At 64.2% G+C, this 48,403-nt stretch carries 47 protein-coding genes and 1 pseudogene (1 of these 48 running past the window's edge); 24 read left to right on the top strand and 24 right to left on the bottom strand.

What is annotated here, in order from left to right:
* The 5 genes from ABIB80_RS18150 to ABIB80_RS18130 all read left to right on the top strand — a co-directional run.
* Positions 1 to 363: IS3 family transposase (locus tag ABIB80_RS18150; protein ID WP_354128112.1), on the top strand; the 363-nt coding region annotated here is incomplete at its 5' end.
* Positions 364 to 570: 207 nt separating this feature from the next.
* On the top strand, positions 571 to 2,076 hold the full coding sequence (locus tag ABIB80_RS18145; RefSeq protein ID WP_354128111.1) for a M81 family metallopeptidase: 1,506 nt from the start codon (positions 571 to 573) through the stop codon (positions 2,074 to 2,076).
* 13 nt (positions 2,077 to 2,089) lie between these two features.
* Complete coding sequence (locus tag ABIB80_RS18140; RefSeq protein WP_007602524.1) at positions 2,090 to 3,262, top strand: M20 aminoacylase family protein; 1,173 nt, start codon at positions 2,090 to 2,092, stop codon at positions 3,260 to 3,262.
* Positions 3,255 to 4,676 carry an amidase gene (locus ABIB80_RS18135; protein WP_219685707.1) on the top strand — a complete coding sequence of 474 codons (1,422 nt, stop codon included), beginning with the start codon at positions 3,255 to 3,257 and terminating at the stop codon, positions 4,674 to 4,676. The genes ABIB80_RS18140 and ABIB80_RS18135 overlap by 8 nt, the downstream gene beginning before the upstream one ends.
* Positions 4,677 to 4,774: 98 nt before the next feature.
* Complete coding sequence (locus tag ABIB80_RS18130; protein WP_354128110.1) at positions 4,775 to 5,665, top strand: crotonase/enoyl-CoA hydratase family protein; 891 nt, start codon at positions 4,775 to 4,777, stop codon at positions 5,663 to 5,665.
* Positions 5,666 to 5,770: 105 nt separating this feature from the next.
* On the opposite strand, the gene ABIB80_RS18125 is transcribed toward ABIB80_RS18130, so the two are convergent.
* Positions 5,771 to 6,748, bottom strand: a complete 978-nt coding sequence (locus ABIB80_RS18125; RefSeq protein ID WP_219685720.1) for an NADPH:quinone oxidoreductase family protein — start codon at positions 6,746 to 6,748, stop codon at positions 5,771 to 5,773.
* Positions 6,748 to 7,356 carry a 2-hydroxychromene-2-carboxylate isomerase gene (locus ABIB80_RS18120; protein WP_219685719.1) on the bottom strand — a complete coding sequence of 203 codons (609 nt, stop codon included), beginning with the start codon at positions 7,354 to 7,356 and terminating at the stop codon, positions 6,748 to 6,750. The genes ABIB80_RS18125 and ABIB80_RS18120 overlap by 1 nt, the downstream gene beginning before the upstream one ends.
* A 110-nt stretch (positions 7,357 to 7,466) precedes the next feature.
* On the opposite strand from ABIB80_RS18120, the gene ABIB80_RS18115 reads away from it, so the two are divergent.
* A complete protein-coding gene (locus ABIB80_RS18115; RefSeq protein ID WP_219685718.1) occupies positions 7,467 to 8,489 on the top strand; it encodes a methionine synthase in 1,023 nt (340 codons plus the stop codon).
* The gene (locus ABIB80_RS18110) at positions 8,458 to 8,721 is read left to right on the top strand and encodes a hypothetical protein (protein WP_245286113.1); all 264 of its coding nucleotides are present in this window, start codon (positions 8,458 to 8,460) and stop codon (positions 8,719 to 8,721) included. Before ABIB80_RS18115 ends, ABIB80_RS18110 begins: the two co-directional genes overlap by 32 nt.
* On the opposite strand, the gene ABIB80_RS18105 is transcribed toward ABIB80_RS18110, so the two are convergent.
* The 3 genes from ABIB80_RS18105 to ABIB80_RS18095 all read right to left on the bottom strand — a co-directional run bounded on the left by ABIB80_RS18105 (position 8,718) and on the right by ABIB80_RS18095 (position 10,741).
* Positions 8,718 to 9,335, bottom strand: coding sequence for a hypothetical protein (locus ABIB80_RS18105; protein ID WP_007602506.1), 618 nt, complete (start codon positions 9,333 to 9,335; stop codon positions 8,718 to 8,720). The two genes, ABIB80_RS18110 and ABIB80_RS18105, sit on opposite strands and share 4 nt — an antisense overlap.
* 107 nt (positions 9,336 to 9,442) lie before the next feature.
* A complete protein-coding gene (gpt, locus tag ABIB80_RS18100; RefSeq protein ID WP_219685723.1) occupies positions 9,443 to 9,970 on the bottom strand; it encodes a xanthine phosphoribosyltransferase in 528 nt (175 codons plus the stop codon).
* A gap of 33 nt (positions 9,971 to 10,003) precedes the next feature.
* The gene (locus tag ABIB80_RS18095; protein ID WP_007602502.1) at positions 10,004 to 10,741 is read right to left on the bottom strand and encodes a competence/damage-inducible protein A; all 738 of its coding nucleotides are present in this window, start codon (positions 10,739 to 10,741) and stop codon (positions 10,004 to 10,006) included.
* A 277-nt stretch (positions 10,742 to 11,018) separates the two neighbouring features.
* Here ABIB80_RS18095 and ABIB80_RS18090 point away from each other — a divergent pair, with 277 nt between their 5' ends.
* From ABIB80_RS18090 to ABIB80_RS18070, 5 genes are all read left to right on the top strand, one after another.
* The gene (locus ABIB80_RS18090; RefSeq protein WP_007602500.1) at positions 11,019 to 12,437 is read left to right on the top strand and encodes a circularly permuted type 2 ATP-grasp protein; all 1,419 of its coding nucleotides are present in this window, start codon (positions 11,019 to 11,021) and stop codon (positions 12,435 to 12,437) included.
* A 4-nt stretch (positions 12,438 to 12,441) separates the two neighbouring features.
* A complete protein-coding gene (locus tag ABIB80_RS18085; protein ID WP_007602499.1) occupies positions 12,442 to 13,386 on the top strand; it encodes an alpha-E domain-containing protein in 945 nt (314 codons plus the stop codon).
* A gap of 109 nt (positions 13,387 to 13,495) precedes the next feature.
* The gene (locus tag ABIB80_RS18080; protein WP_007602496.1) at positions 13,496 to 14,344 is read left to right on the top strand and encodes a transglutaminase family protein; all 849 of its coding nucleotides are present in this window, start codon (positions 13,496 to 13,498) and stop codon (positions 14,342 to 14,344) included.
* Positions 14,345 to 14,467: 123 nt separating this feature from the next.
* Positions 14,468 to 15,226, top strand: a complete 759-nt coding sequence (locus ABIB80_RS18075) for a proteasome-type protease (RefSeq protein ID WP_007602494.1) — start codon at positions 14,468 to 14,470, stop codon at positions 15,224 to 15,226.
* Between the two features lie 26 nt (positions 15,227 to 15,252).
* Entirely contained in the window at positions 15,253 to 16,011 is a 759-nt protein-coding gene (locus ABIB80_RS18070; protein WP_007602492.1) for an SDR family oxidoreductase, read from the top strand.
* 154 nt (positions 16,012 to 16,165) lie between these two features.
* Here the strand turns inward: ABIB80_RS18070 and ABIB80_RS18065 are convergent, their stop codons facing one another.
* Entirely contained in the window at positions 16,166 to 17,404 is a 1,239-nt protein-coding gene (locus ABIB80_RS18065) for an MFS transporter (RefSeq protein WP_354128109.1), read from the bottom strand.
* A gap of 159 nt (positions 17,405 to 17,563) precedes the next feature.
* On the opposite strand from ABIB80_RS18065, the gene ABIB80_RS18060 reads away from it, so the two are divergent.
* The gene (locus ABIB80_RS18060) at positions 17,564 to 18,814 is read left to right on the top strand and encodes a NupC/NupG family nucleoside CNT transporter (protein WP_354128108.1); all 1,251 of its coding nucleotides are present in this window, start codon (positions 17,564 to 17,566) and stop codon (positions 18,812 to 18,814) included.
* Between the two features lie 127 nt (positions 18,815 to 18,941).
* On the opposite strand, the gene ABIB80_RS18055 is transcribed toward ABIB80_RS18060, so the two are convergent.
* Both ABIB80_RS18055 and ABIB80_RS18050 read right to left on the bottom strand, forming a co-directional pair.
* A complete protein-coding gene (locus ABIB80_RS18055; protein ID WP_354128107.1) occupies positions 18,942 to 20,012 on the bottom strand; it encodes a threonine aldolase family protein in 1,071 nt (356 codons plus the stop codon).
* 27 nt (positions 20,013 to 20,039) lie between these two features.
* Positions 20,040 to 20,960, bottom strand: a complete 921-nt coding sequence (locus tag ABIB80_RS18050) for an amino acid ABC transporter substrate-binding protein (RefSeq protein WP_354128106.1) — start codon at positions 20,958 to 20,960, stop codon at positions 20,040 to 20,042.
* A gap of 153 nt (positions 20,961 to 21,113) precedes the next feature.
* Here ABIB80_RS18050 and ABIB80_RS18045 point away from each other — a divergent pair, with 153 nt between their 5' ends.
* Positions 21,114 to 22,034, top strand: a complete 921-nt coding sequence (locus tag ABIB80_RS18045; protein WP_354128105.1) for a LysR substrate-binding domain-containing protein — start codon at positions 21,114 to 21,116, stop codon at positions 22,032 to 22,034.
* Between the two features lie 121 nt (positions 22,035 to 22,155).
* Positions 22,156 to 24,282: an O-linked N-acetylglucosamine transferase, SPINDLY family protein gene (locus tag ABIB80_RS18040; RefSeq protein WP_354128104.1), complete on the top strand. Its 2,127-nt coding sequence runs from the start codon at positions 22,156 to 22,158 to the stop codon at positions 24,280 to 24,282.
* 12 nt (positions 24,283 to 24,294) lie between these two features.
* On the opposite strand, the gene ABIB80_RS18035 is transcribed toward ABIB80_RS18040, so the two are convergent.
* The gene (locus ABIB80_RS18035; protein ID WP_007602478.1) at positions 24,295 to 24,834 is read right to left on the bottom strand and encodes a cupin domain-containing protein; all 540 of its coding nucleotides are present in this window, start codon (positions 24,832 to 24,834) and stop codon (positions 24,295 to 24,297) included.
* A 148-nt stretch (positions 24,835 to 24,982) separates the two neighbouring features.
* Positions 24,983 to 25,270 carry an usg protein gene (locus ABIB80_RS18030; RefSeq protein WP_007602477.1) on the bottom strand — a complete coding sequence of 96 codons (288 nt, stop codon included), beginning with the start codon at positions 25,268 to 25,270 and terminating at the stop codon, positions 24,983 to 24,985.
* Positions 25,271 to 25,647: 377 nt separating this feature from the next.
* Between ABIB80_RS18030 and ABIB80_RS18025 the strand changes: the two genes are divergently transcribed.
* Together ABIB80_RS18025 and groL are read left to right on the top strand one after the other, a co-directional pair.
* Complete coding sequence (locus tag ABIB80_RS18025) at positions 25,648 to 25,962, top strand: co-chaperone GroES (protein WP_007602476.1); 315 nt, start codon at positions 25,648 to 25,650, stop codon at positions 25,960 to 25,962.
* Positions 25,963 to 26,006: 44 nt separating this feature from the next.
* Complete coding sequence (groL, locus tag ABIB80_RS18020) at positions 26,007 to 27,647, top strand: chaperonin GroEL (protein WP_007602475.1); 1,641 nt, start codon at positions 26,007 to 26,009, stop codon at positions 27,645 to 27,647.
* Between the two features lie 237 nt (positions 27,648 to 27,884).
* Here the strand turns inward: groL and lepB are convergent, their stop codons facing one another.
* Positions 27,885 to 28,631, bottom strand: coding sequence for a signal peptidase I (gene lepB / locus ABIB80_RS18015; protein WP_219684955.1), 747 nt, complete (start codon positions 28,629 to 28,631; stop codon positions 27,885 to 27,887).
* A 107-nt stretch (positions 28,632 to 28,738) separates the two neighbouring features.
* On the bottom strand, positions 28,739 to 29,572 hold the full coding sequence (locus tag ABIB80_RS18010; RefSeq protein ID WP_035995675.1) for a LysR family transcriptional regulator: 834 nt from the start codon (positions 29,570 to 29,572) through the stop codon (positions 28,739 to 28,741).
* A 132-nt stretch (positions 29,573 to 29,704) separates the two neighbouring features.
* Between ABIB80_RS18010 and ABIB80_RS18005 the strand changes: the two genes are divergently transcribed.
* The 3 genes from ABIB80_RS18005 to ABIB80_RS17995 all read left to right on the top strand — a co-directional run bounded on the left by ABIB80_RS18005 (position 29,705) and on the right by ABIB80_RS17995 (position 32,414).
* Positions 29,705 to 30,298, top strand: coding sequence for a cysteine hydrolase family protein (locus ABIB80_RS18005; protein ID WP_219684954.1), 594 nt, complete (start codon positions 29,705 to 29,707; stop codon positions 30,296 to 30,298).
* A gap of 13 nt (positions 30,299 to 30,311) precedes the next feature.
* Positions 30,312 to 30,950: a glutathione binding-like protein gene (locus tag ABIB80_RS18000; protein WP_354128103.1), complete on the top strand. Its 639-nt coding sequence runs from the start codon at positions 30,312 to 30,314 to the stop codon at positions 30,948 to 30,950.
* 111 nt (positions 30,951 to 31,061) lie between these two features.
* A complete protein-coding gene (locus ABIB80_RS17995; protein WP_219684952.1) occupies positions 31,062 to 32,414 on the top strand; it encodes a caspase family protein in 1,353 nt (450 codons plus the stop codon).
* Positions 32,415 to 32,445: 31 nt separating this feature from the next.
* On the opposite strand, the gene ABIB80_RS17990 is transcribed toward ABIB80_RS17995, so the two are convergent.
* On the bottom strand, positions 32,446 to 33,519 hold the full coding sequence (locus tag ABIB80_RS17990) for a DUF2778 domain-containing protein (RefSeq protein WP_219684951.1): 1,074 nt from the start codon (positions 33,517 to 33,519) through the stop codon (positions 32,446 to 32,448).
* A 647-nt stretch (positions 33,520 to 34,166) separates the two neighbouring features.
* Between ABIB80_RS17990 and ABIB80_RS17985 the strand changes: the two genes are divergently transcribed.
* Both ABIB80_RS17985 and ABIB80_RS17980 read left to right on the top strand, forming a co-directional pair.
* Positions 34,167 to 34,691: a FecR domain-containing protein gene (locus ABIB80_RS17985; protein WP_219684950.1), complete on the top strand. Its 525-nt coding sequence runs from the start codon at positions 34,167 to 34,169 to the stop codon at positions 34,689 to 34,691.
* Positions 34,692 to 34,767: 76 nt separating this feature from the next.
* Positions 34,768 to 36,657 carry a CHASE2 domain-containing protein gene (locus ABIB80_RS17980; RefSeq protein WP_354128102.1) on the top strand — a complete coding sequence of 630 codons (1,890 nt, stop codon included), beginning with the start codon at positions 34,768 to 34,770 and terminating at the stop codon, positions 36,655 to 36,657.
* Positions 36,658 to 36,683: 26 nt separating this feature from the next.
* On the opposite strand, the gene ABIB80_RS17975 is transcribed toward ABIB80_RS17980, so the two are convergent.
* From ABIB80_RS17975 to ABIB80_RS17960, 4 genes are all read right to left on the bottom strand, one after another.
* Positions 36,684 to 38,186, bottom strand: a complete 1,503-nt coding sequence (locus ABIB80_RS17975; protein ID WP_354128101.1) for a glycosyltransferase family 39 protein — start codon at positions 38,184 to 38,186, stop codon at positions 36,684 to 36,686.
* 6 nt (positions 38,187 to 38,192) lie between these two features.
* Positions 38,193 to 39,326, bottom strand: a complete 1,134-nt coding sequence (locus tag ABIB80_RS17970) for a glycosyltransferase family 2 protein (protein ID WP_007602465.1) — start codon at positions 39,324 to 39,326, stop codon at positions 38,193 to 38,195.
* Between the two features lie 274 nt (positions 39,327 to 39,600).
* Positions 39,601 to 39,804, bottom strand: a complete 204-nt coding sequence (locus ABIB80_RS17965; protein WP_007602463.1) for a hypothetical protein — start codon at positions 39,802 to 39,804, stop codon at positions 39,601 to 39,603.
* Between the two features lie 88 nt (positions 39,805 to 39,892).
* A complete protein-coding gene (locus ABIB80_RS17960; protein WP_007602461.1) occupies positions 39,893 to 40,273 on the bottom strand; it encodes a hypothetical protein in 381 nt (126 codons plus the stop codon).
* Positions 40,274 to 40,388: 115 nt separating this feature from the next.
* Here ABIB80_RS17960 and ABIB80_RS17955 point away from each other — a divergent pair.
* Positions 40,389 to 41,211: pseudogene (locus ABIB80_RS17955) on the top strand (DUF72 domain-containing protein).
* 22 nt (positions 41,212 to 41,233) lie between these two features.
* Positions 41,234 to 41,695: a DUF488 domain-containing protein gene (locus tag ABIB80_RS17950; protein WP_007602457.1), complete on the top strand. Its 462-nt coding sequence runs from the start codon at positions 41,234 to 41,236 to the stop codon at positions 41,693 to 41,695.
* A 115-nt stretch (positions 41,696 to 41,810) separates the two neighbouring features.
* Here the strand turns inward: ABIB80_RS17950 and ABIB80_RS17945 are convergent, their stop codons facing one another.
* The 7 genes from ABIB80_RS17945 to ABIB80_RS17915 all read right to left on the bottom strand — a co-directional run.
* Positions 41,811 to 42,725, bottom strand: a complete 915-nt coding sequence (locus ABIB80_RS17945; RefSeq protein ID WP_007602456.1) for a PhzF family phenazine biosynthesis protein — start codon at positions 42,723 to 42,725, stop codon at positions 41,811 to 41,813.
* 123 nt (positions 42,726 to 42,848) lie between these two features.
* On the bottom strand, positions 42,849 to 43,160 hold the full coding sequence (locus ABIB80_RS17940) for an amidohydrolase family protein (protein ID WP_245286040.1): 312 nt from the start codon (positions 43,158 to 43,160) through the stop codon (positions 42,849 to 42,851).
* A 384-nt stretch (positions 43,161 to 43,544) separates the two neighbouring features.
* Positions 43,545 to 44,852: an adenylate/guanylate cyclase domain-containing protein gene (locus tag ABIB80_RS17935; protein ID WP_007602452.1), complete on the bottom strand. Its 1,308-nt coding sequence runs from the start codon at positions 44,850 to 44,852 to the stop codon at positions 43,545 to 43,547.
* Positions 44,853 to 44,883: 31 nt separating this feature from the next.
* Positions 44,884 to 46,047: an ABC transporter permease gene (locus tag ABIB80_RS17930; RefSeq protein WP_354128100.1), complete on the bottom strand. Its 1,164-nt coding sequence runs from the start codon at positions 46,045 to 46,047 to the stop codon at positions 44,884 to 44,886.
* Positions 46,044 to 46,976, bottom strand: coding sequence for an ABC transporter ATP-binding protein (locus ABIB80_RS17925; RefSeq protein WP_007602449.1), 933 nt, complete (start codon positions 46,974 to 46,976; stop codon positions 46,044 to 46,046). The genes ABIB80_RS17930 and ABIB80_RS17925 overlap by 4 nt, the downstream gene beginning before the upstream one ends.
* A complete protein-coding gene (locus ABIB80_RS17920) occupies positions 46,973 to 47,914 on the bottom strand; it encodes an HlyD family secretion protein (protein ID WP_007602447.1) in 942 nt (313 codons plus the stop codon). The genes ABIB80_RS17925 and ABIB80_RS17920 overlap by 4 nt, the downstream gene beginning before the upstream one ends.
* Positions 47,911 to 48,403, bottom strand: partial view of a TetR/AcrR family transcriptional regulator gene (locus ABIB80_RS17915; RefSeq protein WP_007602445.1) — the 3' portion only. 203 nt of this gene lie beyond the right edge of the window; 493 of the gene's 696 nt are visible here — the last part of the coding sequence; the start codon falls outside the window, past its right edge; it ends in the stop codon at positions 47,911 to 47,913. The genes ABIB80_RS17920 and ABIB80_RS17915 overlap by 4 nt, the downstream gene beginning before the upstream one ends.

Genomic DNA, 48,403 nt, shown 5'->3' with positions numbered 1-48,403 from the left:
AATGGGGCTCGTCCTGACCGCGCCGATCTGCGCCTTACAACGTTCATCGCAACCTCCAAACTCCTGGTGTTGCGACGACCGTTTGAATCCGCCCAATACGCTTCAACCGAGTACCGCCAAGCACTGCAAGCCGCCGGCTTCCGGCCTTCAATGAGCCGCAGAGCCGACTGCTACGACAATGCCCCGATGGAAAGCTTCTTCCACACCCTCAAGACCGAACTGATCCATCACCGTCAATATGAGACCCGCAATGAAGCCGAGCGCGACATCTTCGCTTACGTCGAAGGCTTCTACAATCAGACCCGAAGACACTCGGCCATCGGCTATATCAGCCCGGTCGAGATGGAGCTAAAATCGGCTTGATCCATGTCCACTTTTTTGGGGGAAGATCAATCCAGACTGTCCCCGCGGAGGGATTCTGGATTGCTTCGCTTCGCTCGCAATGACGGCGGTTGCGACAAGCATTCCCAAAACGGCCTGACGCCATGCATGGCGCGATTGCTTCCCGGCTTGCTCTCGCCGCAAGCACAGGGCTAACGTCGCGCACTTTCAATTGCTGGACTTGAGTTGATGACACGTATCGCCGTCGGCGGCTTCCTGCACGAGACCAACACCTTCGCTCCGACGAAGGCGACCTTCGCGGACTTCCAGCACGGCGGCGGCTGGCCGGCAATGACGCAAGGTCCCGACGTGCTGAAGGTGATGCGCCGAATCAATGTCGGCCTCGCCGGTTTCGTCGACAGCGCCGAGGCCCACGGCTGGGAACTCGTTCCGACGATTGCCTGCGGCGCGAGCCCCTCGGCGCATGTCACCAGGGACGCCTTCGAGCGCATCGTGAAGGTCATGGTCGACGGAATTGCAGCCGCCGGCCCGATCGACGCCGTCTATCTCGATCTGCACGGCGCGATGGTCACGGAACATCTCGACGACGGCGAAGGCGAGATCCTGGCGCGCGTGCGCCGCGTCATCGGCAAGGACATTCCGCTGGTCACCAGCCTGGATCTCCACGCCAACGTCACCCCCGAGATGATGGAGCATGCGGACGCGCTGATCGCCTACCGCACCTATCCCCATGTCGACATGGCCGAGACCGGCCGCGCCTGCGCGCAACATCTCGCATTGCTGCTGAAGACAAAGCAGCGTTTCGCAAAAGCCTTCCGGCAATTGCCGTTCCTGATCCCGATCAGCTGGCAGTGCACCAACGACCAGCCCACCAAGGGCATCTACGAAAAGCTTGCCGCGCTGGAGAGCGATGCGGTTCCGACATTGTCCTTCGCACCCGGCTTCCCCGCCGCCGATTTCCGCGATTGCGGGCCGAGCGTGTTCGCCTTTGGCAAGACGCAAGCCGATGCCGATCGCGCGGCGGATGCGATCGTGAAGCTGATCGAAAGCCACGAGGACGATTTCGACGGCAAGATCTGGTCACCCGATGACGGCGTGCGCCACGCGATGGAACTCTCGAAGGGCGCGAGCAAGCCGATCATCATCGCCGACACCCAGGACAATCCCGGCGCCGGCGGCGATTCCGACACCACCGGAATGCTACGAGCGCTGGTCCGCAACAAGGCCAGCGCCGCGACCGGTGCGATCTACGATCCGGAATCGGCCAAGGCCGCGCATGCAGCCGGCGTCGGCGCCACCGTGACGCTGTCGCTCGGCGGCAAGTCCGGCATTCCCGGCGATGAGCCCTATCGTGAGACCTTCGTCGTTGAAAAGCTCTCCGATGGCCGCTTCATCGCGCCCGGGCCCTACTATGGCGGCCGCGAGATGGAGATGGGCGCGTCCGCCTGCCTTCGCATCGGCGACGTCCGAATCGTCGTCTCCTCGCACAAGGCGCAGCTCGCCGATCAGGCCATGTACCGCTATGTCGGCATCGAGCCGACCGAAGAGAAGATTTTGGTCAACAAGAGCTCGGTGCACTTCCGCGCGGATTTCGAGCCGATCGCGGAAAAGCTGATGATCTGCGCTGCCCCCGGCGCGATGCCGGCCGACACAGCCACGCTGCCATGGACACGCCTGCGGCCGGGCATCCGCATCAAGCCGAACGGCCCGGTTTTCACTCCCTCCTCACGCTAACTGGACAGAACACATGCCCACGATTGACCGCATCGACGGCTATGCCGACGAACTCACCGCTATCAGGCGCGACCTCCACGCCCATCCGGAAATCGGCTTCGAGGAAGTGCGCACCTCCGGCATCGTCGCCGACAAGCTGAAGAGCTGGGGCATCGAGGTGCATCGCGGTCTCGGCGGCACCGGCGTGATCGGAATCATCAAGGGCAAGGGGTCGAGCGGCAAGCGCATCGGGCTTCGCGCCGACATGGACGCGCTGCCAATGGAGGAGAACACCAATCTGAAATGGAGTTCGAAAATCCCGGGCCGCTTCCACGGCTGTGGCCATGACGGCCACACCACCATGCTGCTCGGCACCGCGCGCTACCTCGCCGAGACCAAGAACTTCGACGGTACCGTACACCTGATCTTCCAGCCGGCCGAGGAAGGCCTCGGCGGCGCCCGCGCGATGATCAAGGACGGGCTGTTCGAGAAGTTTCCCTGCGACGAGCTCTACGGCCTGCACAATGCGCCGGACCTCAACCACGGCGAGATCGCGATCCTTCCCGGCCCTGCGATGGCCAGCGCCGACTTCTTCGACCTCCGCATCACCGGCTACGGCGCGCACGGCGCGATGCCCGAACGCTCCAAGGACGCTGTGATCATCGCGACCACGCTGGCGCAGGCGATCCAGACCATCGTCAGCCGCAACGTCGAGCCGCTGCAGGCCGCAGTCGTCTCGATCACGCAGATCCACGCCGGCTCGGCGTACAACGTCATCCCCGGCGAAGCGCATCTTTGCGGCACCATCCGCACTTTCTCGAAAGAAGTCCGCACCCTGATCAGCGAACGCATTCGCACGATCTGCGCCGGCATCGCGAGCGCCTATCAGTGCGTGATCGACGTCGACATCCGCGACACCTTCGATGTGCTGGTCAACCAGGTCGAGCAGTCCAAGGTGGTCGAAGACGTCGCGCGCACCATCGTCGACCCCGCCAACGTGATCACCCGCGCCCAGCCGAAGATGGGCAGCGAGGATTTTGCCGACATGCTGCAAACCATTCCCGGCGCCTATTTCTGGGTCGGCCACGACGGCTCGGTGCCCGTGCACAATCCCGGCTTCGTGCTCGACGACAAGATCCTGCCGATCGGTGCCAGCATGTTCGCCCGGATCATCGAGACCCGGATGCCGGTGGGTGCCCATGCATAAAAAGAGCGTCGAAGAGGACGTCACCTCGCTGCACGATCTCTCCGCGGTCGATCTAATCGCGGGCTATCGCGCCAAGCAGTTCTCGCCGAGCGAGGTGCTGGAAGACGTGCTCGCGCACGTCGCAGCTTGGGAGCCGCACCTCAAGGCGCTCTATGCATTCGATCCCGACGGCGCGCGCGAGGCCGCGAAGGCCTCGACCGCACGCTGGACCGGGGGCGAGCCGTCCGGAGCGCTCGACGGCGTGCCGGTGACGGTGAAGGACAACATCGCGACCAAAGGCGTGCCGGTGCCGCTGGGCGCGGCCAGCGTCAAGCTGGTGCCGGCCGAGAAGGACGCACCACCCGCCGCGCGGCTGCGCGAGGCTGGTGCGATCATCTTCGCCAAGACCACCATGCCCGATTACGGCATGCTGTCCTCGGGGCTGTCCTCTTTCCATGCGCTCGCGCGTAATCCCTGGGACCTCTCCAAAAATCCCGGCGGCTCCAGCGCCGGCGCGGGCGCCGCGGCCGCGGCCGGCTATGGCCCGCTGCATCTCGGGACTGATATCGGCGGCTCGGTCCGCCTGCCCGCGGGCTGGTGCGGCCTCGTCGGATTGAAGCCGAGCTTTGGACGCGTGCCGATCGATCCCGCCTATGTCGGCCGCGTCGCCGGTCCTATGACCCGCACCGTCGACGATTGCGCGCTGATGATGAGCGCGATCGCAAAACCCGACCGGCGCGACGGCACGAGCCTGCCCGCGGAGCCCCTCAACTGGAAGGGGCTGGAGAAATCCCCGCGCAAACTCCGCATCGGACTGATGCTCGATCCCGGCGTTGGCCTGGCGCTGGAGAAACCGGTGCGCGAGGTCGCTGTGAAGGCGGCGAAAGCGTTCGAATCCGCAGCCGCCGTCGTCACCGAAGTCGACGGCATCCTCACGCGCGAGATGCTCGACGGCCTCGACAATTTCTGGCGCGCGCGGATGTGGGATGATCTGTCGAAGCTGACGCCCGCCGAACAGGCAAAGGTGCTGCCCTACATTTTCAAGTGGGGCGAGTCCGGCGCGAAGCTCTCGGGTGTCGACGTTATCCGTGGCTTCAACCAGACTATGGCAATCCGCGCCGCGGCATCGAAGCTGTTCTGCGAACTCGACTATGTGATCTCGCCGACCGCGCCGAACGTGAACTATCCGGCGGAGTGGGCCTCGCCGACCAACGATCCCATGAAGCCTTTCGAGCATATCGCCTATACCGTTCCGTGGAATATGTCGGAAAATCCGGCGATCTCCATCAACGGCGGCTTCGACGCCAAGGGTTTTCCCATCGGCGTGCAGATCGTCGGCCGCCGCTTCGACGATATCGGCGTGCTCGGCATGGCCAAGGCGTTCGAGAGCCTGCGCGGCCCGCAGAAGCCCTGGCCCAGCCCGCCGGCGAAGTAGAGCTTGGCCACCACACGCCCAGTCCGCGCAAAACGGACGCTGGCAGCCATGCATGACGTCTCTTCGAGACAGAATTCAGGACAGGGAAGGAAACCACCATGGCGTATGAGACGATTAAATACGAAATCGCCGAGCAGATCCTCACCATCACGCTGAACCGGCCCGACAAGCTCAACGCCTTCAACGCGCAGATGCAAGCCGAACTGATCGACGCGTTCGACGCCGCCGACAAGGACGACGACGTCCGCGCCATCATCGTCACAGGCGCCGGCCGCGGTTTTTGCGCGGGCGCAGACCTTTCGTCTGGTGCCGACACCTTTGATCGCGACGCACGGCGCGGGCCGGTGAAGCGCTTCGCCGACGGAAAGGTCGACTACAGTGATTCCCAGGTGCGCGACGGCGGTGGCCAGGTGACGCTGCGCATCTTCAAGTGCCTGAAGCCGGTGATTGCCGCGGTGAACGGACCCGCGGTCGGCATCGGCGTCACCATGCAGCTCGCTATGGACATCCGCATCGCGTCCGATGCCGCGCGGTTCGGCTTCGTGTTCTCCCAGCGCGGCATCGTGCCGGAAGCTGCCTCGAGCTGGTTCCTGCCGCGCATCGTCGGCATCTCGCAGGCGCTGGAATGGTGCTATTCGGGCCGCGTCTTCCCGGCGCAGGAAGCCCTCGCCGGTCGCCTCGTCAGCAAGGTCGTAGCCCCTGATGATCTGCTGCCGACCGCCCGCGCGCTCGCCAAGGAATTCGCGGCGAAGACGGCGCCCGTGTCAGTGGCGCTGATCCGCCAGATGATGTGGCGCATGATGGGCGCCGACGATCCGATGGAGGCCCACAAGGTCGACAGCCGTGGCATCTACGCCCGCGGCCGCTCGGACGATGTGAAGGAAGGCGTGGTGTCGTTCCTGGAAAAGCGCCCTGCGCAGTTCAAGAACAAGGTATCGAGCGACATGCCGGATTATTTCCCGTGGTGGACAGAGCGGGAATACAAGTAGGGCATCGTAGGGTGGGCAAAGCGAAGCGTGCCCACCATTCTTGTCACGGTTGCCGATAAATGGTGGGCACGGCGCTCACGCGCCTTTGCCCACCCTACGGCACTGTCACTCCATCACCAACGCCACGCGCCCGATCGCCTTGCGGTCGATCAGCAACCGCATCGCCTTCGCAACCTCCTCCAGCGGCAGGCGGTGCGAGACGTTGGGCCGCAGCTTGCCCTCCTCGGCCCATTGGAGCAGCGCCTTCAGCCTGACCTCACCGAGCGCGGGATTTTTGCGTACCGCTTCGCCCGCTCGCACGCCGAGCACGCTGGCGCCTTTGATCAGCAAGAGATTGGTTTTCGCCGAGCCGATGCCGCCGGTGAAGCCGATCACCAGCAGCCGTGCGCCCCAGGCGATGCAACGCATCGAATTCTCGAACACTTCGCCGCCGACGGGATCGAACACGACGTCGGCACCGCGACCGTCGGTGATACGTTTGACGGCATCACGAAACGGCTCGCGGTCGTAGCGCACGAGATGATCGGCGCCCCGCGCCCTGGCAATCGCGAGCTTTTCGTCGCTGGAGGCCGTCGCAATCACGGTCGCGCCCAGCATCTTCCCGATCTCGACGGCAGCAAGGCCCACGCCCCCGCCGGCGCCATGCACCAGCAGCACCTCGCCCGGCTCGACCCGGCCGCGATCGATCAGCGCGTGATAGGCGGTGCCGTGCCCGGCGAGATAAGTCGCGGCCTCCGCATAGTCGAACGTCGATGGCATCGACGTGAGCTGCGACGGCGTCGCCACGGCTTCATCCGTGAAGGCGCCGTGCCGCATCTTGACGATGACCTTGTCGCCGACGGCGACGCCGCTCGCCTCTGCGCCGACCTCGGTCACGTCGCCGGCCGCCTCCATTCCCGGCGTAAACGGCAGCTCCGGCTTGAGCTGGTACTCGCCGGCCGCCATCAGCACGTCTGGAAAATTCAACCCAGCCGCACGGATCGCGACGCGCACTTCGCCCGGCTTCAGGGCGCGCGACGGAAACTTTTCGATCTGCAATTTTTCGGGCGCGCCGAGCGCGCGGCAGACGACAGCCCGCACCATCAGGCCGCGCTCGCCTTGCCGCGCAGCAGCGCCTCGCGGATCAAGGGCAGGCGGTCATTGCCGAAATACATGTCGGTCTTGCCGACGAAGATCGTCGGCGAGCCAAAGCCGCCGCGGGCGACGACTTCTTCGGTGTTGGCCTTGAGCTGATCCTTGATTCCCTGCCCGGAAATGCCCGCGAAGAATTTCTGCTCATCGACGCCGACCTTCCTGCAGATCTCGGCGAGCACTGCGTCCTGCGAGATGTCCTTGTCCTCGCCCCAATAGGTCTCGAACACCGCCGTGGCGAAAGGCACCGTTTCCTGCCCGAGCCAGATGCAGCCGCGCATCGCTTTGACGCTGTTGACCGGAAACACCGTCGGCGGCATCTTGATCGCGAGACCGGCCGAGCGCGACCAGTCGGCAAGGTCCTTTTTCATGTAGCGCGCCTTCAGCGGCACCGGTGTCTCACGTTGCGCATAGACACTTGGGTTGACCGTATTGAAGATGCCGCCCACCAGGATCGGCCGCCAGATGATCTCCGCGCCAACCTCCCTGGCCAGCGGCTGGATGTTGTGGAAGGCGAGATAGGTCCAGGGGCTGGAACAGTCGAAGAAGAATTCGATCATGGCGTTTCCGGTCCGACGCCGCCGGTTTCAAGGCGACTTTTGTTGTTCTGTACCTCGACGTTAAGACATGGCAGGAAGGGGCGCAATCACAACTCGCCGAGAGGGCCGCCATGCTGTTTCCAACCACGATCGCCGGCTCCTTGCCGAAGCCGGAATGGCTCGCCGAACCCAACATGCTCTGGGCGCCCTGGAAGTCGCAAGGCGACGAGCTCGTCCGCGCCAAGCGCGATGCGACGATGCTTGCCGTCAAGGTCCAGGAGGATGCCGGGATCGACATCGTCACCGAGGGCGAGCAGGCCCGGCAACATTTCGTCCACGGTTTCCTGGAGAAGATCGAGGGCATCGATTTCGCCCACAAGGTCGAGATGGGCATCCGCAAGGATCGCTACAAGGCGATGGTGCCTCAGGTCGTGGCCCCACTCCGGCTCAAAGGACGCGTCCACGCCGACGAAGCGCGCGTCGCCCGCACGCACACCAAGAAGAAGCTGAAATTCACCCTGCCCGGCCCGATGACCATCATCGACACCATTGCCGATCGCTACTATGGCGATCGCGTCAAGATGGCCTTTGCGTTCGCCGAACTCCTGAACGAGGAAGCCAAGGCGCTCCGGGCCGACGGCGTCGATCTCGTGCAATTCGACGAGCCCGCCTTCAACGTCTACATGGACGAGGTCAACGATTGGGGCATCAAGGCGCTGGAGCACGCCGCGCAGGGCCTGACCTGCGCCACCGCCGTGCACATCTGCTACGGCTACGGCATCAAGGCCAACACCGACTGGAAGGAAACGCTCGGCGCGCAATGGCGGCAGTACGAGCAGATCTTTCCCGCGATCGACGCCAGCCCGATCCAGCAGGTCGCGATCGAATGCCGCAACTCGAAGGTGCCGCTCGACCTGCTTGCCCTGCTCAAGACCAAGATCGTGCAGGCCGGCGTGATCGACGTCGCCAGCGACACGGTGGAGACGGCCGATGACGTCGTGCAGGTGATCGACGCGGTGTCGAAATTCGTGCCCAAGAGCAACATCATCGCCACCACCAATTGCGGCATGGCGCCGATGCGGCGCGAGATCGCCGAAGCCAAGCTGATGGCGCTTGGGGCCGGTGCTGCGCTGGCACGCGAGAAGCTGGGTTAAGGCGGTGGTCCGATCCGCTTTCGTTGTTGCGACGCTTGCGGCGATCGCACTGCCGGCGCGCGGTGAGGATCGCTCGGTGCTCCTCACCTGCAAGGCGATGGTGGAGCGAGCATCGAGGGAGGCGAACGCCGCCAACGAAGTCGAACTGATCCGGTGCCGTCAAGTGATCCGCGAATGGGCGCTGCGCGATGCGCGCACGACAGTGGATGAAGACGGCAATCCGCTGCGCTAGCGGCGCGCGGTCGGATGCAGCACAGGCTGATATCCGGAGTTGATCGCGCGGAGTGTGGAAGGCGGCGTCAACAGCATCGGATGATCGAGGGCGCTCGGATACGCGGCGTAGCCCGCGAATGACCACAGCAGCGCTTTGCCCTGCGCGACGAGGAAGCAGTCATCCCCCTGCTGCACCATCGCGCCGTCCGGTAATTCCGCGAGCGGCCTCGGCAGCGCATGCAGCCGTTTCTTGCCGCGCTCGAGTCGTTCCCGATGCAGTACGGCATCCATCGCCTTGGCGCTGATGCCGCTTGCATCATTCCCTGCTTCCCATGCATTGCGAAAGCGCTTCGCGTCGTCACGGCGGCAGAAGAAGCAGGGACGGTGGCCTGCGGCAAAGGCGGTGGCCTCGTCCAGGAAGAACAGTTCGGTCCAACTCCGCCGCGCCATCACCGGCCGCCGCCAGCCGCGGAATTCACATAGGCAGGTGATCCAGGCCGGCGACGACCAGCGCTTTTTCAGCAGCGTCTTGGTCGCGGGATCATGGATGATGCCGCGGTTACCGGTGAATAGGCCGCGATGTGGTGTCGCGATGATCTCGCCGGTCGGCGTGACGCGGTTTTGCAGGGGCATGGTCGCTTCTGCCCGTCATTGCGAGGAGCGAAGCGACGAAGCAATCCAGACTATTTCCGCGGACACATTTCTGGATTGCTTCGCTGCGCTCGCAATGACGGTGATACTCACGCCGCCCCGTCGCGAAGCGGCGGGTGGTACGACAGCGCGGTGTCCCAGGGGAAGAATATCCATGTGTCCTGCGAGACTTCGGTGATGAAGGTATCGACCAGCGGACGTCCCTTCGGCTTGGCGTAGACGGTGGCGAAATGCGCATCGGGGAGCATCGCGCGCACCAGCTTGCCGGTCTTGCCGGTATCGACGAGGTCGTCGACGATCAGGAGCCCCTTGCCGGTGCCGCCGCCGAGCTTCATCACGTCTTCGGAGATGCCCTTCAGCACTTTGAGGTCGCCCTGTTTGTCGTGGTCGTAGCTGGCGATGCAGACCGTATCGATCACGCGCACGCCGAGCTCGCGGGCCACGATCGCAGCTGGCACAAGCCCGCCCCGGGTGATCGCGATCACCGCATGAAACGGACCAACCTCGTTGAGCCGCCAGGTCAGCGCCCGGCAATCCCGGTGGAACTGGTCCCACGAGACCGGAAAGGGGCGGCCCGCCCGTTCTTGCGGACTTAGTTCCGGTGCTTCAGCAGCCATTGTCGTCTCCTTCGTCTGCCGGCAGCTTGGTTGTTAGCGGGTGATATTCAATCCCGCCAGCATTGCCTTCACCGCGGCCATCGCCGCCGCCAACTTGTCCGCATCGCGCGAGCGCACCACCAGATTGGTGTTGGGCTTCTGCTCTTCATCCGTGAAGGGATAGCTGCCGATGATGGTGTCGGGATGTTCGGCGGCAATCGCCCGCAGCGGGCCGCCGATGTCGCCTTCCCGCGCATTGGCGCGGACCGATTCGGAGAGCATGCGCACGCCCGATTTCAGCTTGGGCGAGACAATGTCCATCATCGCCTGCATGATCGAGGGCACGCCCGCCATCACGATGACATTGCCGATCTTGAAGCCGGGGGCGAGGATGGTCGCGCTCTGGATCAACTCGGCACCATCAGGGATGCGGGCCATGCGCAGGCGGGCCTCGTTGAGGTCCTGCTCGCTCCAGCGCTCGCGGAAACGGGCGACCACCTCCGGGTGATGGTCGATGCCGACGCCGAACGCCTTGGCGACGCTGTCGGCGGTGATGTCGTCATGGGTCGGCCCGATGCCACCTGTGGTGAAGACATAGGTGTAGCGATGCCGCAATGCATCCAACGCGGCAATGATGTCGGGCTCGTCGTCGGAGACGACCCGGACCTCCTTCAGGTCGATGCCGATATTGGTCAGGTATTCGGCGATGAAGCCGATGTTCTTGTCCTTAGTCCGGCCGGACAGGATTTCGTCCCCAATGACCAGAATACCCGCCGTGACGATCTCGCTCATACCTCAAGTCCCTCACCTATCGGCGCGACTTTGCCGAGGTAACGCGTTGAAGTCACGCGGTTTTGCTGCCGAAATAAGCAGTCCTCAGCCATTTTTTCAGGCAAGCCGCCGGCCATCCCCGGCAAATGTCCTCTCCCCATGCTTATCGCGCTGGCCCGGCCCTTGCTACCGCATGAAAGTCATGCACTCTTGCCGCATGGCCAGGACGTTGCGGTCTTCACCAAGGCCTGGCGGCCTGTCGAATGGCGCAACGCCTTGCGGAGACAAGTCGGGATCTATGGCAGTCGCGTTTGATGAAATGAACATTCCCGGTGGGGACCTTCGCCCCGCCTATCAGGAGCTGGCGCGCTGGCTCAAGGAGACGCCTCCCGAGGCGCTCGAATATCGGCGCCAGGAGGCCGAGCTCCTCTTCCGCCGCATCGGCATTACCTTCGCGGTCTACGGGGACTCCGAATCCACGGAGCGCCTGATCCCCTTCGACGTGATCCCGCGGATCATGTCCGGCAAGGAATGGTCGCTGCTGGAGAAGGGCCTGAAGCAGCGCGTGCGCGCGCTCAACATGTTCCTGCGCGACATCTATCACGGCCGCGATATCCTGCGCGCCGAGATCGTGCCCGCCGATCTGATCTTCCAGAACCCGGTGTTCCGTCCCGAGATGAATGGCCAGCAGGTGCCGCACGACGTCTACGTGCACATCGCCGGCATCGATATCATCAGGGTCGATGCCGAGGACTTCATCGTGCTGGAGGACAATGCGCGCACGCCTTCGGGCGTGTCCTACATGCTGGAAAACCGCGAGATCATGATGCGGCTGTTTCCGGATCTGTTCGCCCGTCACAGGGTGGCGCCGGTCGAACGCTATCCGGACGAGCTGCTGTCCGCCTTGCGCTCGGTGGCGCCGCAAAGCGCCTCCGGCGAGCCGACCGTCGCGCTCCTCACGCCGGGCGTCTACAACTCGGCCTATTACGAGCACTCCTTTCTCGCCGACAAGCTCGGCATCGAACTCGTCGAGGGCCGCGACCTCATCGTCAAGAACAACGAAGTGTTCATGCGCACGACGGAAGGGGTGAAGCGTGTTGACGTGATCTACCGCCGCGTCGACGACGACTACCTCGACCCCCTCACATTCCGCCCCGACTCGGCGCTCGGCGTGCCCGGGCTGATGTCGGCCTACGCGGCCGGCAACATCACGCTCGCCAACGCCGTCGGCACCGGCATCGCCGACGACAAGGCGATCTACTCCTACATGCCGGAGATCGTGAAATTCTATCTCGGCGAGGAGCCGATTCTGAAGAACGTGCAGACCTGGCGCTGCCGCGAGCCGAAGGATCTCGCCTATGTGCTGGACAATTTGAACGAACTCGTCGTGAAGGAGGTGCACGGCTCCGGCGGCTACGGCATGCTGATCGGACCTGCCGCGACCAAGGCGACGATTGAAGCCTTCCGCGAAAAGCTCAAGCGCGAGCCCGAAGGCTTCATCGCGCAGCCGACGCTGGCGCTCTCGACCTGCCCGACCTGCACGGCATCCGGCCTTGCGCCGCGCCACGTGGACCTGCGACCATTCGTGCTCACCGGCAGCAAGAGCACCACGATCGTGCCCGGCGGGTTGACACGCGTTGCCCTGAAGGAAGGCTCCCTGGTGGTGAATTCGAGCCAGGGCGGCGGCACCAAAGATACCTGGATCCTGGACGAGTAGAGAGATGCTGTCGCGTACCGCCGAAAACCTCTATTGGCTCGCCCGTTACGTCGAACGGGCCGAGTACCTCGCGCGCACCATCGATGCGACGCTGCGCGTCACCGCGCTTCCCGCCGCCTATATCGGCAAGACCAACGAATGGGACTCGGCGCTTTTGACCGCCGGCGTCGCCGCGAGCTTCTATCAGCAGTATGAAGAAGCCAACGAGCACAACGTCGTCGACTATCTCTCGTTCTCCGCGGACAATCCGTCCTCGATCAGGAACTGCATCGAGGCGGCGCGGCTGAATTCGCGCTCGGTTCGCACAGCGCTGACGAGCGAGATGTGGGACACCATCAACTCGGCCTGGATCGAACTGCAGGAGGTCTGGAGCAGAGGGACCTCCACGCGCGAGGATCTCGCAAAGTTCCTGCGCTTCGTGCAGGAGACCTCGCTGCGTTTCGACGGCTCGGCCTACCGGACCATGTTGCGCAACGACGCGTACTGGTTTTCGCGGATGGGCCTGCATCTCGAACGCGCCGACAACACCGCGCGCATTCTCGACGTGAAATACCATGTGCTGCTGCCCGAGGAGGAGCACGTCGGCGGCCCTCTCGATTTCTACCAGTGGACCTCGATCCTGCGCTCGGTTTCGGCGCTGACGGCCTACCACTGGGTCTATCGCGAGACGCTGAAACCCTGGCTAATCGCGGACCTCCTGATCCTCAACGACACGCTGCCGCGTTCACTGGCGAGCTGCTACGGCAACCTCGTGCGCAATCTCGATCAGATCGGGGTCGCCTATGGCCGCCAGGGCCCGGCCCAGCGCCATGCCCGCGGCATCCGCAACCGGCTGGAACACAGCAATATGAACGACATTTTCCAGCATGGCGTGCATGAATTCATTCAGGAATTCATCTCGGACAATTCCAGGCTGGGCGAAATCATCACGAAGCAGTATTTGATCTGACCTTCTGTCATTCCGGGATGGTCCGTAGGACCAGACCCGGAATCTCGAGATTCCGGGTTCGATGCTGACGCATCGCCCCGGAATGACCATTTAGAAATCACGGTCCACCATGCGCCTGCGAATCCTGCACACCACGACCTATCGCTACGAGCCGCAGGCTACGAGCGTGATCCAGATCCTGCGCATGACGCCGGGCAGCCATGACGGGCAATATGTGGCGGAGTGGCAGATCGACGTGTCGACCGACACCAAGCTCGACACCCACGAGGACGCGTTCGGCAACGTCACCCATGTGCTGTCCTGCGGACCCGTCGGCGACATCAAGATCACCGCCGAGGGCCTGATCGAGACCCACGACACCGGCGGCGTTCTTCGCGGCGCCGACGAGCGCTTTCCGGCCGGCATGTTCTTGCGCGCCACCGACCTCACTGCGGTCAATCCGGCGATGAATGCGGTCGCGCGCCAGCTGCGCAGCGAGGCCGAGAGCGACACGCTCGGCTTCCTGCACACGCTGATGACGCAAATCAGCGATCACATGACGTTCGACGAGGACCCCACCAACAGCGGCACGTCGGCGGCGGAAGCGTTCACGCTCAAGCGCGGCGTCTGCCAGGACTACGCACACATCTTCATCGCCTGCGCGCGCAGCGGGGGCGTGCCGGCGCGCTTTGTCTCCGGCCACTTCCTGCGCTCAGACGGCACGGTGCATCAGGACGCGGGCCATGCCTGGGCGGAGGCCTATGTCGACGGTCTCGGCTGGGTCGGCTTCGACCCCGCCAACAGCATCTGCGCCACCGACGCCCATGTCCGCGTCGCGATCGGGCTGGATTATCTCGGCGCAGCCCCCGTGCGCGGCACCCGCTATGGCGGCGGCGCGGAGACGCTGTCGGTGGCGGTCAAGGTCGAGCAGGCCGGCCGCGGCGGCCAGTCGCAATCGCAGTCCCAGCGGCAGAGCTGAGCCGCGCCGCGCGCGCCCCTCACCCACAGTCGGTTTCCACCCTGCCGCCCCGCGGCAATCGGGGGTTGGAGCGGCCCTTGAAATTGGCTAGTAATTCCGCGCAAACGCGTTCGGGGACTGGAAATGACCTATTGTTGCGGAATTCTGGTTCGGGACGGTCTGGTGATGATCGCCGACACCCGCACCAATGCGGGCCTCGACAACGTCTCGACCTTCCGTAAGCTCCACATCTTCTCCAAGCCCGGCGACCGCATCATGGCGATCGCCAGCGCCGGCAACCTCGCCGTCAGCCAGTCGGTGCTCTCGACGCTGACCGAGGGCCTCGAAGACCCCAACACGGGTGAGATCGAGACCCTGATGAACGCGCCGACCATGTTCCAGGCCGCCCAGCGCATTGGCCGGGCGATCCGGGCCGTGCACGCGACCGAGGGCCCGGCGCTGAGATCCGAGGACGTGTCGTTCGACGTCTCCTTCCTGTTCGGCGGCCAGATTAGCGGCGCGCGCATGCGCCTGTTCATGGTCTACACCGCCGGCAATTTCATCGAATGCACCACCGACACACCCTATCTGCAGATCGGCGAGCACAAATACGGCAAGCCGGTGCTCGACCGCGCCATGCATTACGACGTCGAGCTCTACGAGGCACTGAAGACCGGGCTGATCTCGATGGATTCGACCATGCGCTCGAATCTCGGCGTCGGCCTGCCGATCGACGTACTGGTCGTGCGCGCCGACGCCTGCGAGGCCGATCTCAACCACCGCATCGAGGCGGGGGAGCCCTATTTCCACGATTTGCGCTCGCGCTGGTCGGCGGCCTTGCGCGCCGCACATCAGAACATTCCGCGGCCGCCCTACAAGAACGAAAAAGAATCCAAAACCTGACAGATCAAGAGAAAAGGCAGGAAACGATGAGTGAAGCGAAAAAGATCGCGGTGGTGACGGGCGCCGGCACTGGAGTCGGGCGCGCGGCGTCACTGGCGCTGATGAACACCGGCTTCACCGTGGTGCTGGTCGGGCGCCGGCCCGACATGCTCGAGGAGACGGCCAAGCTCGGTCCTGCGGGAAAAAGCCTCTGCGTCACCGCCGACATGACCAAGCCGGACTCGATCGCCGCGCTGTTCGACAAGGTGAAGGCCACCTATGGCCGGCTCGACGTGCTCTTCAACAATGCCGGCATGGGCGCACCGCCGGTGAATTTCGAGGATCTCAGCCTCGAGCAGTGGCAGGCGGTAGTGAACACCAACCTCACAGGCCCGTTCCTGTGCACCCAGCACGCCTTCCGCATCATGAAGGACCAGAGCCCGCGCGGCGGCCGCATCATCAACAACGGCTCGATCTCGGCGCATGCGCCGCGGCCGTTCTCGGCGGCCTATACCTCGACCAAGCACGCCATCACCGGCCTCACCAAGGCGTCCAACCTCGACGGCCGCATGTACGACATCGCAGTCGGCCAGGTTGACATCGGCAATGCCGCGACTCCCATGACCGATCGCATGGTCAACGGTCCCGGCGTGCTGCAGCCCGACGGCACGTCGAAGCAGGAGCCGCGCATGGACGCGAAAGCGGTCGGCGATGCCGTCGCCTACATGGCCGGCCTGCCGCTCGATGCCAACGTGCTGACCATGACCGTCATGGCAACCAAGATGCCGTTCGTCGGGCGGGGTTGAACGCCGCTCTCGTGCCCCGGACGCAGCGCGGCATGCAATGACGCGCTGCTGAACCGGGGCCCACGCGTCCGCGACCTCGTTCTTGGCGTTCTGGGTCCCGGCTCTGCGGCGCGTCACTTCGTGCCGCACCGCGTCCGGGACACGAGGCCTTCCCCTACTCCAAACTCTCCACCTGCCGCAGGCTCGGAAACAGCTTCATCCACAACAGCGCCACCGCGACCGTGCAGACGCCGCCCAGCACGGCAGCTGGCATGGCGCCGAACAGTGCGGCGGCAACCCCGCTCTCGAACTGGCCGAGCTGGTTCGAGGCGTTGATGAAGAGGAAGTTCACCGCACCGACCCGGCCGCGCATCTCGTCGGGGGTCGCGAGCTGCACGAGCGAGAAGCGGATCACGACGCTGATCGTATCGGCCGCGCCGAGAACGGCGAGCGCGAGCACCGACAGCCACATCCAGGACGACAGTGCGAACACGATCGTTGCGACGCCGAACACGATCACGGCCTGAAACATGCGCAGGCCCACATGCCGCGAAATGGCGTGACGGGCCAGCACCATTGTCATCAGCAGCGCGCCGACCGCGGGCGCGGCGCGCAGGATACCGAGCCCCATCGGACCGGTCTGGAGGATGTCGCGGGCATAGATCGGCAGAAGCGCGGTGACGCCGCCGAACAGCACCGCGAACAGATCGAGCGAGATGGTGCCGAGGATCGCTGGATTGCTGCGGATGAAGCGGACGCCGGCGAAGATATTGTCGGCGCCCGCCATATCCTTGGCGATCGCCTGCGGGCGCGGCCGGATGAAGCCGGTCAGGATCATCCCGAAGATCCAGAACAGCACCATCACCGCGTAGGCGAGATGCGGCGCAACCGCGTAGGCAAAACCGCCGAGCGCCGGCCCTGTAATGGTCGCGACCTGCGCCGCACCGCTGGAGACGGCGGTGGCGCGCTGGAGCGAGCCCTGCGGCGCGATCGCCGGCAGCAGCGCGGCAGTGGTCGGACTTTCGAAGGCTCCGGCAATGCCGAGCACGAAGGTTGCCACGAAAATCTGAAGTTCGCTGACCAAGCCGAGATAGGTGATGACGCCGAGATAGAGCGCGGTCGCGGCTTCCACGAGCTGGCAGAGCTGGACCACGCGCTTGCGCTCGTAGCGGTCGGCGGCATGGCCGGCGACGAACACCAGCAGCGCGGTGGGCAGGAATTGCACGAGGCCGACCATGCCGAGATCGAAGGCCGAGCCCGTGAGATCGTAAATCTGCCAGCCGATCGCGACCGCCGCGATCTGGCTGGAGAAACGCGACAAGCTGCGCGAGAGCAGAAAGAACAGGAAGGCGCGATGGGAGAGGAGCGCGCGGGCGCTGACCGGCGGGTTTCCCGATATTGGCTGGCTTGGCATCGCCTCTTCGGTCACGTTCGGACTATCCGGCTCCTGATGGCGACGTGCTCCGGGTGGCTGACGCGGACCTGCTTGTCAACAGCGGGACGCTCCGACAGTCTCCCGGCATTGCGTTTGCAACGCAGGGGTGACCATAATCATCGGGGGTTTGGGGACATCATGCTGCGGCTGCAATCGGCACTCGGCATTTTCGCATTGCTGTTGATCGCCTTGGTCCTGAGCGAGAATCGCCGCGCGGCCTCGCTGCGCCAGGCGGCGATCGGCCTCGTCGCCACCTTCGTCACCGCGATCGTTCTCCTGAAGGTGCCCGTCGTCGCGCGCGCCTTCGGTACCATCAACGACGCCGTGGGCGCGATCTCGGCGGCCTCGCGCGCCGGCTCCTCCTTCGTGTTCGGCTATGTCGGCGGCGGTCCCCTGCCCTTCGACCTGAAAGCACCGGGTGTCGATTTCGTCCTGGCGTTCCAGGCGCTGCCGATCGTGCTGGTCATGAGCGTGCTGACGACGCTCTTGTTCTATTGGCGCGTGCTGCCGCCGGTGGTGCGCGGCATGGCCTGGCTGCTCGAGCGGACGCTCGGCGTCGGCGGCGCGGTCGGGCTCTCGACCGCCGCCAACATCTTTCTCGGCATGGTCGAGGCGCCGCTGTTCGTGCGACCTTATCTCGCGCAGATGACCCGCAGCGAGTTGTTCCTTGTAATGACCGGCGGCATGGCCGGCATCGCCGGCACGGTGCTGGTGCTGTATGCGACGCTCCTTGCTCCCCTCATTCCCGATGCAGCCGCGCATTTCGTCATCGCCTCGGTGCTGGGTGCGCCGGCCGCGATCCTGGTCAGCCTGATCATGGTGCCCGAGACATCCGACAAGCGCACCGGCGGCGCACTGGAAGATCCCGACATGGAAGTCTCCGGCACGATGGATGCGATCGTGAAAGGGACCGGCGCGGGGATCGAGCTGCTGATCAACATCGTCGCCATGCTGCTGGTGCTGGTGGCGCTGGTCTACCTCGTCAATGCGATCCTCGGCCTGCTGCCGGATATCGGCGGCGCCGCGATCTCGTTGCAGCGCCTGCTCGGCCTCGTGATGGCGCCGGTGTGCTGGCTGATGGGATTGCCGTGGGACCAGGCGATCACCGCCGGCAGCCTGATGGGCACGAAAACCGTGCTGAACGAGCTGATCGCCTATGTCGACTTCTCGAAGCTGCCGCCCGGCACGCTCGATCCGCGCTCGCGCCTGATCATGCTGTATGCGATGTGCGGCTTCGCCAATTTCGCCAGCCTCGGCATCATGATCGGCGGTCTCAGCGTGATGGCGCCGGAACGGCGCGAGGAAATCAACGCGCTCGGGCTGAAGTCGATCGTGTCGGGGACGCTGACGACGTGTCTGATGGGGGCGGTGGTGGGCGTGCTGACGTAGTAACGATCTCGTAGTCCGGATGGAGCGCAGCGCAATCCGGGAAAGCCTATCGGTCGCAAGCAGCGGCCCCGGATTTCGCTTCGCTCCATCCGGGCTACAAGAGATATCCGATTCACATCGGCATGCTCTAAACCAAAGCCGCAGCCACGGTGCGAAATGCCATCACCGCGCGATCAATATCCGCATCATCGATATGGCGATGGGTCACACAACGCAAGCGATGCTTGCCCCAAGGCCTCGCCCTCAGGCCCGCCCTTTCGAGAGCCCCCGACCAGACGGCGCTGTCGCGTCCGGAGAGAGAGACATCAACCTGCACGATATTCGTCTGCGGGATTGTCGCGCTGATCTTTGGATGCATCCCGTTCAACGCATCACTCAGGGTTCGCGCACGCCGGTGATCCTCCGCCAGACGTGCCCCCATGACTTCAACCGCCTCCAGGCCGGCCGCGGCCAGGACGCCGATCTGGCGCTGCGTGCCTCCCAGCATGCGGCGAAACCTGCGACTGCTGTCGATCACCGCGCGCGGCCCGGCGAGCACGGCACCGGCGGGTGCGCTCAGGCCCTTCGACAGACACAGAGACACCGTGTCGCAATGTCTCGCAACCTCGGCCGGCGCCGTTTCAAGGGCGACGGCGGCGTTGAACAGCCGCGCGCCGTCGAGATGCACCGGCACACCGCGGGCCGAGGCCATGGCGTGCACGGCCTGCATATGATCCAGCGGCAATACGGCGCCGCTCGCGTTGTTGTGCGAGGTTTCCATTGCGACAAGAGCGGTCCCGAGCTTGAGCCCTTCGCCGTGCAGGGCGTCCTCCAGCAAATTCAAGTCCATTGCGCCGGCGGTGCCGGCAATTGCGAGATAGAACTGCCCGGTAAACGTCGCCGCCCCTCGTTCCGAGGTGTACATATGGGCGTTCGATTCCAGCACGATCTGTTCGCTGCGCTGCGACTGCGCCAGCGTCGCCAGCAGATTGGCCATGGTGCAGCTCGGCACAAACAGCCCGGCGTCCTTGCCCAACGCCGCAGCTGTGACGGCCTCCAGCTCTTGCACCGTGGGGTCACCGTCCAGCCCGTCATCGCCGAGCGGCGCCGAGGCCATGCGGGCATACATCGCCTCGGTCGGCTTAGTGACGGTATCGCTGCGCAGGTCGATGGGTGGCAACCCGGCGCCCGCCGGACTCGTGTCGTGTTGATGTGCCATTGCGAGACCTCTAGAGCGCTTGTCGCGTCATTCGTAGACTGCCGGGTCGCCGGAATCGGTCGGGTTCGCCAGCGCCCGCTTCAGGGCGGCGCTCATCGGAAATTTCAGGTTGAGGCCATGCGGCGGGATCGGTGAATTGAAATATTTGTCGTAGAGCGCCGCAACCTGTCCGCTCTTCATCAGGTCGATCACGGCATCGTCGACCATCTTCTTGAAAGCAGGATCATCCTTGGGTTGGACGATACCATAGGGCGCCGTCTCGAGACTCTTGCTACCGATCAGGAATTCATCGGGCGTTCTGGACGAGGCCACCGTGGCAAAGGCAAGACCGTCATCGTTGGCGGTGCCGGCCACCCGGCCCGTCGACACCAACAAGAAGGTCTCGGCGGTGTCCTTGGCCGGCACCACCGTGATGCCGAGATTGTCCTTGGCATTGATCAGCGTAATCACCTTGAAAGTCTGGCCGCCGGCTTGGGCGGCAATGGCCTTGCCGCGAAACGAAGCGGGGTCGTTGACATCGACGCCGCCATCCTTGCGCGCGACGAGGACGACCTGCGCAACGAAGGTGGTGGGAGCAAAGGCAACGAGTTTATGCCGCTCGACATTGTTGGTCGTGTTGCCGCATTCGAGATCGATCGTGCCATTGGCGAGCAGCTGAATACGTGTCGCCGAGGTTATGGGGTTATAGCGAATCTCGAGCTTGGGGAGCTTGAGGGCCGTCTTGATCGCCTGCACCACCTGTTCACAGATTTCCACGGTGTAACCGATCGGCTTCTGGTTACCGTCGAGATAGGCGAAGGGCACCGAGGTCTCGGGGTACCCCAATGTGATCGAGCCGCTCTCACGGATCTTGTCGAGCCTGCTCGCACCCTGGGCCATGGACTCGCTGGAAAGAAGAACACCAGCGACGGTCGCCGCGGCCAGTGCCTTGATCATTGTCGCTTTCATATGTCCCCTCTTGTCGCGAATGTCCGTGACGCCGTCCACAGCGGGTGAGCAACCACAGGACAGCTCCGTACGAACGGCTTCATGCTCTGGACTATCGTCGAAAAGCCCGATCTGATGAAATTCCAGTTTCATACTCTCCTATACGGATCTGATATGGCCACCAGACGCATGGGCCTGAAGCATGTGGAGGCTTTTCGGGCGGTCTTCGTGACGGGATCGATGACGCAGGCGGCTCAGCGCATGCATACCTCGCAACCCCAGATCAGCCGCCTGATCGGACAGCTGGAAGCGATCACACAATTCCCGCTGTTCGACCGCAGTGGCGGCCGCCTCCGCCCGACGGTGGACGGATCGCGCTTTTTCCAGGAGGTCGAGAAGACTTTCATCGGCCTGGCGGGACTGGAGGCCAGCGCAGCCAGCATCCGCTCGTTCGGTATGGGTCGGTTAAGCGTTGCGGCGATGCCGCGCCTGGCCGGCGGCCTGCTGACGCGCATCGCGGCACGCTTCAAGGTGGACTATCCGCATGTGATGATCTCGATCCGATCCGGCACGGCGAGCGCCGTGCACGACTGGGTCAGTTCCGGGCTTTGCGACACCGGATTGGCGATGCTCTACGGCGAGGTTGCCGGGGTGCATGTCGAGCCGGTGCTCAAGACCCGTTGCGTCGCGATCATGCCGAAGGCGCATCGTCTTGCGCAGAAGAAGACGTTGCGTCCTGCCGATTTCGCCGACGAGGCCTTCATTTCCTTCGCCACGGGGAGCCCACTCTACGATCGCATCGATACGATCTTCGCGCAGGCGGGCGTCGCGCGCCGCATTGTTGCGGAGACCGATCTGGGCGCGTCGGTCTGTGCCCTGGTCGCGGCGGGCCTCGGCATCAGCATTATCAACCCGATTGCCGCGCATGACGAAAGCTCTGGCGCGGCTCTGGTCACGCGCCCCTTCAACCCGGCTGTCCCCGTTACGATCGCATTGCTCTATCCGCCTTATGCCGCGCGCGCCCGGTTGATCGATGCCTTCAGCGAATACGCTCGCAAGGTCATGAGCGCGGAATTGGGCTATCTCGGGCGGTAGTGGGTCGATCCGGCGTGAAGCTTGTGTGAGGCTGGTGCCGTCGCAGCTCCGATAGAGCGCAGCGCAATCCGGACAATCCTTCCATGTTAATCTCTTCAGGAGATTCGGGTGGAATTGATTCATGAGCAACAGCGCAGGCCAGCGGGCATTTCAAAATGCCCGGCTTCAGAAACGGCAAAAAGCCGAGGTGACGCCGTTGCTCGCGCGCGCCCTCCAGCTGCACAAAGCGGGACTTCTCCGCGAGGCCAAGGCGGCCTATCGCGAACTCCTGGAGCTCGCGCCCAACCAATTCATCGCGCTCCATTTGCTGGGCGTCTTGGAGTCTGAAGCCAAAAACTATCAGCAAGCGCAAGTTCTGCTGAGCCGAGCGGTTGCCGTGGATCCCCGATCTGCCGAAGCTCATATGAGCCTGGGCGTCGCGCTCAACGGGCTCAAACGTCACAATGAGGCCCGCGAGAGCTATCGAAAGGCCCTCGCCTTCCGACCCAACTACGCCTTAGCCCTGTCCAATCTCGGGAACGCGAGCGCGGCCCTTGAACTTTACCAGGAAGCGCTCGATAGCTACGACGAGGCGCTCGCAATCGACGGAAAACTTTCCGAAGCCCATAACGGCCGGGGTTGGGCGCTCTGCCGTCTGCGCGCCTATGACGAGGCTATCTCAAGCTTGAACCGCGCGCTATCGATCAAGCCAGACTATGCCTCGGCGCTGTCGACCCGCGCCGTTGCTTTGCGGGAACTTCAGCGATTTGACGAAGCCATGGCGGATTGCAATCGAGCCATCGCCCTGGCACCCGACGATGCGAATGGGTGGCTCCGGCGGGCCAGTATCTTGCTCCTGACCCGGCAAGTTGCCGAAGCGTTGTCCGATTGCGAGAAGGCTCTCGCGACCGATCCCGGCTTCTCTCAGGCCCACAGCCTGCTCGGCCAATGTCTCGCGGCACTTGGCCGGGTCGACGAAGCCCTCGCCAGTTTCGACAGAGCTCTCGACATCGAGCCTGATCAGAGCACGATCTCCAGCAAGATATTCACCCTCGATTTTGTGGCCGACGCCAGCGTTGCGCAGCATCAGCAAGCGCGACATGTATGGTGGGAGCAGATCGGTGCGAAGATCGCCTCAGCAGCGGCGGGACCGCATGATAACAGCCGCGATCCGGATCGCCGTCTGGTGCTGGGTTATGTCTCGTCGGATTTTCACGCACATTCGGCGGCGTTCGTTTTCAAGCCGGTCTTGCAGCACCATGATCGGGCACAGTTCGAGATCGTGTGCTACGCGTGTTCAGCGAAAGCGGATGCGACGACCCGCGAATTTCAGGGGATCGCCGATCGCTGGCGCGACGCCTCGCAATGGTCCGACGATCGTCTCGCCGCTCAGATCCGCGCCGATGGCGTCGATATCCTGATCGATCTGTCCGGCCATACCAGCGGAAACCGCCTCGGTGTGTTTGCGCGCAAGCCCGCACCTGTTCAGGCGCATGGCTGGGGCCACGGTACCGGCACCGGGCTGCCGACGATCGATTATCTATTCTCAGACCCGGTCGCGATTCCTGTCGCGGTTCGGCATCTGTTTGCGGAGACCATCGTTGACCTGCCGTGCTTTGTGACGCTGGCGCCGCTGCCGGCGGGGATTGCGCGGGCGCCGACGCCGGCGATTGCGAACGGCTTCGTCACGTTCGGTGTCTTCAACCGCATCAGCAAGATTTCGAACGAGGCAGTGGAAGTCTGGTCCAGGATTCTCGAGCGGGTGCCGGGTTCGCGACTGCTGATCAAGGATACCGCGCTGGACGCTCAGCTGGTCCGCGACAACCTGCTGGCGCGGTTTGCCGCTTGCCGATTGCCGGCCGAACGCGTCGATCTGCTCGGAGCCACGTCGCGCGACGAACATCTGGCAACGTTCAATCGGGTCGATATTGGTCTCGACCCATTCCCGCAGAATGGCGGCGTCAGCACTTGGGAAGCCTTGCAGATGGGCGTGCCGGTGGTGGCGAAGCTCGGTCATAGCCTGCCGAGCCGTGCTGCCGCCTCCATCCTTGCCGCGCTGGGCCTGCCGGACTGGGTCGCGGATAGCGATGAGGCGTATGTCGAAATCGCAGCGAGCCGTGGGTCGCAGATCGGCGAGCTCGATAAGTTGCGCGGCGAACTGCCCGGACAAATCAAGGCTGCCGCCGCCGGCAACCCCGTCTCATACGCGCAAGCGGTGGACGATGCCTATCGCGCGATGTGGAAACGCTATTGCAACGACGGCGGCTGATCTGCGCGTCGCCTACGCCTTCAACTCCACCGTCCTGAACTCCGCCGGCAGGATCACCTCCAGCAGTTCGACGTCGTCCGAATAGTCGAGGATCATGTGCTTGATCTTCGGCGGCTGGGTCCAGGCGCTGCCTTCTTTCATCAGCGTCTCGCCCTCTCCGTCCATATAGGTCTTCACCCAGCCCTTGAGCACGTAGACCATCTGGAATTCGACGTCGTGGAAGTGCAGCTTCGACACCTCGTCCGGATTGCAGGGGCCTTGCAGCCGGATCACGTGCGCTTGCGCGAGGCCGTGGCTCGCGGCGGCGATGCCGAGATCGCGATACTTCGCGTAGGTGCGCAGGCCGTCGGCCTTGAAATCTTCCTCGCGGTGATGGCTGATCGCGATGCGCTGCTTGGGCCGCGCGGTTTTCTTGACGGATGACTTGGCCGTTGTCGTGGGGGCTTTTGCCTTCACCGCCTTGCGCGCCGTGGATCGTGCTGCGGGTTTGGCCCCGCTTTGCTTCTTCACCGCCGCCTGCGATGCGCTACGCGATTTTGCTTTCTTGGCCATGAGCGGCCTCCCCTGTTGTTATGGGGAGAGGCTAGCACAGAAGCGAAATCGTGGGGTGGGTCAGCGCGAACGTAACCCACCTCTTCTTTCCGCAACCGTTGAAGCATGGTGGGTTACGCTGACGCTAACCCACCCCACAGCTCCGCCTTCAATGCAGCCGGAACACGCCGTCCACCGCGCGCAGCTCGGCCGGCTTGATCAGCTTGGAATGCGCGACGGTGACCGAGAATAGCGGCCCGTCGAGCTTCTTCTGCCAGAACGCCAGGAAATCCGTCAGCGCGGGAAATTTCGGAAACATGTCGTAGTTCTGCCAGACATAGGTCTGGAGCAGCGAGCGATGATCCGGCATCCGGTAGAGAATTTCGGCCGTCGTCAGCCCGTAACCCAGCACCTGTTTCCGGAAGTCGTCGGAAACAACCCCAACTCGCGAGACCATGCCAACCTCCTTTGCAGGAGCGCATATTCAAGGGATGGCTTTCCGGTACGCGCCCTACGAGCCACCCGGCGGAGATGCGCTCACATGAGTGAAATGTGACGCAAACTGACAATCCATCTCAAGCCCAAAAGTTTAACAAGCTGTTGAAATTCAATGCGTTAGCAGCAGATGCGGCTCCGTGCTAATACGGGCGCCGGCGCGATTAACGATGGGAAGAGATTTTGGCAGGCGGCGCTTCCGAGTGCTATTTTTCTGCTACAAGCCCTTGCTCCCGCCAAAATCCTGCCTTATCTCAGCTGTGCCTGTGCTAGCACTCGCGGGCGCAGACTGCTAACAACCCCAAATTCCCAACTCGTGCAAAAGCTTAGGAGAACTGCATGAAATTCCGTCCGCTTCACGACCGCGTCGTGGTCAAGCGCATCGACGCAGAAGAGAAGACCGCTGGCGGCATCATCATTCCCGACACGGCCAAGGAAAAGCCCTCGCAGGGCGAGATCGTCGCCGTGGGCCCGGGTGGCCGCGACGAAGCAGGCAAGCTGATCCCGATCGACCTGAAGGTCGGCGACCGCGTGCTGTTCGGCAAGTGGTCCGGCACTGAGGTCAAGATCGACAACATCGATCTGCTGATCATGAAGGAAAGCGACATCATGGGCGTCCTCGACGTCCCCGCTTCCAAGAAGAAGGCGGCCTAAGAGCCCCTCTCTTATCCAGCTAAACACCTAAGGAAAAAATCCAGATGGCAGCAAAAGAAGTTAAATTCTCCGTTGATGCGCGCGACAAGATGCTCCGCGGCGTCGACATTCTCGCCAATGCGGTGAAGGTCACGCTCGGTCCGAAGGGCCGCAACGTCGTGCTCGACAAGTCGTTCGGCGCTCCCCGCATCACCAAGGACGGCGTCACCGTCGCCAAGGAGATCGAGCTCGAGGACAAGTTCGAGAACATGGGCGCGCAGATGGTGCGCGAAGTCGCTTCGAAGTCCGCTGACGCGGCCGGCGACGGCACCACCACCGCCACTGTGCTGGCCCAGGCGATCGTGCGCGAAGGCGCCAAGTCGGTTGCCGCCGGCATGAACCCGATGGACCTGAAGCGCGGTATCGACCTCGCGGTCGAAGCCGTCGTTGCGGACCTCGTCAAGAACTCCAAGAAGGTTACCTCGAACGACGAGATCGCCCAGGTCGGCACCATCTCGGCCAACGGTGACGCGGAGATCGGCAAGTTCCTCGCCGACGCCATGAAGAAGGTCGGCAACGAGGGTGTCATCACCGTCGAGGAAGCCAAGTCGCTCGAGACCGAGCTCGACGTCGTCGAGGGCATGCAGTTCGACCGCGGCTACATCTCGCCCTACTTCGTCACCAACGCCGACAAGATGCGCGTTGAGATGGACGACGCCTACATCCTCATCAACGAGAAGAAGCTCTCCTCGCTGAACGAGCTGCTGCCGCTGCTCGAGGCCGTGGTGCAGACCGGTAAGCCGCTGGTCATCGTCGCCGAGGACGTCGAAGGCGAAGCGCTTGCGACCCTGGTCGTGAACCGTCTCCGTGGCGGCCTCAAGGTTGCGGCCGTCAAGGCTCCGGGCTTCGGCGATCGCCGCAAGGCCATGCTGCAGGACATCGCGATCCTGACCGGCGGCCAGGCGATCTCGGAAGATCTCGGCATCAAGCTCGAGAACGTCACGCTCAACATGCTCGGTCGCGCCAAGAAGGTGATGATCGACAAGGAGAACACCACGATCGTCAACGGCGCCGGCAAGAAGGCCGACATCGAAGCGCGCGTGGCTCAGATCAAGGCGCAGATCGAGGAAACCACCTCGGACTACGACCGTGAGAAGCTCCAGGAGCGTCTTGCCAAGCTCGCTGGCGGCGTCGCAGTGATCCGCGTCGGCGGCGCGACCGAGGTCGAGGTGAAGGAGCGCAAGGATCGCGTTGATGACGCGATGCATGCGACCCGCGCCGCGGTCGAGGAAGGCATCGTCCCGGGCGGCGGCGTCGCCCTGCTCCGTGCCTCCGAGCAGCTCAAGGGCCTGCGCACCAAGAACGACGACCAGAAGACCGGCGTCGAGATCGTGCGCAAGGCGCTCTCCGCGCCCGCTCGCCAGATCGCGATCAATGCCGGTGAAGACGGCTCCGTGATCGTCGGCAAGGTCCTCGAGAACAAGTCGTACGCCTACGGCTTCGACTCCCAGACCGGCGAATATGTCGACCTCGTCAAGAAGGGCATCATCGACCCGACCAAGGTGGTCCGTACCGCGATCCAGAACGCAGCCTCGGTTGCGGCTCTCTTGATCACCACGGAAGCCATGGTCGCCGAGCTGCCCAAGAAGGGCGGCGCCGGTCCGGCGATGCCCCCGGGCGGCGGCATGGGCGGCATGGATTTCTGATCCAGCCATTCCGGCAAACGACAAAATGCGAAACCCCGGCAGCGATGCCGGGGTTTTGTTTTTGGAGGATCGCTTCACGCGCCCCGCGATCATAGTCCGTAGCCTGGAAGGAGCGGAGCGCAATCCGGGGCACCGTATCCGGCGCGAGCAGTCTCCTGGATTACGCTGCGCTCCATCCAGGCTACGAACTCAATTCATGCAGGCGCCGCGCACTGCCCCGGGAATGGCGGAGCGGCCTCACCACACCTTCCCCAGTCGCTCCATGTGCGGCTCGCCCTCTTGGTCGAGCGACCAGAATATCCGCGTCACCTTGCCGACCAGATTGTCCATCGGCACGAATCCGATCGACGACATCACGCGGCTGTCGCTCGAGTTGTCGCGATTGTCGCCGAGCACGAAAAAATGGCCTGGCGGCACGGTGTAGACGTCGGTGTTGTCGTAGTAGCCGTTGTCGACGCAGTCCTGCGTGACGTAGGAGGCGCCGTTCGGCAGCGTCTCGCGCCAGCGCTTGGCCTTCGCAGCGGCGTCCACGCCGCAGCTGGAGCCGGCGAATACCTGCTTCAGAGCGACGCGCGTCACCGGGCGGTCGTTGAGGACGAGCTGGCCCTGCCGCATCTGGATGCGATCACCGGGCAGCCCGACCACGCGCTTGACATAGTCGACCGAGGTGTCCTTCGGCGTCCGGAACACGACGACGTCGCCATACTCGGGCTCAGCGGCCCGGAAACGCCCGGAGATCCATGACGGCGCGAAGGGAAACGAATAGCGGCCATAGCCATAGGCATATTTTGCGGCAAAGACGTAATCGCCGACCACCAGCGTCGGCGTCATCGAGCCGGACGGGATGTTGAACGGCTGAAACAGGAAGATGCGAAACAGGAACGGCGGCGACCACAGCACCGGAGTCAGGAGGATCAGGACGACGATCGCCTTCCATTCCCGCACTTTGGCCTGCGGGTGGATGGTTTCCTGAAGAGTGCTCATGCGCCTGCCCCGATCAAGCCCGTGCTCGTTGCGAGATTACGCAACCTTTGCGCGCGCGCAATCCCATAACTTGGTCGCGCCGCGCACGGATCGCGTTCACGCCGCAATCAGCCGCGCGCGAGATCGCTGAAGCAACGGCGGATCCATTCGATGGTGAGCCGCGTCGCCGGATCCCGCTTGAGGTGGTTCTGCACCAGCAGCCAGACGTCGCGGCGGCCAGGCAGCAGCGTGGCGCGCAGGCGGCGATCGCCGAGCAAGTCCGCGCAGACGTGCTCCGGTAACACGCCCGCGGCCTGATGCGCGCGGATCAGGTTACGGATGACCCGAACATTGTCGGTGACGCAGCGCGCGCGGGCTTTCTTCGCGCGCAGGAATTGCATCTCGGGAATGGCACCGAGCTCGTCGGGATAGGCGCACAGCATCGGCTCGCCCTCCGTCGTAACAGGCTCGAAATAATAGAGCTTGACGTCACCGAGCCTGGAGATCGCGAAGTCGCCCTTGTCGGGCTTGCGCAGCCGGATGGCGAGATCGGCTTCCCAGCGCGAGAACTTGACGTTCTCGCTCGAGGTGAGGAATTGCAATGTCAGGCCGGGATTGGTGCGCAGGAAGTCGCTCGCCCGCGGCGACAGAACCTCCTCGGCGACCGTGTTGGTGGAAGCGATACGCAGGCGTCCCACCGGACCTGCCAGACTCTCGCCGACGCGACCGATCTCGGCGGCATGTGCGGCCATCGCCTCGACATGCGCCAGCACCGCCTCGCAACTCCGCGTCGGCCGGCGCTGACCGTCCACCGCATCGAACAGCGGCACCCCGAGATCGCGCTGGATGCGTGCGAGTCTGCGTCCGACAGTGGTCTCGTCGATGCGCAGCCGCGCGCTGGCGCCGGCATAGGTGCCTTCGTCCCTCACCGCGGCGATGATGCGCAGATCGTCCCAGTTCATGGCGATGAACCTAGCAGGCACGACCGAATCCTGCAAATTTGCAGCCACATGCTGCAATAGTCCTGCACATTAGCAGGCCGCCACCGCGCTACTGTCGCGCCATCCGATATTCCCCAGGAAGGCCCGACCCGCATGACCGCCCCTAAAACCCTGCTTGAATTGTCCGGCGCCGATCTCACTCCGCCCGGGCTCGGCGATTCCTGCCTCGTGCTGATCGACATCCAGAACGAATATTGCGCCGGCCCGCTCGCCTTGCCGGATGCGGAGCCCGCGATCGCCGCCGCCGCGCGCCTGCTCGCCCGCGCGAGGGCGAGCGGCGCTGCGATCTTCCATATCGCGCACAAGGGACGTGCCGGCAGCCTGTTCGACCGCGAGGCCGCGCGCGGCGCGATCGTCAAGAACGTGGCGCCGCTCGCCAGCGAAGCCGTGATCGAAAAGGCGCTGCCGAACGCTTTTGCCGGCACCGACCTGCAGGTCCGGCTGGCCGCAACCGGACGCACGAACATCGTGCTGGCCGGTTTCATGACCCATATGTGCGTCAGCTCGACGGCCCGCGCCGCGCTCGACCTCGGCCTGCGCACGACGATCGCAGCCGATGCCTGTGCGACACGCGATCTTCCCGATGGCCGCGGCGGAGCGCTCTCCGCGAAGACCATTCACGAGGTCGCCCTGGCCGAATTGTCGGACCGGTTTGCGATCATCGCGCAAACCGAGGCGCTGACCTGAAGGAGCGTGGGCGATGCTGCAACTCTATTTCTCCCCGATGGCCTGCTCGCTTGCGAGCCGCATCGCGCTGATGGAAGCGAGCCTCGATGCCCGCTATCATCCGGTCCATCTCCAGACCAAGCAGGTCGTGGACGACGGCAGCGACTTCCTCGGCGTTTCCCCAAAGGGCGCGGTGCCGGTCCTGGTGCTGGAGAATGGCGAGCGGCTGACCGAATGCGCCGCGGTGCTGCAATACATCGCCGATCTGAAGCCGCAGGCGGGGCTTGCACCCGCGTTCGGAGATCCCGATCGCTATCGGCTCCAGGAATGGCTCAGCTTCGTGGCGGCCGAGATCCACAAGGCGTTCCTGTTTCCGACCTTCTGGTACAAGGACGACGCCTCGCTTGCCAAGCCGCGTACAAGGATAGCGCAGAGCTTATCGATCCCTGCCACGCATCTGGCGGACCGCGAATTCCTCGTCGGCAACAGCTTCACCGTGGCAGATGCCCACCTCACCTGGGCTTTGCTGCTGCTCCGCCCCGCGGGCGTCGATATCGCGCAATGGCCATCGTTGTCGGCCTATCTCGCGCGCATGCAGGCCCGGCCCACCGTGCGGGATGCGATTGCGACCGAAATGGCGGTGCGCAAGACGATGGCGGCGAGCCCGGCGTGACAGGATGTCACGGCCGCGAAACCTGAGCGTTGTCTCCGGCAGGGCATTGATGTCGGCGCGGCATGCGCTAATCTGGAGGGATATTTTTCGACATTTCCTTGGAAGGCATTCATGCGTGCTCTTTCCAGTTTTTGCCTCGCCAAACTTTGCGTCGCCCTCTTCGCGTGGTGGCTATGCCCCGAGCCTGCATCGGCGGAAACGCGGGTCGCGCTGGTGATCGGCAACGGCGCCTATGCCAGTACGGCGAAGCTTCTCAATCCGTCGCACGATGCCGAAGACGTCGCCGCCTCGCTCAAGCGCAGCGGCTTCGAGGTGCTCCAGGGCATCGACCTGCGCCAGGCCGACATGCAGGACCTCACCATCCGCTTCGCGCGCGCCGCGAGCAAAGCCGACGTCGCCATGTTCTACTACAGCGGCCATGCGATGCAGTACAACGGCGTGAACTATCTGATGCCTGTCGACGCCGTGCTGAGCGACGAAGCCGACCTGAAGCGCTTCGTGCGGGTCGACGACATCGTGAACGATCTGCAGCAGGCCAAGAACCTGCGCATCCTCATCCTCGATTCCTGTCGCGACAATCCGCTGGCCGAATCCTTGAAACGCTCCGCCGGCATGACGCGCGGCGCCTCGATCGGTCGAGGCCTATCGAAAGTCGAAGCACCGCGCGGCACGATCGTGTCGTTCTCAACCCAGTCCGGGCAGACCGCGGCCGATGGCAGCGGCCGCAACAGCCCCTACACGACGGCGTTCCTGAAGCACATCGAGGAGCCGCAGGAGATCGGCGAAGTCTTTCGCGACATCAGCAGCGACGTCTACGATTCCAGTGGCAGGACCCAGCTCCCGGAGCTGTCGCTGTCGATCATCGGCAAGTTCTATCTGAACGGGCCGGTGTCGGTCACGGTGGCCCCGGCCGCGCCGCAAGCCGCACCTCGGCCTGATCCTTGCGCCGCCGCAGAAGCGCACTGGAAGGCCGCGGACGGCATCGGCACGCTCGGTGCTTTCGAGGATCACCTCGCGAGATTTCCGAATTGCATCTTCGCCACGCTCGCCAAAGCTCGGATCGAGGGCCTGAAGCAGAAGGTGGCGCTCGCGCCGGCAACCGGCAACGCCCGTACCGCGAAGGACTTCGACGGCAATTGGGACGTGACGTTGAACTGCCCGCCTACCGGCAAGGCGCAGGGCTTCACCCGGGCTCTGTCTGCCACGGTTGCGAACGGCGTGTTTCACGCTGACGCTCAGAGCCAGGGCGCCGTCAATCGCCTGGAGATCGATGGCCAGATCCCCGCGGACGGCAAGACCACTTTGAGCGCGCGCGGAACGACGGGGGCGAGCACCTATACCCTCAACAATCTCGCGCCCGGCTCGCCCTACGCCTTTACGGTCGATGCGCAGTTCGATCGCACCCGAGGCACCGGCAAGCGCAACGAGGCGCGCGCCTGCGGCCTGGTCTTCGTCAAGCGCTGATCGTGCAAAAAGCGGTGAGGCGCATTGCGCCTCACTCCACCCGCGCCAGCACCGCGAGTTTGCGGATGCCCTTGTTGCGGTAGGCGTCGAGGAACGCGTAATAATCCTTGAAGGACACGCAGCCGTTGGAATCGCCATTGGGCCCGAGCATGAAGGTGTGCGCGAGCAGGCCGTCGCGGCCGTAGATCGCGCTCTCACCGCCAATCGGGGTCAGGCGCAGCGCCGGAACGCCGTGGAACAGCGCTTCGCGCGGCTTCAGGTCGTAGATGTGCGGCGGCGTCACGCCACGCATGCGGATGCGCGAGGAACGGGGATCGTCGAGATTGGAGCCGAGGCCGGAATGTGCCTCGAGCTTGGTGCCGTCAGGCAGATACACCGTCTTCGCGCTGATGTCGTAAACCGCGGTGGAGCGGTCGTAGGGCGCCGAACCGCCGAGCATGGGATTCTGCTCCTTCGGCGCGATGGAAGCGGTCACGCTGGCGTCGGCCGAGGCATAGGCGAGCAGTCCGCCGGAGGGCTCGCGCTTGCCCCAGAGCTTTTCCACCATCGACTGACGCGGCCCGGTGATCGACATCACTGCAGCCTTGGCGCGATCGGCGATCGATTTTGGCTTCGCCTCAGGCGCCGGCACGATCTCGGCCGGATCTGCCGAGGCAAGCTGCACCGGCGCGTCGGCGCCGCGCTTGGACTTCGCAGCGTCAGCGATCTTGGCGGGACTTGGCTTCAGGACCTCCGCGACCCTCGCGATCACGCTCGGCTTCGGCGCGTCCTTGGCTTCCGCGATCTTGGCTGCGGGCGCGGCGCTCGCCGCATTCGATGTCACGCCTTGGGTCGCAGCCGCGGCAAAGCGATCGTTGAACATCTCGCGTGAGATCGGCGCTGCCACCTGCAACCGGTCGGGCAAGAGCGCAAAGGCTTCCTTGACGGCCTCACCGGCCTCGCGCAGCGCGACCCTGGGCGCGCGCTTGATCACGGGCTCGTCGTAGCCGCTGCTGCCGACCGTCGGATAGACGCTGGCGGCAAAGATGTTGCTGTAGATGGTCCAGCCGGCGCCAAGCACGACGCAGCCGATCGCGGCGGCGCCAAGCACGTTTTGCGTGGTCATTTTCCGGGAAGGCTTCCGATAAGAAGTGCTCGAGAATCCTTTGGACTTTCGTGCCGCGATGCCTTGCGCAGCGATACTCGTACTCATTCGCCTTGCGTCCAGAACGGTGTCACTCAGTCCCCCTTCGAAGCGCCGCTGGTCACGATCCGGGAACAGCATCTCGCAGAGGGTCGGAGCGTCATTAAGGCCACTTTTAGTTAAATGCGGATTAAGTTCGGGCGGATGTGGGGCAACCCGTTCGGGTCGTCCCATTTTGGGAAAAAGCCCGCAGGACTACGGACTTAGGCGCGTCTGTTAACTATAATTCTCGGCCGGATCGCTGCGGTCGGCGAACGTCTTTGGCCGCCTCTCTAGACGCACCAACCAAGTCGTTTTCGTGGTCTTCAATACCCGGACGTTAACGGGGAATCATTGCGCGAGGCTGGTGTGCAATAGCCCGCTTCCACGTCTCGTGGCACGCCGCTTACGCATCGCACAGGGCCCTCGCACGGCACGGCGCCCTGACCGAAAGTTGATCGAGCCGGTCTGGCAAAGCCCGCGCCGAGAAAATAGCTGCGATGTCGGCACTTTTCAGCAGCCTCTGCGTGTGATACGGTACCGTATCAACATCGCCTTGAACTGTGCCTGGCACGCAAACGGAGGCTGGCATGAGAGAGTTCGCGCGCGCGGGGTTTTTCGCTCTGGCGGGGTCGCTTCTGTTGACCGGACATGCGATTGCCCAGCCCGCTGCCAATGTTGGCTGCACGGCATCGCCATCCGCTGCCGGTACGCAGACCTGGCGCTGCGATAACGGCATCACCATCGTTGCGGAAAACGGCGCCAGATTTGAACTTAAGGACGCCAACCGCGACGGACATATAGACTCGGTGGAGTTGAGCAGCAAAGCGCTGCTGGTCGAGGTGCCCAAGAAGCCCGGCGGCAATCCCTTCAAGGTGCTGACGCCGCAAGCGATCGCCGCGGTGCGCGGCACGAAATGGGCGGTCGATGTCGCAGAGGCCAAGACCTCCGTCTTCGTGGCTGACGGTCGTGTCGGCGTGAGCCGCAGGAGCGGCGGGCGCGGCGTGGTACTAGGCCGCGGCGAAGGCGTCGACGTGGAAGCGACAGGCCCGTTGACGGTGAAGACATGGGGTCAGCCGCGCGTCGACGCGTTGATGACAAGACTAGGTCAATAGACTAGGCCGATAAGTTCGGGTCACCGGGGCTCGGCCAACAGCATTTGGACGATAGAGAGAATTGCAACACGACCACATGAGTAGCCGACGCGTTCAGATCCTCGTGGCACTCGTCCTCACCGCGCTGTGGGGCGTGAGCATCTATGCCGGCCATGCCAACGGTCATCTGCGCTTTCTCGATCGCCTCGAGGCGACGCTGACGGATTGGCGGACGCAGGTCCGCGGCGTGCGGGTTCCGCCCGATCTCGTCACCATCGTCGCGATCGACGACACCGTCGTGAAGCGCGGCGGCAGCTATCCGCTGCCGCGCGCCGATCTCGCCCGCGTCGTGGACACCATCGTGCAGTTCAAGCCGAAGGTCGTCGCGATCGACCTGCTGCTGGTCGACCGCAGCGCTGCGATCGGCGACGCCACGCTGGCAAATACGCTGGCGACGGGTCCCATCGTCCTTGCCGCCGCGGCGATCTTCCCGTCCGCCAGCGAGACCGTGGAGACCAGCGGCCAAGGCCCCCTCGCCGCCCTGCCGCAGGCCGAGCGCTTCCTGCTGCCTCTGCCGGCGTTCGCCGATCATGCCGAGGTCGGCGTCGTTAACGTTGCGACCGGACAATCAGGCTCGCCGCTCTCGGTGCCGATGCTGTTCCGGACCAGCGACAAGGTCGAGCTGTCCTTTCCGTTGCGGGTCGCGGCGCGCGCGCTCGACAGGTCTCTGACGATCGCGCCGGACCATCTGATGCTCGGCGACCGCGCGGTGCCGACCGATACCGATTTCGCGCTGCCGATCACCTATTACGGCCCGCGCCGGACCATCCGCACCGTCAGCGCACAGAGCATCTTCGACGGCACGTTAAGTCGCGCGGCGATCGAGAACCGGATCGTCGTGATCGGGGCCTCGGTCGCCGGCGGCGGTGATTTCTACCCAACGCCGTTCGATTCCCTGATGCCCGGCGTCGAAGTGGTCTCCACCGCGATCACCCATCTCGTCGCCGGCGACAGCATCGTGCGCGACCGCAAGGTCCACATCGCCGACGCGCTCATCGCGATCCTGTTGCCGATGCTGCTGGTAGGCCTGCTCGCCTGGCGGCGCAGCGCGCTTGGCATCGTCACCGCGGCCGCGGTGATGATCGCCTGGGCCGGCTTCAATCTGTTCGCGTTCACGCACGGCGCCTGGCTGAACGCCGCGACCACGCTCGCCGCAGCAGTGCCGCCGGTTGCGGTCTTTGCCGGCGTGCAATTGTGGGCGGGAGGCCGCCGCACGCAATATTTCGCAGCCAAGAGCCGGTCGCTCGCGCAATTCCAGGCGCCGGCCGTGCAGGAGTGGTTGGCGCGCGATCCGAATTTCCTGTCGACACCCGTCCGGCAGGACGCAGCAATGGTCTTCATCGATCTCTCCAGCTTCACGGCGTTGAGCGAGCGGATCGATCCAAGCGAGCTCCAGGACATTCTGAAGGCGTTTCACGCGCTGATCGAGAAGACCGCGATCGATTGCGGCGGCATGATCAGCGGCTTTCTCGGCGACGGCGCCATGATCCTGTTCGGCCTGCCCGGCGCAATGCCCGACGACGCCGCACGCGCGCTGAAATGCGCGATCGACCTGCACCGCGGCGTTGAACGCTGGATCGCATCGTTGCCGCCCGCGATCAGGGATCAGCTCGGCTTCAAGATCGGCGCGCATTTCGGCCCGATCGTCGCCTCCCGCCTCGGCGAAAGTCATCAGCACATCACGGCGACAGGCGACACCGTCAACGTGGCGAGCCGGTTGATGGAGGTCGCCGCCCAGAACGGCGCGCGGCTCGCGCTCAGCGATACGCTGCTGGATGCGGCCGACTTTCAGGGCGGTCCCGACGGCGTTCTGTCGGGCCCCCTGCACACGCAGGTCCGCGGCCGCTCCGGCGTCGTGACCGTCTGGTTCTGGCGCGACCAGGACAGGCCGAACCAGGCCGCGACCAAGGCCGAGATGATCGACTGAACCTTCGTCGTCGTTCCGAGGAAGAGCTACCGCGCTTCCGGCGGTGGCGAGCGGTCCAGCACGTCGCCCTTGGCGCCTTCGAGCAGATCCATGCTGTAAGTCTCGATCACGAGCGGGCCGCGCTTGCGCTGCAATTGCGCGACCTGCGTCACCTTCCCAAAGAGGTCGTGGACGGCGGGATGGCCGTCAGAGCGCAGCTCGTCGACATAGATCAGCTTGCCCGCAAGCAGCTTTGGATCCGGCTCGGGCATGTTGGCCCAGCGGATGCGCTGGTTCTGCTGCGCCACGCAGCTGCCGCGCGGCAGATAGAAGGCGAGCCAGCCTGTCGTGCCGTAGTCCGGCGCAAGCACGCAGGTCGCGCCATTGCGGACGCGCACCGCTTCGATTTCGGCAGCGAGCTCGCGCCAGCCGACGCCGACGCTGCGCACGGTCGCATCGCGGCGATAGCCGGACAGCCAGCCAGTATTGGCCTGCACGATCAGCGCGGCAAACATCACGATGCCGGTGGGTGCGGCCCAGCGCAGGCAGAAATCCGCGAGGCGCCGCTGGCGCGGCTTCCACTGCACGAGATTGGCGGCGGCGGCCGCGGCGACGACGAAAGGCGGATAGACCGGCGCGAACCAGTTGGCCTCGACGCGGGCATGCAGCGAATGCCAGACGAAATAGGCGACGATGGTCCAGAACATCGTCTCGATCAGCACGCGCGAGGCCAGCGCGCCGGCCCGGCGCCAGGTCAGCGCGTGCAGCCCCATCGCGCCGAGGATGAACACCAGCGGGGTTGCGAACGCGATCTGGGTCGGGATCAGTTCGGCAATGAAGACCGGACGAAAATCCTCGATCCTGGCGCGCCCGAGCTGCTTGGCGAACGAGACCCATTGATGATCGGCATTCCAGAGGATCACCGGCGAGAACAGCGCGAGCGCAACGAAACCGCCGAGATACGGCCAGGGCGAGAGAAACCAGTGCCGCAGTTTCGGCACGGCCGCGATCCAGATCAGGATCGCCAGCCCGAAGAACATCGCGGTGTATTTCGACAGGAGCGCCGCGCCGACGGCTGCGCCGACCGCGAGCCACCAGACGCCGCGGCCGCTCTCCAGCACTTTGGCGAGAAAGAACAGCACGAAGCTGGAGGCAACCAGAAGCGGCGCATCGGGCGTGACGATCAGCGTGCCGACCGAGGCCAGCAGCGTCACGTTGAGCAGGATGGCGCTGGTCGCCGCCACCCGCGCACCGCCGAACAGGATCGCAGCGGAGCGATAGATCGCGTAACTCATCGGCAGCGCGAGCAGGATCGAGACCAGGCGGACGCCGAGTTCGGTGTCGCCGGCGATGAGGGTGCCGGCGCGGATGACGTAGGCAACCATCGGCGGGTGGTCGTAATATCCCCCGGCGAGGTTCTGCGACCACATCCAGTAATAGGCTTCGTCGAAGGTGATCGGCGTGACGGCGGCCGCGACGAGCCGCAAGCCGACCAGCGCAAGGATCACCAGCGCCGTATTGCGGACGATCCGCGCGTCAGCCCCGCCCATCGTGAGCTATTTCTTGCGCCAGACGAACAGTCCGGACATCGCGTAGTTCCACACCACGCCCATCAGCGCCCCGGCCGCACCGGCAAGCCACCAGATCGGCTCCTGGTCGTAGACCGAAAAGGCGACGCCGACATTGGCGAGCAGGCCGACGCTGCACACGATGTAGAATGCGATCAGGCCGCGCAGCAGTGCAAAGCCCTTCAGCCGCTGGTCGCGATAGGTGAGGAAGTTGTTGAGAACGAAATTGCTGGTCATCGCGACGATGGCGCCGGAGGCCTGCGCTTCCGCGAACGGCTCCTTGAACAGCTCGAGCGATATGAACAGGGTGGTGAGATGCACCACGAGGCCGATCCCGCCGACCATCGCGAACAGCAGGAAACGTAACGAGACAGCATCGTTGGTGAACTTCGCCAGCACCAAGCCGAGAAAATCCAGCGCGACCATGGAATCGAGCTTGCTTTCGCCGTGCTGGCGCTCGCCGAACGTGTAGGGAATTTCGATGGCGCGCAAGGTGCCGTTGGCGCTTGCGACGAGGTCGAGCAGGATCTTGAAGCCGTGCACGGAAAGTTTCGGCGCGAGCTGCTCGAAACGGTCGCGGCGAACCATGAAGAAGCCGCTCATGGGATCGGCGATCTCGACCCGCAGCGCTTTCCTGGCGAGTTCCGTTGCCAGCGCGCTGGCGCCGGCGCGCTGCTTGTTGAAGCCTTCGCTCTTGTAGCCCTCGATGTAGCGGCTGCCGACCACGAGTTCGGCCTGCCCGCTCGCGAGCAGCGACAGCATCTTCGGCAGTTGCGTCTCGTCGTGCTGAAGATCGGCGTCGATCACGGCCGCATAGGGCGCGCTGGAAGCCAGGATGCCCTCGATGCAGGCCCCCGACAGGCCGCGGCGGCCGATACGGCGGACACAGCGCACGCGGCTGTCGCGCTGTGCCAGCGCGCGCACGACGTCCCAGGTGCCATCAGGCGAATTATCGTCGACGAACACGACCTCCCAGGCGATGCCGGCCAGCACGGCCTCCAGCCGCCGGTACAGCACCGTGACATTGTCGCGCTCGTTGAAGGTCGGGACGACGACCGACAATTCCGGCGCCGGCGAAGCCGCCTGTGGGGTATCGGAGCCCGGTCTGATCGCTTGATTCATGACGGCAGCGTATATCCGCCGCGTCCTGTGCTGCCAAGAACTTGTGCTGCCAAGAACTTGCGCTGGCAAGCCGGGGTTTCTCTGGGGCGCGGCCCAAAAGGGGCCCTAAAATGCCAACGACCCCGGAACGGCGGGCGGCGCGTACATCCGGCGCAGCCTGTGCTATTCCAAGGTCGTTCCAGCGCCGGAGTTTTCGCTCAACGTCGCCGTTAGAAGCTAAATAGGAACGACAAAGCCGCTTTGCAAGGAGCGAAAGAGGCCCTTTTTCATGCCCTTACTGGTTGGGGACTTCCTTGATCACCGGCCCTCGCGGCACGGGCGCGGCAGGGGCCGCCGGCGCCGTAATGGCGGCCGGATCGGCCTTCGCAGGCTTGGGCGGCTTGCCGTACTGGCCGATCGGCCCGAAGACGACGGCGACCGCAAGCACGATCGCCGCGACGATCGCGCCCAAAATGCCCCCCACCGACTCAGACGACATGGAAACCCATCCCTGTTCCAGATGCGCCCAGTGATACCATGGATGAGCGCGCTGCCGGAAGGGCTTGCCGGACGCACGGGTCGATGGGCTATTTCTGCGGCGGCTTGTGCTTGACGAAGGCCGTCACGATGTCCTTCTGCGCCGCCTCCACCGCTCTGTTCGCGGTCGCGAGATGAGCGCCGGCATCGATACCCGGATATTGCGTGGTGAGATAATCGAGCAGTGCCACCCGGTAGTATTGTCGCTCTGACGGACAGGCTCCGGCGACGGAGCGGCCAAAGTCCTGTTCCGACAGGCCCTGATTGCCGTCGCGCGAATATTCCCGCGCCAGGCAATGCCAATAATCGTCGCGGCCCTGCATGGCGAGCTTCTGCGCACCCTTGGCATCGTCATCGTCGGCCATGACTGAAGATATCATGGCAGCAGATGTCATCATGACGAGCGCCGCTCCCACCACCAGCATCCGCATCTTGTTCTCCTTTTTTCGCAGATCCCGTGGCGAGCTTAGACGGGACGTCGCAACTGGCCAATCACAACTGGTTTGATTAGGATGGAGGCCCTCCTCCCGCATCCGAGATCCTCCCGTGGCCAAAGCAAAAACCGCGTCTAAAAAATCCGGCAACATCTACATCGGCATCGGCGGCTGGACCTTCGAACCATGGCGTGGGGTGTTCTATCCGGAGAAGCTCACGCAAGCCAAGGAGCTGTCCTACGCCGCCTCGAAGCTGACCTCGATCGAGATCAACGGCACCTATTACGGCTCGCAGAAACCGGAGAGCTTTCGCAAATGGGCGAGCGAGGTGCCTGATGGCTTCGTGTTCTCGGTCAAGGGGCCGCGATTCGCCACCAACCGGCGCGTGCTGGCCGAGGCCGGCGATTCCATCAAGCGTTTCTATGATTCCGGCGTGCTGGAACTCGGCCATCATCTTGGGCCGGTGCTGTGGCAGTTCGCGCCGACCAAAAAATTCGACGGCGCCGATTTCGGCAAGTTCCTCGAGCTGTTGCCACGCAAGCTCGAGGGACGCGCGCTGCGCCATGTCGTCGAGGTCCGTCACGACAGTTTCTGCACGCCGGATTTCGTCGCGCTGATCCGCGAATTCGAGACGCCTGTCGTGTTCGCCGAGCACGGCAAATATCCGGCGATTGCCGACGTCGCCGGCGATTTCGTCTATGCCCGGCTTCAGAAAGGCAATGACGAGATCAAGACCTGCTATCCGCCGAAGCAACTCGATGCCCGGGGCCAGGCGTTTTCAGGACTGGGCCGAGGGAAGCGAACCCGACGACCTGCCGAAGGTCGACAAGTCCAAGCCGAAGAAGGAGCCGCGCGACGTGTTCGCCTATGTCATCCACGAAGGCAAGGTGCGCGCGCCGGCCGGCGCCATGGAACTGATCGCGCGGGTGAGCTGAGGTGTTTCGCTAAAGGTCTGTCATGGCAAAGCTGAAAAAACTTTTCACCATCGGCTATGAGCAGACGCCGCCGAAGGCCGTACTGGACGAGCTGGAGCAATCCGGAGTCAAGCTGGTCGTCGATGTGCGCGCGGTGACGTCGTCGCGCCGGCCCGGCTTTTCCAAGAAGCAGTTGTCCGCGGGCCTCGACGAACGCGGCATCGCCTATGTCCACCTCGCCGCGCTCGGAACGCCGAAGGAAGGCCGCCTCGCCGCCCGCAGCGGGCAATACGATGTGCTGGAGAAGATTTTCTCAAAGCACCTGAAGACGCCGGAGGCCCGGGAGCAGATGGACGAGCTCTCCGCGTTGGTGAAGAAAGCAGGTCCGGTCTGTCTGCTTTGCTATGAACGCGATCACACCCACTGCCATCGCCAGATGATCGCTGAGATCATCGAGGAGCGTAACGGCGTGACGGTGAAGAATTTGGCGGGACGGCAGATCTAACCTCCGCCCGTCATTCCGGGGCGCGCCTCTTGGCGCGAGCCCGGAATCCATCGGGCCGCAGAGTTGGTGGATGAATGGATTCCGGGCTCGCGCCACGCGCGCCCCGGAATGACCATTACCCCTCCCCCGCGAGCCTGAACGTTCCTTCCATCATCTGCACGCAGCACCCGCCGACATGGGCTGAGACGATCTTGCCGTCCTGCTTGCGCACGCGCGTCAGCAGGAGGCTCGGCCGACCCATGTCAAAGCCCTGGCCGACCGTGAGCTTCAATTCGCCATCTCGCGTGGCATCGAGCTCGGCAAACAGCGCGGCGGCTGCAACCGTGGCGCTGCCGGTGGCGGGATCCTCGGTGAGGCCGCTGGCGCCGCGCATGAACATGCGCGCCTGCCGTTCGCACGGCGCCTCCGCCGCGGGCACGTCGCGTGTATAGAACCACACCGAGCGGGCGTCGTCGCGCGGCAAGACCCTGCCGAACGCGGCCGCGTCGGGCCTGGCCCGTTTCAGCGCATCGCGCGAATGCACCTCCGCCACCAGGAACGGCGTTCCGACGCCGACGACCTGCGGCGCGTGGTGATCGATCCTGATGTCATCAGCGGTCAAGGAGATGCAGGCCGCAACGTCAGCGGCGGAAACCTGCGCCAATCGCGACAGCGGCTGCGGCGCGGTGAGTTCGGTGCTGATGACCCTTCCCTGCTCCCGAAAAATATCGACCGGCACCACCCCCGCCTTCTCCTCGAACAAAAGGCGCGGCTTCGGCTCTTTCGCGAGGCTCGCCAGCACGAAGGAGGTGCCGATATTGGGATGGCCGGCGAACGGCATTTCCCTCACCGGTGTGAAGATGCGCACCTCGGCGTCGTTGCCCCTGTCGCGCGGCGGCAGCACGAAGGTGGTCTCCGAATAGTTGAACTCGGTCGCGATCGCCTGCATCTGCTGTGTGGAGAGCCCGCCGGCATCGAGCACCACGGCGAGCTGGTTGCCGCCGAAGGCGCGGTCGGTGAACACGTCGATGGTGATGTAGCGGCGCTGCATCTTTCGCTTCCTCTTCACGCAAGCGCAGCCGCGGTCGGCTGCATCGCCGGCACTCTACAAGCCGGCGACATCGCCCGTCATGCCCCAAAATAGAGTGCAATCGGAGCAATCGCGGAAGACGGATCAAAAGCGGCAGAGCGAACGTGGCGATGCTAGCACTTGCGCGCGTTCACTCTGATCGACGATCAGCCCATCGATAAATCGCAGGTTCTTCGCGTAGCTTTGCGCCTTCTCGAACTGCGTGTGCGGCCAGTCGCTGCCCCAGAGCAGTCGATCAAGGCCGTACGCGTTGCGCAGCAGCGGGTAGGCCGTCTTCGCAAAATCTTCGCCGGCCGCGCCGTTGCGATACGGCGCCGAATCTACTCGGCTACCTCCAGCGCGAGATCCCGCGGAGTCCGCCATCAGCGTTCGCAACGCCGGGCTGGCGGACTTCACCGGCCCGGCTTCGTCTCTGCAGCGAGTTAGTACGCGGACGCCGTATTGGGGAGGCAAGGCGGCTGCGTGTAAGGCGCAGAGGCATACGCGCCTGCTGCGGGAGCCCTGACGCAGTCGGTCGCCACGTGAGTTGCGGCGCGGCGCGGCACGCTGTCCCGCGCCGATGCGGCCTGGCTTTGGGTGACAGCAGCGGCGATCAGGGCGGCTGTAACAAGGATCGATCGAGTCATTGGCTTTCTCCGGGTGACAAAGGGAAGCTGAGATTTTCGGCTTCCACCGTGCAAGACCCAAAAGCTACCAAGGATATTTCATCACGCGCCTTCAACGAAACGCGAGCCGCTTCAACGAAACGCGACTCACAAGTGAAGGCGCAGGAGGCGGCCCTCACCCCAGTTGAAACACCGCCACCTTCTGCTCGTAGCCGCGCACCTCGACCTCGCCGAGCGAGACCGCATCGTCGCCGTCGGCGCCCAGCGCGTCGCGGACAGACGCGGAGATCAGGAGCTGCGAGCCGAACTCCTTGTTGAGCGCCTCTAGCCGTGAGGCGAAGTTCACGGTGTCGCCGATCACAGTGTACTCCTTGCGCCGGGGCGAGCCGATATTGCCGGCGACGACCTCGCCGAAATGGATGCCGATGCCGATCTTGAGTGGCCAGCTCGTCTGCGCGTTGATGCGCTCCATCGCGGTCAGCATCTCGCGGCCCGCGGCGACTGCGCGATGCGCGGCGTCGGAGGCCTCGAGCGGCGCACCGAACAGGGCGAGAAAGCCGTCGCCCAGAAACTTGTTCACGATGCCACCCTCGCGGTCGAGAATGTCGACCAGCACGGCGAAGGCGCCGTCGAGCCGGTCGACCACCTCCTGGGGAGTACGCGACTGCGCGCCGGCGGTGAAGCCGCGGAAGTCGACGAACATCACGGCGACTCGGCGGAGGTCGCCGGCGGCACCCGTCCCCTCCGTCATCAGCCGCTCCACAACCTGCGGCGAGACGTGCTGGCCGAACAGGTTGGTCACCCGGTCGCGCGCAGTGGCTGCCGCAATGCTCGCCGCAAATTGCCGCCGCAATCGCGCGCCGACGGCGCCCGCCAGCACGCCGCAAATCAGGATGATGGTGCTGCGGACCGCGTGAAAGTAGATCAGGGGTTCACCGGACTCGCTGACCGAGTTGTAATACAGCGCGACAGCCAGGAGTTCGGCTGCGGCCACAAATCCCGTGAAGGTGGACAGCCAGAAATCAAGCCGCAGCGTCGAAAGAATGATGAAGATGAAATAGGCCAGTGGCAGCACGAACCCGAGCGCCTGGCTCGCGCCCATGCTGTGAATCTGCAGGATCAGGATGATCGTTGGCAGCGACGTTTCGATTGTTGCGCCGATATAGCGCCTTATCACCGGAAGGTCGCGATCGAGCTTGAGGTATCGCCTGATCTGGCTGTGGACCCAGACTTCGAAGAGGACGAAGCCTGCCAAGAGACCGTATTCGCGGACCAGGCCCTCCGTCCCGCGCCAGACCCGGTTCACGATGGCGGGGTCGATCAGATAGGTTGCGGTGAGAAACAGGATCATGACGCAGCCCGTGATGATCAACGCCCTCACCCGCAACAGCTCGGTCCGCAGCACCTCCCGCGTCAGCTCGCGCTCGAAGTCTTCGGACATCACGGCATGCTGCCGGGCCTTCCTGCTCGCAAAGCTGACCATTCCGCCCCCTTGATTCCAGGGGCATCTTGCCTCAATCCAGCGTGCGGCGGAAGCGCGTCACGGCGATGGTCATGGCGAGCAGCATCAGCACCGCCAGCGCCAACCCGTCGAAACGCAAATTTTGCATGCTCGCGCCCTTCAGCATGATGGCGCGGACGATGCGCAAATAATGCGTCAGCGGCAGGCACTCACCGACATATTGCGCCCAGGCCGGCATCCCGGCAAACGGGAACATGAAGCCGGACAGCAAGATGCTCGGCAGGAAGAACATCATCGACATCTGCATCGCCTGGAGCTGGTTCTGCACCAGCGTCGAGATCGTATACCCGATCGCCAGATTGGTCGTGATGAACAGCGTCGAAAGCAGCGCCAGCAGGAACAGATTGCCGAGCACGGGCACGCCGAACAGGCCGACGCCGATGCCGATGATGAGGAACGCCTGCACGAACCCGACCAGCACGTAGGGAATGATCTTGCCGAACATCACCTCGACCGGCCTGATCGGCATCGACAGCAGAGCCTCCATGGTACCGCGCTCGACTTCCCGCGTGACCGAAAGCGCGGTGAAGATCAGCATGGTCATGGTGAGGATGGTACCGACCAAGCCCGGCACGATGTTGAGGCTCGACGCGGCGGCGGGGTTGTAGCGGGCGTGCGCGCGGATCTCGAACGGCATCTCCGGGGGATCTCCGATGTAGAGATCGTGCTTGAGCGCGGTCTGCACGACCATGCCGAGCGAGCCGATCGCAGCGCTCGCCGCCACTGGATCGGTGGCGTCGGCCGCGACCAGCAGCGCCGGCTTATCGCCGCGCCGCACCGCCCGCTCGAAGCCGCGCGGGATCTCGACGCCGAACAGAACCTTGCCGGATTTCAGGAGATTATCGAAATCCTCGACGTCGTGGACTTCATAGAGGAAGCGGAAATAGGCGGTGTTCTCCAGCGCCTTCAGGATCGAGCGTGCGAGATCGGAATCCTCCTGAAGCAGCACCGCGCTCGGCAGATTGTGCGGCGTGGTGTTGATGGCGTAGCCGAACAAGAGCAGCTGCATCACCGGCAGCATCACGATCATCGCAAATGACACACGGTCCCGCTTGAGCTGGATGAACTCCTTGATCAGCATCGCATAGGAGCGCCTCCAGAAGCCGAAGCGCTCCCGGATCGCGTGCTGGGGTTCGTGACGATCGACCGCGCTCATTGGAAATTGTCCTTGGAACGACTCATCAATTCGATGAACACGTCTTCCAGTGACGGCGATGATTTGTGCCAGTGCAGTCCGCTTTTTTCGCGCCACGGCGCGATGCTGGCTTCGAGCGCGGCGACGTCGCGGCCGGAGACGTGCAGCGACGTGCCGAACGGCGCCACCATGTCGATTCCCGGCTTGCCGGTGAGCGCAGCCGTGAGCTCGTTCAGGTCCTCGCCCGTCACGGTGTAGGTCGTCAGCGCGGATTTCGCGATCACCTCGTCCACGGTGCCGTGCACGAGCAGATGGCCATAGGCGATATAAGCGATCTCGTGACAGCGCTCGGCCTCGTCCATGTAGTGGGTCGAGACCAGCACGGTGAGACCGTCGGCCGCGAGTGCATGAATCTCGTTCCAGAAATCGCGCCGCGCTTTTGGATCGACGCCGGCGGTCGGCTCGTCAAGCAGCAGCAGCTTCGGACTGGGCAATGTGCAGGCACCTAGCGCCAGCCGCTGCTTCCAGCCGCCGGAGAGTTCGCCGGCGAGCTGTTCCTCGCGCCCCGAGAGCCCGATCCGCTTGATCATGTCGCGCGCGGCGCCGCGTGCATCGCGAAGGCCGTACAGCCGCGCGACGAATTCGAGGTTTTCGCGGACAGAGAGATCCTGATAGAGGCTGAACCGCTGGGTCATGTAGCCGACCTGGCGCTTGATCTTTTCGGCATCGCGCCTGATGTCGTAGCCGAGGCAGGTGCCCTCGCCGCTGTCGGGCGTGAGCAGGCCGCAGAGGATGCGGATGGTCGTCGTTTTGCCCGAGCCGTTCGGGCCGAGGAAGCCGTAGATCGAACCGCGCTTCACCTGCATCGACAAATCGTGCACGACCTCGCGGCCGCCGAACGACTTGGTCAGGCCCTTGACGTCGATCGCGATGCCATTGCCGCCGTTCATCGCTTGTCCGCCACCGGAGTCTTTGGATTGAGATGGACGTCGATGGGTTGTCCGACACGCAGCGCATCGGGGCGCGATGGCCGCGCCTGGATCAGATAGACGAGCTTGTTGCGCTCCTCGAGGCTGTAGATGACGGGCGGTGTGTATTCGGCCGAAGTTGCGATGAAATAGATCTTCGCGGTGAGATCGGCGGCGCAATTGTCGCATGCGATCCGCACGGTATCGCCGATCGCAAGCTTCGGCAGCTCGGTCTCCGGCACGAAGAAGCGCAGCTTCATGTTGCCGGGCGGCATGATCGAGAGCACCGGCCGCTGCGCCGCCACCATCTCGCCTTCGCGAAAATAGATCTGCTGGATGGTGCCGGCCACGGGCGCAAAGCCCTTGCGCCGCGCCATCCGCGTCTCCGAGGTCGCCACCCGCGCCTCAGCAACGCGCAGGGCGGAGACGGCCGAGTCGAGATTGGCTTGCGTGCCCGAGCCGGTTTTGCTCAGCGAGGCCGCGCGGTCATAGGTCTGCTGCGCATTGGCAAGTGTCGCCTTGTTCTGGTTGAGATCGGCAAGCTGGAGATCGTCGTCGACGGAATAGAGGTGATCGCCGACCTTGACCTCGTCGCCCTCGCGGACGTTGAGCTTGATCACGCGGCCCGCCTCGTCCGGACTGACGAAGATCATGTCGGCCTCGACCCAGCCCTGGAAGCCGGGCTCACGCTTGTCCTTGCACCCGGCAAGCCCGGTCGCGAGGACCAGAACCGCGATCGAACAGAGGCGCGGCAAAAACTGGATCGCGCTTGGCGGCAGCCACGGTCGTCGATCCCTCACCCTGAGGAGCCGCGAAGCGGCGTCTCGAAGGGCGAAGGGCCAAAGCCGGGCCTTCATCCTTCGGGACGCGCATGCCGCGCTCCTCAGGATGAGGTGAGGGATGTTTTGGGACGACCTCATGTCGTGCTCCGTTCGCCAAAAATCAAATCGAGATGGACGCGCAGCATGTCCTGCGCGTCGAGCGGCGCGTGCCGTGCAAACAGGCTCTGCCAGATCACCGCGATCATCGCGGGGGCGACCAGGATCTGCGGGTAATGCGCCAGGTTCTTCTGGCGGATCTCGCCGCGGGCGATGCCGAGCTCGATCAGGGAGCGCATGGCGGCGATGCCGCGAGAAACCACCTCGCGGTAGTAGAAATCAGCCACGGAGGGAAACCGCGGCCCCTCGGCCACGATCAGACGCACGAGGTCGCCGCGTCTGGTGCCGATCACCTCCTTCAGGAAGTTGCTGGCAAACGTCTCGACGAGATCGCGCACCGAGCCCGCGGGCGGCGGCAATGCCGTCAACCGCGTCACGACAGGCACGATCACCGTCCGCACCAGCTCCTCGAACATCGATTCCTTGTCCTTGAAGTGCAGGTAGATGGTGCCCTTGGCGACACCCGCGCGC

The organism is Bradyrhizobium sp. i1.15.2 (assembly GCF_040548425.1).
GTDB lineage: Bacteria > Pseudomonadota > Alphaproteobacteria > Rhizobiales > Xanthobacteraceae > Bradyrhizobium > Bradyrhizobium canariense.
This window is presented reverse-complemented; position numbering and strand designations above follow the sequence as displayed.

Bases quoted from the DNA above. Each gene is read 5' to 3' on its own strand.
- ABIB80_RS18145 (WP_354128111.1), top strand. From the start codon at position 571: ATGACACGTATCGCCGTCGGCGGCTTCCTGCACGAGACCAACACCTTC.
- ABIB80_RS18140 (WP_007602524.1), top strand. From the start codon at position 2,090: ATGCCCACGATTGACCGCATCGACGGCTATGCCGACGAACTCACCGCT.
- ABIB80_RS18135 (WP_219685707.1), top strand. From the start codon at position 3,255: ATGCATAAAAAGAGCGTCGAAGAGGACGTCACCTCGCTGCACGATCTC.
- ABIB80_RS18130 (WP_354128110.1), top strand. From the start codon at position 4,775: ATGGCGTATGAGACGATTAAATACGAAATCGCCGAGCAGATCCTCACC.
- ABIB80_RS18125 (WP_219685720.1), bottom strand. From the start codon at position 6,748: ATGGTGCGGGCTGTCGTCTGCCGCGCGCTCGGCGCGCCCGAAAAATTG.
- ABIB80_RS18120 (WP_219685719.1), bottom strand. From the start codon at position 7,356: ATGATCGAATTCTTCTTCGACTGTTCCAGCCCCTGGACCTATCTCGCC.
- ABIB80_RS18115 (WP_219685718.1), top strand. From the start codon at position 7,467: ATGCTGTTTCCAACCACGATCGCCGGCTCCTTGCCGAAGCCGGAATGG.
- ABIB80_RS18105 (WP_007602506.1), bottom strand. From the start codon at position 9,335: ATGCCCCTGCAAAACCGCGTCACGCCGACCGGCGAGATCATCGCGACA.
- gpt (WP_219685723.1), bottom strand. From the start codon at position 9,970: ATGGCTGCTGAAGCACCGGAACTAAGTCCGCAAGAACGGGCGGGCCGC.
- ABIB80_RS18095 (WP_007602502.1), bottom strand. From the start codon at position 10,741: ATGAGCGAGATCGTCACGGCGGGTATTCTGGTCATTGGGGACGAAATC.
- ABIB80_RS18090 (WP_007602500.1), top strand. From the start codon at position 11,019: ATGGCAGTCGCGTTTGATGAAATGAACATTCCCGGTGGGGACCTTCGC.
- ABIB80_RS18085 (WP_007602499.1), top strand. From the start codon at position 12,442: ATGCTGTCGCGTACCGCCGAAAACCTCTATTGGCTCGCCCGTTACGTC.
- ABIB80_RS18080 (WP_007602496.1), top strand. From the start codon at position 13,496: ATGCGCCTGCGAATCCTGCACACCACGACCTATCGCTACGAGCCGCAG.
- ABIB80_RS18075 (WP_007602494.1), top strand. From the start codon at position 14,468: ATGACCTATTGTTGCGGAATTCTGGTTCGGGACGGTCTGGTGATGATC.
- ABIB80_RS18070 (WP_007602492.1), top strand. From the start codon at position 15,253: ATGAGTGAAGCGAAAAAGATCGCGGTGGTGACGGGCGCCGGCACTGGA.
- ABIB80_RS18065 (WP_354128109.1), bottom strand. From the start codon at position 17,404: ATGCCAAGCCAGCCAATATCGGGAAACCCGCCGGTCAGCGCCCGCGCG.
- ABIB80_RS18060 (WP_354128108.1), top strand. From the start codon at position 17,564: ATGCTGCGGCTGCAATCGGCACTCGGCATTTTCGCATTGCTGTTGATC.
- ABIB80_RS18055 (WP_354128107.1), bottom strand. From the start codon at position 20,012: ATGGCACATCAACACGACACGAGTCCGGCGGGCGCCGGGTTGCCACCC.
- ABIB80_RS18050 (WP_354128106.1), bottom strand. From the start codon at position 20,960: ATGAAAGCGACAATGATCAAGGCACTGGCCGCGGCGACCGTCGCTGGT.
- ABIB80_RS18045 (WP_354128105.1), top strand. From the start codon at position 21,114: ATGGCCACCAGACGCATGGGCCTGAAGCATGTGGAGGCTTTTCGGGCG.
- ABIB80_RS18040 (WP_354128104.1), top strand. From the start codon at position 22,156: ATGAGCAACAGCGCAGGCCAGCGGGCATTTCAAAATGCCCGGCTTCAG.
- ABIB80_RS18035 (WP_007602478.1), bottom strand. From the start codon at position 24,834: ATGGCCAAGAAAGCAAAATCGCGTAGCGCATCGCAGGCGGCGGTGAAG.
- ABIB80_RS18030 (WP_007602477.1), bottom strand. From the start codon at position 25,270: ATGGTCTCGCGAGTTGGGGTTGTTTCCGACGACTTCCGGAAACAGGTG.
- ABIB80_RS18025 (WP_007602476.1), top strand. From the start codon at position 25,648: ATGAAATTCCGTCCGCTTCACGACCGCGTCGTGGTCAAGCGCATCGAC.
- groL (WP_007602475.1), top strand. From the start codon at position 26,007: ATGGCAGCAAAAGAAGTTAAATTCTCCGTTGATGCGCGCGACAAGATG.
- lepB (WP_219684955.1), bottom strand. From the start codon at position 28,631: ATGAGCACTCTTCAGGAAACCATCCACCCGCAGGCCAAAGTGCGGGAA.
- ABIB80_RS18010 (WP_035995675.1), bottom strand. From the start codon at position 29,572: ATGAACTGGGACGATCTGCGCATCATCGCCGCGGTGAGGGACGAAGGC.
- ABIB80_RS18005 (WP_219684954.1), top strand. From the start codon at position 29,705: ATGACCGCCCCTAAAACCCTGCTTGAATTGTCCGGCGCCGATCTCACT.
- ABIB80_RS18000 (WP_354128103.1), top strand. From the start codon at position 30,312: ATGCTGCAACTCTATTTCTCCCCGATGGCCTGCTCGCTTGCGAGCCGC.
- ABIB80_RS17995 (WP_219684952.1), top strand. From the start codon at position 31,062: ATGCGTGCTCTTTCCAGTTTTTGCCTCGCCAAACTTTGCGTCGCCCTC.
- ABIB80_RS17990 (WP_219684951.1), bottom strand. From the start codon at position 33,519: ATGACCACGCAAAACGTGCTTGGCGCCGCCGCGATCGGCTGCGTCGTG.
- ABIB80_RS17985 (WP_219684950.1), top strand. From the start codon at position 34,167: ATGAGAGAGTTCGCGCGCGCGGGGTTTTTCGCTCTGGCGGGGTCGCTT.
- ABIB80_RS17980 (WP_354128102.1), top strand. From the start codon at position 34,768: ATGAGTAGCCGACGCGTTCAGATCCTCGTGGCACTCGTCCTCACCGCG.
- ABIB80_RS17975 (WP_354128101.1), bottom strand. From the start codon at position 38,186: ATGGGCGGGGCTGACGCGCGGATCGTCCGCAATACGGCGCTGGTGATC.
- ABIB80_RS17970 (WP_007602465.1), bottom strand. From the start codon at position 39,326: ATGAATCAAGCGATCAGACCGGGCTCCGATACCCCACAGGCGGCTTCG.
- ABIB80_RS17965 (WP_007602463.1), bottom strand. From the start codon at position 39,804: ATGTCGTCTGAGTCGGTGGGGGGCATTTTGGGCGCGATCGTCGCGGCG.
- ABIB80_RS17960 (WP_007602461.1), bottom strand. From the start codon at position 40,273: ATGCGGATGCTGGTGGTGGGAGCGGCGCTCGTCATGATGACATCTGCT.
- ABIB80_RS17950 (WP_007602457.1), top strand. From the start codon at position 41,234: ATGGCAAAGCTGAAAAAACTTTTCACCATCGGCTATGAGCAGACGCCG.
- ABIB80_RS17945 (WP_007602456.1), bottom strand. From the start codon at position 42,725: ATGCAGCGCCGCTACATCACCATCGACGTGTTCACCGACCGCGCCTTC.
- ABIB80_RS17935 (WP_007602452.1), bottom strand. From the start codon at position 44,852: ATGGTCAGCTTTGCGAGCAGGAAGGCCCGGCAGCATGCCGTGATGTCC.
- ABIB80_RS17930 (WP_354128100.1), bottom strand. From the start codon at position 46,047: ATGAGCGCGGTCGATCGTCACGAACCCCAGCACGCGATCCGGGAGCGC.
- ABIB80_RS17925 (WP_007602449.1), bottom strand. From the start codon at position 46,976: ATGAACGGCGGCAATGGCATCGCGATCGACGTCAAGGGCCTGACCAAG.
- ABIB80_RS17920 (WP_007602447.1), bottom strand. From the start codon at position 47,914: ATGAGGTCGTCCCAAAACATCCCTCACCTCATCCTGAGGAGCGCGGCA.